Source organism: Roseburia lenta (genome assembly GCF_014287435.1).
Lineage (GTDB): Bacteria > Bacillota > Clostridia > Lachnospirales > Lachnospiraceae > Pararoseburia > Pararoseburia lenta.
Genome location: NZ_JACOPG010000002.1, coordinates 461,372 through 519,042, shown reverse-complemented (window position 1 = coordinate 519,042; position 57,671 = coordinate 461,372). Strand labels below are relative to the sequence as shown.

The 57,671-nt window shown below is 45.2% G+C and carries 58 protein-coding genes (2 of these 58 running past the window's edge); 56 read left to right on the top strand and 2 right to left on the bottom strand.

Annotated features, from left to right (window positions below):
• The 35 genes from H8R94_RS06460 to H8R94_RS06300 form a co-directional block, all read left to right on the top strand.
• Positions 1-995, top strand: partial view of an MBOAT family O-acyltransferase gene (locus H8R94_RS06460; protein ID WP_186854188.1) — the 3' portion only. Its footprint begins 526 nt before the window's first position; 995 of the gene's 1,521 nt are visible here — the last part of the coding sequence; its start codon lies beyond the left edge, outside the window; it ends in the stop codon at positions 993-995.
• A gap of 9 nt (positions 996-1,004) precedes the next feature.
• On the top strand, positions 1,005-2,063 hold the full coding sequence (locus tag H8R94_RS06455) for a hypothetical protein (RefSeq protein ID WP_178010128.1): 1,059 nt from the start codon (positions 1,005-1,007) through the stop codon (positions 2,061-2,063).
• A complete protein-coding gene (locus H8R94_RS06450) occupies positions 2,056-3,132 on the top strand; it encodes an acyltransferase family protein (protein ID WP_186854187.1) in 1,077 nt (358 codons plus the stop codon). The genes H8R94_RS06455 and H8R94_RS06450 overlap by 8 nt, the downstream gene beginning before the upstream one ends.
• Positions 3,129-4,190 carry an acyltransferase family protein gene (locus H8R94_RS06445; protein WP_186854186.1) on the top strand — a complete coding sequence of 354 codons (1,062 nt, stop codon included), beginning with the start codon at positions 3,129-3,131 and terminating at the stop codon, positions 4,188-4,190. The genes H8R94_RS06450 and H8R94_RS06445 overlap by 4 nt, the downstream gene beginning before the upstream one ends.
• Complete coding sequence (locus H8R94_RS06440) at positions 4,187-5,974, top strand: HAD-IIIC family phosphatase (protein WP_186854185.1); 1,788 nt, start codon at positions 4,187-4,189, stop codon at positions 5,972-5,974. Before H8R94_RS06445 ends, H8R94_RS06440 begins: the two co-directional genes overlap by 4 nt.
• 7 nt (positions 5,975-5,981) lie before the next feature.
• On the top strand, positions 5,982-7,025 hold the full coding sequence (locus H8R94_RS06435; protein ID WP_186854184.1) for an acyltransferase: 1,044 nt from the start codon (positions 5,982-5,984) through the stop codon (positions 7,023-7,025).
• A gap of 15 nt (positions 7,026-7,040) precedes the next feature.
• Positions 7,041-7,238: a hypothetical protein gene (locus H8R94_RS06430; protein ID WP_118280497.1), complete on the top strand. Its 198-nt coding sequence runs from the start codon at positions 7,041-7,043 to the stop codon at positions 7,236-7,238.
• Positions 7,239-7,312: 74 nt separating this feature from the next.
• A complete protein-coding gene (locus H8R94_RS06425; protein ID WP_186854183.1) occupies positions 7,313-7,543 on the top strand; it encodes a hypothetical protein in 231 nt (76 codons plus the stop codon).
• Between the two features lie 53 nt (positions 7,544-7,596).
• Positions 7,597-9,234 carry a DUF6020 family protein gene (locus H8R94_RS06420; protein ID WP_186854182.1) on the top strand — a complete coding sequence of 546 codons (1,638 nt, stop codon included), beginning with the start codon at positions 7,597-7,599 and terminating at the stop codon, positions 9,232-9,234.
• A gap of 813 nt (positions 9,235-10,047) precedes the next feature.
• Positions 10,048-11,037, top strand: coding sequence for an acyltransferase family protein (locus H8R94_RS06415; protein WP_186854181.1), 990 nt, complete (start codon positions 10,048-10,050; stop codon positions 11,035-11,037).
• A 12-nt stretch (positions 11,038-11,049) separates the two neighbouring features.
• Positions 11,050-12,036 (top strand): acyltransferase, encoded by a 987-nt coding sequence (locus H8R94_RS06410; protein ID WP_186854180.1) that lies wholly within the window; start codon positions 11,050-11,052, stop codon positions 12,034-12,036.
• A gap of 102 nt (positions 12,037-12,138) precedes the next feature.
• Positions 12,139-12,444, top strand: a complete 306-nt coding sequence (locus H8R94_RS06405; protein WP_118280492.1) for a helix-turn-helix domain-containing protein — start codon at positions 12,139-12,141, stop codon at positions 12,442-12,444.
• The gene (locus H8R94_RS12385; RefSeq protein ID WP_330416263.1) at positions 12,404-12,646 is read left to right on the top strand and encodes a HipA N-terminal domain-containing protein; all 243 of its coding nucleotides are present in this window, start codon (positions 12,404-12,406) and stop codon (positions 12,644-12,646) included. The genes H8R94_RS06405 and H8R94_RS12385 overlap by 41 nt, the downstream gene beginning before the upstream one ends.
• Complete coding sequence (locus H8R94_RS12380) at positions 12,628-13,188, top strand: HipA domain-containing protein (RefSeq protein ID WP_330593017.1); 561 nt, start codon at positions 12,628-12,630, stop codon at positions 13,186-13,188. The genes H8R94_RS12385 and H8R94_RS12380 overlap by 19 nt, the downstream gene beginning before the upstream one ends.
• Positions 13,098-13,388: a HipA domain-containing protein gene (locus H8R94_RS12440; protein WP_334298646.1), complete on the top strand. Its 291-nt coding sequence runs from the start codon at positions 13,098-13,100 to the stop codon at positions 13,386-13,388. The genes H8R94_RS12380 and H8R94_RS12440 overlap by 91 nt, the downstream gene beginning before the upstream one ends.
• A 23-nt stretch (positions 13,389-13,411) precedes the next feature.
• A complete protein-coding gene (locus H8R94_RS12375) occupies positions 13,412-15,709 on the top strand; it encodes a type I phosphomannose isomerase catalytic subunit (protein ID WP_186854179.1) in 2,298 nt (765 codons plus the stop codon).
• 35 nt (positions 15,710-15,744) lie between these two features.
• Positions 15,745-16,812 (top strand): mannose-1-phosphate guanylyltransferase, encoded by a 1,068-nt coding sequence (locus tag H8R94_RS06390; RefSeq protein ID WP_186854178.1) that lies wholly within the window; start codon positions 15,745-15,747, stop codon positions 16,810-16,812.
• Positions 16,813-16,824: 12 nt separating this feature from the next.
• Positions 16,825-18,555, top strand: coding sequence for a phospho-sugar mutase (locus H8R94_RS06385; RefSeq protein WP_186854177.1), 1,731 nt, complete (start codon positions 16,825-16,827; stop codon positions 18,553-18,555).
• 35 nt (positions 18,556-18,590) lie between these two features.
• Positions 18,591-19,538, top strand: coding sequence for a glycosyltransferase family 2 protein (locus H8R94_RS06380; protein WP_186854176.1), 948 nt, complete (start codon positions 18,591-18,593; stop codon positions 19,536-19,538).
• Complete coding sequence (locus H8R94_RS06375) at positions 19,532-21,139, top strand: response regulator (protein ID WP_186854175.1); 1,608 nt, start codon at positions 19,532-19,534, stop codon at positions 21,137-21,139. Before H8R94_RS06380 ends, H8R94_RS06375 begins: the two co-directional genes overlap by 7 nt.
• Positions 21,136-22,584, top strand: coding sequence for a sensor histidine kinase (locus tag H8R94_RS06370; protein ID WP_118535031.1), 1,449 nt, complete (start codon positions 21,136-21,138; stop codon positions 22,582-22,584). The genes H8R94_RS06375 and H8R94_RS06370 overlap by 4 nt, the downstream gene beginning before the upstream one ends.
• A 162-nt stretch (positions 22,585-22,746) precedes the next feature.
• Positions 22,747-23,742 (top strand): ABC transporter substrate-binding protein, encoded by a 996-nt coding sequence (locus tag H8R94_RS06365; RefSeq protein ID WP_118280485.1) that lies wholly within the window; start codon positions 22,747-22,749, stop codon positions 23,740-23,742.
• Between the two features lie 125 nt (positions 23,743-23,867).
• On the top strand, positions 23,868-25,358 hold the full coding sequence (locus tag H8R94_RS06360; protein ID WP_118280484.1) for a sugar ABC transporter ATP-binding protein: 1,491 nt from the start codon (positions 23,868-23,870) through the stop codon (positions 25,356-25,358).
• A 2-nt stretch (positions 25,359-25,360) separates the two neighbouring features.
• Positions 25,361-26,449: an ABC transporter permease gene (locus tag H8R94_RS06355; protein WP_118280483.1), complete on the top strand. Its 1,089-nt coding sequence runs from the start codon at positions 25,361-25,363 to the stop codon at positions 26,447-26,449.
• A 1-nt stretch (position 26,450) separates the two neighbouring features.
• Positions 26,451-27,512 carry an ABC transporter permease subunit gene (locus tag H8R94_RS06350; protein ID WP_118280482.1) on the top strand — a complete coding sequence of 354 codons (1,062 nt, stop codon included), beginning with the start codon at positions 26,451-26,453 and terminating at the stop codon, positions 27,510-27,512.
• A gap of 151 nt (positions 27,513-27,663) precedes the next feature.
• On the top strand, positions 27,664-28,764 hold the full coding sequence (locus H8R94_RS06345; protein ID WP_243069497.1) for an ABC transporter substrate-binding protein: 1,101 nt from the start codon (positions 27,664-27,666) through the stop codon (positions 28,762-28,764).
• 14 nt (positions 28,765-28,778) lie between these two features.
• Entirely contained in the window at positions 28,779-30,086 is a 1,308-nt protein-coding gene (locus H8R94_RS12075) for a hypothetical protein (protein ID WP_243238469.1), read from the top strand.
• 38 nt (positions 30,087-30,124) lie between these two features.
• Positions 30,125-31,195: a 6-phosphofructokinase gene (locus H8R94_RS06335; protein WP_118280481.1), complete on the top strand. Its 1,071-nt coding sequence runs from the start codon at positions 30,125-30,127 to the stop codon at positions 31,193-31,195.
• A gap of 19 nt (positions 31,196-31,214) precedes the next feature.
• Positions 31,215-32,819 (top strand): DNA polymerase III subunit gamma/tau, encoded by a 1,605-nt coding sequence (gene dnaX / locus H8R94_RS06330; protein WP_186854174.1) that lies wholly within the window; start codon positions 31,215-31,217, stop codon positions 32,817-32,819.
• Positions 32,820-33,170 (top strand): YbaB/EbfC family nucleoid-associated protein, encoded by a 351-nt coding sequence (locus H8R94_RS06325; protein ID WP_118280479.1) that lies wholly within the window; start codon positions 32,820-32,822, stop codon positions 33,168-33,170.
• A gap of 9 nt (positions 33,171-33,179) precedes the next feature.
• Entirely contained in the window at positions 33,180-33,776 is a 597-nt protein-coding gene (gene recR, locus H8R94_RS06320) for a recombination mediator RecR (RefSeq protein ID WP_118280478.1), read from the top strand.
• A gap of 92 nt (positions 33,777-33,868) precedes the next feature.
• Complete coding sequence (locus tag H8R94_RS06315) at positions 33,869-35,047, top strand: LysM peptidoglycan-binding domain-containing protein (RefSeq protein ID WP_186854173.1); 1,179 nt, start codon at positions 33,869-33,871, stop codon at positions 35,045-35,047.
• 60 nt (positions 35,048-35,107) lie between these two features.
• Positions 35,108-38,125, top strand: a complete 3,018-nt coding sequence (locus tag H8R94_RS06310) for a DUF6240 domain-containing protein (protein ID WP_186854172.1) — start codon at positions 35,108-35,110, stop codon at positions 38,123-38,125.
• 149 nt (positions 38,126-38,274) lie between these two features.
• Positions 38,275-39,717 carry a flagellin N-terminal helical domain-containing protein gene (locus tag H8R94_RS06305; protein WP_118535037.1) on the top strand — a complete coding sequence of 481 codons (1,443 nt, stop codon included), beginning with the start codon at positions 38,275-38,277 and terminating at the stop codon, positions 39,715-39,717.
• A gap of 11 nt (positions 39,718-39,728) precedes the next feature.
• Entirely contained in the window at positions 39,729-40,214 is a 486-nt protein-coding gene (locus H8R94_RS06300; protein ID WP_186854171.1) for a flagellar protein FliS, read from the top strand.
• A 68-nt stretch (positions 40,215-40,282) separates the two neighbouring features.
• Here the strand turns inward: H8R94_RS06300 and H8R94_RS06295 are convergent, their stop codons facing one another.
• Entirely contained in the window at positions 40,283-40,495 is a 213-nt protein-coding gene (locus tag H8R94_RS06295) for a DUF2508 family protein (RefSeq protein ID WP_118280473.1), read from the bottom strand.
• A 53-nt stretch (positions 40,496-40,548) separates the two neighbouring features.
• Between H8R94_RS06295 and H8R94_RS06290 the strand changes: the two genes are divergently transcribed.
• The 14 genes from H8R94_RS06290 (at position 40,549) to H8R94_RS06225 (ending at position 51,525) form a co-directional block, all read left to right on the top strand.
• Entirely contained in the window at positions 40,549-40,797 is a 249-nt protein-coding gene (locus tag H8R94_RS06290) for a hypothetical protein (RefSeq protein WP_186854170.1), read from the top strand.
• Positions 40,798-40,830: 33 nt separating this feature from the next.
• Positions 40,831-41,337, top strand: coding sequence for an A24 family peptidase (locus tag H8R94_RS06285; protein WP_118280471.1), 507 nt, complete (start codon positions 40,831-40,833; stop codon positions 41,335-41,337).
• Positions 41,334-42,353 (top strand): hypothetical protein, encoded by a 1,020-nt coding sequence (locus H8R94_RS06280; protein WP_118280470.1) that lies wholly within the window; start codon positions 41,334-41,336, stop codon positions 42,351-42,353. The genes H8R94_RS06285 and H8R94_RS06280 overlap by 4 nt, the downstream gene beginning before the upstream one ends.
• Positions 42,340-43,572: a CpaF family protein gene (locus H8R94_RS06275; protein WP_118280469.1), complete on the top strand. Its 1,233-nt coding sequence runs from the start codon at positions 42,340-42,342 to the stop codon at positions 43,570-43,572. The genes H8R94_RS06280 and H8R94_RS06275 overlap by 14 nt, the downstream gene beginning before the upstream one ends.
• Positions 43,563-44,258 carry a type II secretion system F family protein gene (locus H8R94_RS06270; RefSeq protein WP_186854169.1) on the top strand — a complete coding sequence of 232 codons (696 nt, stop codon included), beginning with the start codon at positions 43,563-43,565 and terminating at the stop codon, positions 44,256-44,258. The genes H8R94_RS06275 and H8R94_RS06270 overlap by 10 nt, the downstream gene beginning before the upstream one ends.
• 21 nt (positions 44,259-44,279) lie before the next feature.
• On the top strand, positions 44,280-45,563 hold the full coding sequence (locus H8R94_RS06265; RefSeq protein ID WP_186854168.1) for a hypothetical protein: 1,284 nt from the start codon (positions 44,280-44,282) through the stop codon (positions 45,561-45,563).
• Positions 45,564-45,580: 17 nt separating this feature from the next.
• Positions 45,581-45,745, top strand: a complete 165-nt coding sequence (locus H8R94_RS06260; protein WP_118280466.1) for a Flp1 family type IVb pilin — start codon at positions 45,581-45,583, stop codon at positions 45,743-45,745.
• A complete protein-coding gene (locus H8R94_RS06255) occupies positions 45,746-47,233 on the top strand; it encodes a DUF5702 domain-containing protein (RefSeq protein ID WP_186854167.1) in 1,488 nt (495 codons plus the stop codon).
• Between the two features lie 103 nt (positions 47,234-47,336).
• Positions 47,337-48,155 carry a TadE family protein gene (locus H8R94_RS06250; RefSeq protein ID WP_178009471.1) on the top strand — a complete coding sequence of 273 codons (819 nt, stop codon included), beginning with the start codon at positions 47,337-47,339 and terminating at the stop codon, positions 48,153-48,155.
• Positions 48,156-48,170: 15 nt separating this feature from the next.
• The gene (locus H8R94_RS06245) at positions 48,171-48,605 is read left to right on the top strand and encodes a prepilin peptidase (protein ID WP_186854166.1); all 435 of its coding nucleotides are present in this window, start codon (positions 48,171-48,173) and stop codon (positions 48,603-48,605) included.
• 16 nt (positions 48,606-48,621) lie between these two features.
• On the top strand, positions 48,622-48,849 hold the full coding sequence (locus H8R94_RS06240) for a hypothetical protein (RefSeq protein ID WP_147403360.1): 228 nt from the start codon (positions 48,622-48,624) through the stop codon (positions 48,847-48,849).
• 13 nt (positions 48,850-48,862) lie between these two features.
• Positions 48,863-50,005, top strand: a complete 1,143-nt coding sequence (locus H8R94_RS06235) for a DUF6382 domain-containing protein (RefSeq protein ID WP_178009473.1) — start codon at positions 48,863-48,865, stop codon at positions 50,003-50,005.
• A gap of 80 nt (positions 50,006-50,085) precedes the next feature.
• Positions 50,086-51,087, top strand: coding sequence for an SCP2 sterol-binding domain-containing protein (locus H8R94_RS06230; protein WP_118280460.1), 1,002 nt, complete (start codon positions 50,086-50,088; stop codon positions 51,085-51,087).
• Between the two features lie 24 nt (positions 51,088-51,111).
• Positions 51,112-51,525 (top strand): HIT family protein, encoded by a 414-nt coding sequence (locus tag H8R94_RS06225; protein WP_118280459.1) that lies wholly within the window; start codon positions 51,112-51,114, stop codon positions 51,523-51,525.
• A gap of 106 nt (positions 51,526-51,631) precedes the next feature.
• Here H8R94_RS06225 and H8R94_RS06220 read toward each other — a convergent pair whose 3' ends face one another.
• Positions 51,632-52,696 (bottom strand): undecaprenyldiphospho-muramoylpentapeptide beta-N-acetylglucosaminyltransferase, encoded by a 1,065-nt coding sequence (locus H8R94_RS06220; RefSeq protein ID WP_118280455.1) that lies wholly within the window; start codon positions 52,694-52,696, stop codon positions 51,632-51,634.
• Positions 52,697-52,843: 147 nt separating this feature from the next.
• On the opposite strand from H8R94_RS06220, the gene H8R94_RS06215 reads away from it, so the two are divergent.
• The 7 genes from H8R94_RS06215 to H8R94_RS06185 all read left to right on the top strand — a co-directional run.
• Entirely contained in the window at positions 52,844-53,170 is a 327-nt protein-coding gene (locus H8R94_RS06215; RefSeq protein ID WP_118280454.1) for a hypothetical protein, read from the top strand.
• A 148-nt stretch (positions 53,171-53,318) separates the two neighbouring features.
• On the top strand, positions 53,319-54,455 hold the full coding sequence (locus H8R94_RS06210) for a cell wall hydrolase (protein ID WP_186854165.1): 1,137 nt from the start codon (positions 53,319-53,321) through the stop codon (positions 54,453-54,455).
• A 64-nt stretch (positions 54,456-54,519) separates the two neighbouring features.
• Positions 54,520-54,699 carry a diguanylate cyclase gene (locus tag H8R94_RS06205; protein WP_178009481.1) on the top strand — a complete coding sequence of 60 codons (180 nt, stop codon included), beginning with the start codon at positions 54,520-54,522 and terminating at the stop codon, positions 54,697-54,699.
• 90 nt (positions 54,700-54,789) lie between these two features.
• Entirely contained in the window at positions 54,790-55,707 is a 918-nt protein-coding gene (locus tag H8R94_RS06200) for an SPFH domain-containing protein (protein WP_178009483.1), read from the top strand.
• A 139-nt stretch (positions 55,708-55,846) separates the two neighbouring features.
• The gene (gene argF / locus H8R94_RS06195; protein ID WP_186854164.1) at positions 55,847-56,833 is read left to right on the top strand and encodes an ornithine carbamoyltransferase; all 987 of its coding nucleotides are present in this window, start codon (positions 55,847-55,849) and stop codon (positions 56,831-56,833) included.
• 24 nt (positions 56,834-56,857) lie between these two features.
• Positions 56,858-57,631, top strand: coding sequence for a biotin--[acetyl-CoA-carboxylase] ligase (locus tag H8R94_RS06190; protein WP_186854163.1), 774 nt, complete (start codon positions 56,858-56,860; stop codon positions 57,629-57,631).
• A gap of 17 nt (positions 57,632-57,648) precedes the next feature.
• Positions 57,649-57,671 carry the 5' portion of a DUF6145 family protein gene (locus tag H8R94_RS06185; protein WP_118280448.1) on the top strand. The gene runs 316 nt beyond the window's last position, so 23 of the gene's 339 nt are visible here — the first part of the coding sequence; it begins with the start codon at positions 57,649-57,651; its stop codon lies off the right edge, out of view.

The window sequence follows — 57,671 nt, the reverse complement described above, 5'->3', positions numbered from 1 at the left end:
CACGGTATCAGGAGATCGAACAGGATTTGTATGCGGGAAACAGAGCTGACTATCAGGGCTTTTGTTTTGGATTGCAGCGCATTCTGTGGGGACTTTTCAAGAAACTGGTGATCGCGGATCGTATGGCGCCGATCGTACAGGAGATCTGGTCGGGAGACTTTTATGGATGGTGTGTGTTGATCGGGGTACTCGGTTACGCATGGCAGTTATACATGGATTTCTCCGGATGTATGGATATTGTGTTAGGGGCATCGGAATTGTTTGGCATACGACTTCCGGAGAACTTTAATACACCATTATATGCGACCTCACTATCCGAATATTGGAGAAGATGGCATATTACCTTGGGAGCTTGGGTAAAAGACTATGTCATGTATCCAATCCTGAAAACAAAAGGCTTGCAGACGCGGGCTAAAAAGTGGAAAAAGAAATTCGGCAAGAAAATGGGAAAGAAGATGACGACATGGATCGGTCTGTTTTTTACTTGGCTGGTTGTAGGTCTGTGGCACGGCGGAGCATGGACCTTTGTTTTCGGATCCGGTTTGTTTTTCTTTCTTATGATCATTGGTGGGCAGATTTTAGAGCCGATTGGTAAATGGTGTATAGAGAAGATGCATATCCCGACACAGAGTTTTGGATGGAAACTCTGGCAGCGGATCCGTACCTTTGTATTGTTTTCTGCCAGCATATCGTTTAGTTGGTCTGCCAGCATGAAAGATGGTTTTCGTATGTGGGCAAGATGTTTTAAACCGACAAATCTTTCATCCCTTTTGCCACTGGCATCGCGTGCAGACTGGTTCCTTCTTGTTATCGGAGCTGTCATCGTATGGCTGATCTCCTATGGTAAGCAAAAAGAGGATGTGCGGATGTATGTGGCAAAGAAGGCATTGCCGGTCCGCTGGATCCTTTATCTTGTATTGTTATTTGCAGTCTTGATCTGCGGTGTTTACGGTCCGGGTTACGATGCATCATCCTTTATATATGGACAGTTCTAGGAGTACATATTGAAAACGAAACAAAGACACATAACAAAAATCATTGCATTTCTTCTGGTGGTGGCGCTTCTCTTTGGGGGAGCGGTGCAGGTGCTTAGGATATCTGACGATACACATTCCAGAGCAGAATTTGATACCTTTTACAGGCTGGATAAAAATAGTCTGGATGCCGTATGGATTGGTGCCAGTGCGGTACAGTCGTCCTTTATACCGTCAGAAGCCTGCGCGCATAATGGCGTGCAGATGTATGGGCTTGGAACGGCAAGCCAACCGGTTGCACTGACGAAATATCTCTTGCAGGAGGTGCAAAAGACACAGGATCCCAAGGTCTATCTGATCGATATCCGGATGTTGGCATATGATTATGATGTGATGGGAAATGAGATCTTCTGTGATAACTATATTCGGCGTGTAACGGATTCTATGCGGTTTTCGCATAATCGGACACAAGCCATAAAGGATATGGTGGAGCGTTTGGAGAAAAAAACGGGCAGCCGTGTCAATGCGTTTGATTACTACTTTAGTTTCACGCTCTATCATAATCGCTGGAGTCAGTTGACGGCGGCAGATTTTGGACAGGATGCGGATAGTTTTATGGGCTACTATATCTATGATGATACAGAAAGTTTTGATAAACAGGAAACACTGGCAAGAAGAAGCGCAAAGCCACTGGAAGTTTCAAGTGACAACCAGCAGTATTTAGAGGAACTGCTGGATTATCTGGATACTTTCGATGGAAACATTCTCTTTACAAATACCCCGAATAATCTGGAAGAGGACAAATTTGCCAACTACAATTATATCAAGAAGAAGATTGAGGACCGAGGCTATGAAGTGTTGGATCTGAACGATCATGTAGATGAGATCGGCTTGGACTATGAAACGGATTTCAACGAGAATATGCATGTGAATTATCGTGGTGCATTTAAGATCACAGACTATATGGCAGACTATCTGAAAGAAAAGTACGAACTGCCGGAACATGAAAAAGAAACAGACAGCATTTATGAAAAAACGCAGGAAAGATTATTGTCTCGTACCGAAGAAATGGAAAAACGTAATGAATAATGTAATGACGGATGAAAATGGAAAATTGCAAAGGGATTACTGGAACATCTTAAAGGGAATCGGCGCTTTTTGCGTTGTGCTCGGACATTGTGCCATGCCGGTGCAGAACTTTGTCTATCTGTTTCATGTGCCGCTTTTCTTTTTTATCTCAGGTTATATGTATAATGAGCAAAAATACGGGGATGCCCCATATGATAATCTCAAAGGGCGTATGAAGTCCTGGGTAAAATATGTTGCTTTATATATTGTTTATATTTTACTTCATAATTTCTTGGGGTATTATGATATGCTGCGCATAGATGAGCCGCTTTATACAAAAGCACAGATGGTGGAACAAATGGCGTACGCTGTCATCGGAGACGGAAATGAACTTCTGGCAGGTCCGCTGTGGTTTGTTCCGGTGCTTGTGATCGGCTCTGCCTTCATGGGCTTTGTTATCTATTACAGCCGTATGCTGGAAGATCGGTTTAAAAGTAAAAAGATCAAATTCCTCTTTCAGGGAATTGTCATAGGATGCAGCAGTATCGTGGGCTATCTTATGATCGCCTATGGCTGGGATCTGCCTGCACATATGCAGATCGCCTTTGCGGTACAACCATATTTCTGGGCTGGCTATCTTTTACGCAATTATATGTCCGATCTGGAAAAGTACATAAAATACTGGGTGGGTATCATCCTGTTTCTGCTTCTTGCAATCTATAGTAGAGATCATTTGTATAGCCTGGTGGATGGATACGTCAGTCCGATCATGTATCTGACTGCATTTATGGGATTTTATGTCTGTATGTGTCTGGCAAAGGGAATCTGTGTTTTGCAAAAAAGCAATTATCTGCGCAGTTTATTCGTCAAAATGGGACAGGCATCCTTCCTTTTGATGGGAACACATTTTATGATTATCCGCGGCATTGATCGTATCTATGCAGGATATCATCAGGATATCGCTATGATGTATGAACATTATTTAGGAAATCACAATATGCTGATCCCTTTGTATTTAGTATGGGGTATTGGCTTGCCATTACTGTTACAGGCATTTTGGAATAGACTGTCGAAAGGAGTTGCCAAATGATAGAACAGAATCCGATCATGCCGGATCGACGATATTGGAATGTGTTAAAAGGGATAGGAATCCTTTGTGTTGTTTTGGGACATGCATGTAGTTGGGCACATGATTTTGTCTATGAATTCCACATTCCCTTATTCTTTTTTATCTCCGGGTTTATGTATAGCGAAAAAAAATATGGGGATGATCCGTACTTAAATGTGATCAACCGCTTCAAGTCTTCCTGGATCAAATACGTTATTGTTTATTGGATCATTATGTTATTACATAATTCCCTGATCCGCTGGGGCTTTATGCCGATCGGAACAGAATATTTTAGTTTGCGGACCTTAGCGGAAGCCTGTGCTTTTGTGCTTTTGGGTACAGCCAATGAATTGATGGGAGGAACCTTGTGGTTTGTTCCGGCACTTTGTATGGCATCTGTATTCCTGAGCTTTCTGGTTACGATCAGCAGAAAAATAGAAAAGAAAACAGGAAATTCCTATCTGAAATTTGCATTTCAGTTTGTAGTCATCCTGGTATGTTCCATCGTCGGCTGTATCGTTATATCTATTTTAATGCCTGCCAATATCCAGGTATCGCTTACGGTCATGCCATTTTTGTGGATAGGATATCTGCTCAGAAATTACGGAAAAGGACTGGAGCAATATCTGTCTGTATGTGCAGCAGCCATCCTGGCACTAGCCGTTTATTTTATCAGTTTTCATCATAGTCTGGATCTGATCATCGGTATTTTATATCCGGGAATGTATCTGGTGGCATTTTCCGGCATTTATGTATGTATGGCTCTGGCAAAATATATCAGCCGGTTGAACAGGATCGGTTCTTTGATAGCATCCTGCGGAAAGGCTTCTTTCTGGATTATGGCGGTGCATTTTCCGCTCATAAAGATCATTGATCGTATCTGGGCGGCGCACATAGGAGATCCGGACCGGGTATTGTATCTGACGCTGCCACATTCTTTCGACTATATGTGGCCGGTCTATTTACTGCTGGGCATTGGCGTGCCGTTATTGGGATATCAGTTGGTGCAAAAGATAAAAAATAGAGGGAAATGCTCATGAAAAAAGAATTACTGTATCCGTTTGATGCAAACTATATTTTAGCAAAAAAGAAAAGGATCAAAAGAGAACTGTTGGCAGAGGGCGAACGTTTTGTCGATAAAAAGATTGCTATTTTAGGAGGATCTACGACAAATGATATTAAACTGATTCTGGAATTATTTTTATTAAATCAGGGAATCCGTCCAAGTTTTTATGAGTCCGAATATAACAAGTATTATGAGGATGCAGTATTTGATAATGCAGAGTTAGAGGCATTTGCACCGGATTTAATCTATATCCACACCAGTAATCGCAATATCACGCGTTATCCACAAATGAGCGATTCCAAAAGCCGGATTACAGACTTATTGGAGGCGGAATATCAGAAATATTGCACGATCTGGGAAAGTATTGCTGACCGATATCATTGCCCGATCATACAGAATAATTTTGAAATGCCTATGTATCGGCTTATGGGCAATCGGGATGCCAGTGATAGACATGGAAAGGTCAATTTTTTGACCAGACTCAATATGCTGTTCTACGATTATGCGGACAACCATGAGGATTTTTATATCTGTGATATCAATTATATTTCCGCTGATTATGGGCTGGCAGAATGGTCTGATCCATTTTTCTACCATATGTATAAATATGCCTTAAATGTCAATGCCATTCCGTATCTGGCATTTAACGTGGCAAATATCATTAAATCCGTATTTGGCAAAAACAAGAAGGGTCTTGTGCTTGATCTGGATAATACCTTATGGGGCGGTGTTATCGGTGATGATGGTGTGGAAAACATTGCACTGGGGCAGGAAGTCGCAGAGGGACAGATCTATTCTGAATTTCAAAATTATGTGAAAGAGCAGACGCAATTGGGTGTAATTTTAAATATTGATTCTAAGAATGATTTTGAAAATGCCAAGGCGGGTATAGAACACCCGGATAGTGCCTTTTGTATGCAGGACTTCATTGAGGTAAAAGCGAATTGGGAACCAAAAGATCAGAATTTCAGGGAAATTGCAGAAGATCTAAATTTGTTACCAGAAAGCCTGGTATTTGTAGATGACAATCCGGCAGAGCGCAGCATTGTGGCGCAAAATTTAGATGGGGTATGCGCGCCGGAGATCGGGGATGCAAGAGATTATATCCGTATTTTAGACCGCAATGGATTTTTTGAGACAACGATCTTGTCCGAAGATGATCAGAAACGTAATGAGATGTATCGTGCCAATGCAGATCGAAAGAAAAGCCTACATGCCTTTACAGACTACCATGCATATCTGGAATCTTTGCAGATGAAAGGGACGATCCTGCCATTTGATGAGATGTCTTTGAATCGTGTGGCGCAGTTGTCGAACAAGAGCAACCAGTTTAATCTGACGACGAAGCGCTATACGCGTGATGAGATGGAAATGCGGGCGAAAGATGAGAACTATATTACCTTATACGGGAAATTAGAGGACAAATTTGGCGATAACGGCATCGTATCTGTAGTCATAGGCAAGAGGGTTAAAGAAGAATGTCACATTGAATTGTGGATCATGAGTTGCCGTGTTTTAAAAAGGGATATGGAATACGCTATGCTGGATACCCTGATAGAGACCTGTCAAAATAAGGGAATCAAAAAGATCCGCGGCTTCTATTATCCGACTGCAAAAAATGCGATGGTAAAGGATTTCTACGGCAAGATGGGATTTTCACAGGTGGCATGTGATGCAGCCGGAAACAGCGAATGGGAATTAGAGATCACATTGGTCTGGGAAAAGAAAAACAATGTGATCTGTGTCAATGGGGAGTAGAAAATCAATGAAGAGACTAGAGTATATAGATATATTAAGGGGTATATCCATTATTGGTGTTGTATTGATACACGTTATCAGCATTTTGGGAGGTGTTGAAGCGGGAGTATGGCATATTGTTTATCTTGGACTAACTCGTTATTGTGTCCCTATGTTCTTCGTTTGTATGGGAGCAATTCTGTTGCAGAAAGACAGAGAACTGAATATCCATAAATTATATACGAAAAACATTCCAAGATTTTTAATTGCTATTTTTCTTTATGGGCTCTTACATAAGATCACACGCTTTTTCTTGGGACAGTATGGGCAACTCAGTTTTGGAGAACTGTTGTTCGCATATCCTAAAAAATTTATCACGGGAGAGTTGGAATTTTCCTTTTGGTTTATGTATGCGCTGATCCCTATTTATTTCATGCTACCTATTTTAAAAGCGATTGTGGTGCAGGATCATTCCCTAAAAGTTGTAAAAATATTTTTGGGACTATGGATGATGGCGAGTCTGATCAATGGACTTTCTTATTTAGAACCGTTTTCCTTTTTAAACACATGGACAAATGGAAATCAAAATCTTTGCACAGTATATGGATATCCTGGGTATGTGGTGCTGGGAGCCTATTTGGGAGAAAAGAAATTTACCAAAGGCCAGAGATATGTGCTATATAGCATAGGGGGATTCGCATGTATTGTATCTATTGTCGAGCAGACGATACGAGTGGATAGAGGCTACGGACTGGAATATACATTGTTTGATTATTACTCTCCGACAACTATATGGCTGACTATTGCAGTATTCGTTTTTATAAAATATATATGGAGAGAACGTCAAATCAGAAAATGGTATAGCAGAGTTCTACTCTTTGCAGGATGCTATTCTATGGGAATCTACTTTCTACATACGATTGCGCTTCTGTTATTGCAGCATTGGTTGACAATCCGGTATGTTAGTTGGAGACCGATTAGGAGTTTGGTGGATGTGATCTTAGTTTTTGCTGTTACTCTTTTGGTCGTGTGGAGCATGTCGAAAAATAAATACAGCAGAAAGTGGATATAGTTAGGAAATGGTATTGTGGCGCAAAATTTAGATGGGGTATGCGCGCCGGAGATCGGGGATGCAAGAGATTATATCCGTATTTTAGACCGCAATGGATTTTTTGAGACAACGATTTTGTCCGAAGATGATCAGAAACGTAATGACATGTACCGTGCTAATGCGAATCGAAAGAAAAGTCAGCATGCTTTTACAGATTATCATGCATATCTGTAGTCATCGGCAAGAGGGTTAAAGAAGAATGTCACATTGAATTGTGGATCATGAGTTGCCGTGTTTTAAAAAGGGATATGGAATACGCTATGCTGGATACCCTGATAGAGACTTGTCAAAATAAGGGAATCAAAAAGATCCGCGGCTTCTATTATCCAACTGCGAAAAATGCGATGGTAAAGGATTTTTACGGTAAGATGGGATTTTCACAGGTGGCATGTGATGCATCAGAAAATAGCGAATGGGAATTAGAGATTTCATCATCCTGGAAAAGAATGAATGATGTAATTAGTATAAATAGAAAGTAGAAATAAGGTAGAGAGGAGAACATATAGATGTTAGTGAAGGAGAGAAAAGAATAATGTTAAGAAATATAAAAAACATAGGGCGACGAAATATCGAATGTCAACTAATATACCTATTATTCTCTTTTTCAGTAGGTATTGCAGGTATGTGTACTTATCAATTGAATCCGGTAGCAGTAGATAAAGGAGGATTTTTGAGGTATGACATTGACCTAGTTAATGAAAGAGGACTTTTAGTGTGTGCCATACTTTCCATTATGGCGTATCTGTTGATTACCGTTGTTGATAAAGGAGCGCATCAAACTAATGTCGCCACAATGAAACCATATAATGAAAACAGAGTATTTTGGAGTACATTTATTATATACTCGTTTTTATTAGGAATATTGTTGGCATTATATTTTCCTGGAACAGGGATGAACGATACAATCAACTGTTTGATGGGATTTTGGCAGAATACGCTTCAACCAGCGATGTTTCAGATGATTATATATGGTATTTTTCAGGGCATCTTTTTTATGTGTAAAAATGCAACCATAGCATATGCTATCATTGTCATTTTGCAAATTTTTGCAGCATCCTATATTGTTGCCAACTATTTGCGGTGGATTGCGAGGAAAGGCATAGCCAAGTGGTTGCTTATCTTGAATATGATATATATTATGGCTATGCCATTGATAGGGAATTATACGATTGCTTTATTGAAGGATACATGGTTTACATATGCGTTTTTTCTGTTGTTACCGAACATTTACGATTTGATACACGGAGAAAAAGCATGCTGGTGGCAGATTGTTGTGGCAGTTTTCGTTGTTTGGTTTTCTCGTTCTAATGGTAAATTGGTATTAGTGCCGATTATGATATTGTTGTTTATTTTTTGTAAAAGCCAAAGAAAACATTTGGCGATACTTCTAATCACATTAGTAGTATTGAATAGTGGCTTGGATTATGCAAAGAATGTTCGATTTGGAGGATATGATGAGTCGTTTAGAGAGTCTATGAGTGTACCATTAGTCCAAATGGCTGCAACTGTTGTGTGGAATGGAAACATATCAGAAGATGAGGAAGAAGTGCTGTATGCGGTATTGCCAGAAGAAAAGTGGAGACAAAATTATGCTTTTGCGTTTGTGGATCCAATAAAGTTTGACGAGCATTTTGATAACCTTTATCTAGCCGCGCACAAAAAAGAATTTTTGCAAACATGGGCAAGTATGTTAAAAAAGAATCTTACAATCTATGTGAAGGCATATCTGTATCACACGTATGGAAATTGGAGTTTGGCTGCATACAATACGAACGCGGTTGATAAGACGCAATCAATTTTTCTAAAACTTAATAATAATACAGGGGATACTAGTATATGGGGCGAATACTTAGCAAGCATATCCTTGAAAAATGATTCTTTATTGCCGAATGGTTTGACTAAATTGCTTCAAGGATTTTATGAAGATGCCTGCGAATGGAACCTGTGGCTTACGCCAGGAATTATGTTTTTACTTTTAAATTTGTGTACATGTATTGCCTGGAAAAATAAACGATATAAATTAATGTTAACGTTTCTGCCACTGTATTTATGTTGGGGATGTATGATGGTTGCAAGTCCTGCGTCTATGATCTACCGCTATAGTTTTTACATATTACTTTCGTTGCCATTTGTTTTAACTATGACATGGAGAGATATAGGATACAAATAGAAGAGTTCATAAGAGAGAATTTGCTCCCCTAAATTAGTTTTTAGAGCTAGAAGGAAAAGCTAGCATTTATGCGAATCACTATGCTGATGAGAAAGGGGCTCTTGATAAAGTTGCAGGTGATTTGGGTTACACAGGAGAGGAATATGTTGCGGGAGTTTCGATTGTCGATTGGAAAGCATATAAACTAATAAAATAAGAAAGATGCAATTGAGAAAACTTATAGCAAAATCAATTGTGTAAATTTACATATGATAACGTAGAGGCACTGATGCGGGTGCGATTAAATGGCATATTAGAACCATGAGGTGATGGTAATAAGAAGAATAAACTTATAAATCCGTATAGACCGGGAGCGGGAACGAAGCCTCTGGTTCTCGCTGGACGTGATCAGGATCTGGAAGAAGTAGCACAGATATTTGAAACTTTGCGGCTTAACATACCGACACAATCTATTATTTATAGTGGGCTTCGGGGGGGAGACGGTCTTGTTAAATGCGCTGGAGGAAATTGCAGAGGACAAGGAGATTTTCAGCAGACACATAGAGGTGGAGACAAGAAATGATTTTATCTCTCAAATATCTGCATGTGCACAAGCATACATTCGTAAGTACAGTGCCAAAGACAAGTTGTAGCATCTGGTAGAGGCTGCACTTGATGCAGTCAAATCCTTGAATGTTTCTTTTGATCCTTCAAATAGCACATTTTCCTTGTCTGTAAAAGAAAGGAAATTATATATCCGGTTCGATACCGAGAATTGGACTTTACGGTTCCTGAATTTGATGGTTTTATCAAGAGATTGGAAGAGTACCAGACATGGGACGAAAAGAAGAAAAAAAACGCAACTTAACACTGGATTTTGCCAGAGGATTTGCCATTCTTCTAATGATTTATGATCATATTATAGGGCATGGAAAGGTCATTACCTCTTTTCACATGCCCTTGTTTTTTATCATTAGCGGATATCTTCTGAAAGATCAACCATTTAGACAGACTTTGAAAAAGAAAGCGAAAGGACTGCTTTTGCCATATCTGGAGTTTGCCGGACTGGCAATACTTGTAGGTTTTTTCAAGGCCATATTTATTCTGCACGCTAACTGGCAGGCAACAGGCAACTATCTGTTTCATAAGATGGTTGATACACTTTGTGCAAGGGATATCTGGCTTTTGTGGTTTTTGCTGGCATTGTTTGAGGCTCTTATGATTTATGTTGGCATCAAATGTCTGACGAAAAATCGGTATATGCAGATCATACTGGTTTTGCTTGTTTTTGTACTGGGCTACTGTTTATCACAAAAGTATGGAAGTGCCAATTTTTATTATTTGGATCAGGGGATGATGGCGGTGCTTTTTGTGGCGGTTGGCGACGCAGCGAAAAAACTATCCTGGGAGAAATTATATAGATTCTCATGGATGCGTATGGGAATTCTAGCAATGATGCTTGTCATATGGATGTTGGGGATCTGTTTCGGCCTGCTTGTCATGGCAAATCGTGTTTACGAAGGTTTCCCTCTATGTATTTTTTCTGCTATCGCAGGAACCTATCTCGTTGTATTCTGCAGTCATTTTATGAAAAGAATACCTTTGCTGGGATCAATGATTGTCTGGTGTGGGCAAAATACCTTAGAAATACTGTGTCTAGCCAATATCTTTCGGCAGTTTAGCGATTGGAAGGCTTTGTGTCAGGGCTTGGGAATACATAGTATATTCGTTATGTCCCTACTTCAGACCGGACTGATTGTAGGGATAGTTCTGGTCTGGAAAATTATAATAAAACATACAAGAAAACTTGACGCACGTCAATAAATGGAAGCCGAAATGATACCACTAAATGAAAAATCTAAAAATAGAATACAGATTATTCGGGCGATAGCCATTATATCTGTGCTAGTGATTCATACCGTAGGGCAGAGTCCATATGAACTATACATCCGTCCGTTAGTGAATTTTGGTGTTGGAGTATTTCTTTTTTTATCAGGTTTTCTGACACCCCGTATAGAGGATGTGAAGGTATTTTACACAAAAAGAATACTTAGGGTATTCATACCCTACCTAGTCTGGTCACTTTTGCTTTGCGTGGTTTATGGAGATTATCAGGATCTGGCATGGAACCTGCTGACATTTCAGGAGAGTAGCATTTACTACTATATTTTTGTTTATCTGCAGATCACATTGCTTGTGCCAATTTTATGGAAACTATTAGATGCAAGATATTATTGGCTGGGACTTGCTATTACGCCGGTGGCAATTCTGGTCGAGGTAATCTGGGCATTGACGGGACACTATCTGATTTATCCAAGGAATATCAATAACTGCCTGGTTTGGATATCTTTTGTTTATCTGGGAATGCTTTTTAGAAGAGGAATAATTCGGATACACGGCAGATATCAACAGTGGAGTATAGTTATGGGGCTGGCAATGTTTTTAGAAGTGTTGGAAGGAAAATTCTGGCTATCTTTTGGCAGAGAAGATTTTGCTACAACACAGGTCAAACTTTCGTCTATGTTTGTGACAGGATGTGTGTGTGTGCTGGTGTTTTTTTATATTACAGGTCTTCATAAAGATGAAATATATACGGAGAAAGGTAGTAAAAAAGAAATTTTTAGGCGAATCGTGATTTCTATTGGTGATGCTTCCTTTGGTATTTATCTGGTGCATCCCCTAGTGATATATTTTTTGAGGCATAATACAGGATTTTTATTTCCTCTTAACACGATACTGACCTTGATACTCACTTATCTGTGTGTATGGATTGGGCAGCGTATATGTGGAAAAAAACTTGGGAGATATCTGGGATTTTATTAGGTTGAATCATCGATAAAACCATGCTATTATAGATAATATATTATACAAAAATAAGCAAAAATGCATAAATTGAACAATATATTATCCAAAAGGAGCACTGAAATGGAAGCCTTGGTTTGGGAAACGGCAGAAGAATTAGATAAGAAAGTAGCAGAGCATTTGCGAAATATCCGCAAACGACGTCAGATATCTCAACGGAGTTTAGCAGATCTTAGCGGTGTTAGTTATGGCTCTGTCAAACGATTTGAAACAACAGGACAGATTTCCTTATTATCGTTGACTAAGTTGGCTATGGCATTGGGACTGGCGGATGAACTGAGAGATTTGTTTTCACAAGTGCCATATCAGGATATTCAGGAGGTAATCAATGAAAACAGAGAAAGGACTGGAGGTTTATCTCGGCAGTGACAAGGTAGGAATACTTGCGGAAACATCCAATCATAAGGTGGCATTTTCGTACAGTGACGTGTGGCTGGAAAAGGGTTTTTCCATCAGTCCCTTTTCATTACCCTTGAAAAGAGGTGTCTTTGTTCCTTCAAAGTTATATTTTAATGGATTATTTGGTGTATTTGCCGATAGTCTTCCAGATGCATGGGGCAGTTACTTTTAGAGCGGATTATAAAAGAGCATGGCGAGAATATTAGTTCTTACAATGTCTTGGATCGCCTTGCGATTGTAGGAACTGCTGGTATGGGAGCGCTAACATATCAGCCAGCATATTCCATCAGATTGGCAGAAAGTCAGGCTGATTTAGATGAATTGGCCAGACAATGTCAAAAAATTCTCTTAACAGAATATGCGGAGAAATTAGATGAATTGTATCAATTGGGTGGAACCAGTGGTGGGGCAAGACCAAAGATTATGACGCAGATCAATGACAAATATTGGATTATAAAGTTTCCGGCACATGTTGATAAGCAGAATAGTGGAAAGATGGAGTATGATTATTCCCTTTGTGCTAGAAAATGTGGGATTGAGATGACAGAGACAAGACTTTTTCCGTCACAGACCAGTTCTGGTTATTTTGGAACAAAGCGTTTTGATAGAGTTGTAGAAGAAGGATGTGTTTTAATGTGTATGCGCATAACCGTGACGATCACGCCAAAAATTTTTCATTTATCTATGATGAAGAAAGAAAAAAATGGCATATGAGTCCTGCTTATGATTTGACTTACAGTAACACGTACTATGGTGAACACACAACAACAGTAGACGGCAACGGCAGGAATCCGGGCATGAAAGATCTTGTTGCAGTGGGGAAAAAAGTCGGAATGGATAAGACTCGCTGTGAGAGAATAGCGAGGGAGATTGAGGAATGCGTGTGGTACGATTTGAAGGAGTATCTTAGATAGATTTTAATGATAGGAGTAGATCAGTGAAAGCAATCATATTAGCGGGGGGCGCAGGTGACCGGTTGTGGCCGCTTTCCAGAAAAAATGCACCCAAACAATTCTTGAATCTGAACCAGGATAATTCTTTGTTCCAGGAGACCATTATCCGTAATATTCCTTTTTGTGATGAGTTTGTCATCGTTACCAATCAGGAATACCAGGAGATTGTTGAAGGGCAGATGAACCAGTTCCAGGGGATCTCCTACCAGATCATTGTGGAGACGGAGGCACTTGGTACGGCACCGGCGGTACTCAAGGCGAGTTCTGTTCTTTCCAAAGAAGAAATGGTACTGATCATGCCGGCAGATCTGGTTTTGATCGGTGAGGGATATTCGGATGCCCTTTATCAGGCAAAGACGCTGGCAGAGCAGGGACAGTATGTTCTGTTTGGTGTTCGGGCGGATGCACCGAAAACAGGTTATGGCTATATCCGGCATCAGGGAAATCATGTCAGCCGTTTTATTGAAAAGCCATCCAAGGCGCTTGCCCAACAATTATTCTATCAGGATGATATTTTGTGGAATAGTGGCATGATCCTTTGTAATAATGGCATGTTGCAGGAAGAATTGGAAGATACTTTGCGGATCCGGCAGGAAAAGTATGAAAAAGAGCATGAAAGTCCATCCGGCGTATATAAGACCGGACGTATTCACATAGAGAAAGCACTTCTTGAGACATCAGATCATCTATCTGTGATACCGCTTTTTATGCAGTGGCAGGATGTCAGTAATTTCCACTCTTATGAGAGTGTGTCCGTCGGAAAAGAACACAAAAATACCATTTTGCGTGATTGCAAGAATACGACGGTCATCAATCAGACCGATCGGCAGTTGATCGTGGGCAATGATCTGGATGATCTGTTTGTGGTCAATACAGAGGATGCCATTTATATTACCAGAAAGGAATCTGAGCAGGATATCAAGAGCATTATCGCAGAGGCGCCGGATACTTATGAGGCATATTTTAACTATAGTCCCATGGTATATCGTAACTGGGGTATGCGGGAGATCATCGCACAGGCACCGGGCTATCGTGTGCGGCGTATTCTGATGTATCCGGGAGCGACCTTATCGGCACATTCTCACGAGAAAAGAAATGAGAACTATGCCGTGATACAAGGTCAACTTGCAATAGAATTGGATGGCAGAGTAATACATATCCGGGAGCATGAAAGTATCAATATTCTGCCCAATCAGATGCATCGACTGTTTAATGATGGAGACCAGAATATAGTCGTGATCGAGGTCGACACAGGGCAGGAGATTGATGAACGAGACATGATCCATCTGGACGAGGTGCCGATGGCAGGAAAGAAATTACCGGAACTGTATCTCTTATCTCCGGCATACAAGGACTATCTGTGGGGAGGGGATCGTCTGGTAAGACAGTTCGGCAAACAGAGCCCCTATGATATCACTGCGGAATCATGGGAATTATCGGCGCATAAAGATGGACAGAGCCATATTGTCGGGGGGACTTTTGATGATCAGCCGTTTGGCGATTTTATCCGCCAATATGGATCGAAAGTCTGCGGCTGGAAAAGCCGTACCTTTGACCGTTTCCCGATCCTGATCAAGTTTATCGATGCGGCAAAACCGCTTTCCGTGCAGATCCATCCCGGGGATGACTATGCTTTTGTTCATGAAAAAGAGTTTGGCAAAAATGAAATGTGGTATGTGATGGATGCCGTAGAAGGCGCTTATCTGTATTGCGGCTTTTCGCGCAGGGTATCTGAGGAGGAAGTGCGAAAACGTCTGGCGGACAATTCCATCACGGAAGTGTTGAATAAGGTTTATGTCAAAAAGGGGGACGTGATCTTTATCCCGGCGGGGACGATCCATGCCATTGGTGCAGGTATCCTGATCTGCGAGATCCAGCAGAATTCCAATTCCACCTATCGTGTATATGACTACGATCGTGTGGATAAGGAGGGCAAGAAGCGTCCGCTCCATGTGGATAAGGCACTGGATGTCATGAATTTTGAACCTTATGAGCAGGGAGCATTTGGTTTGCTGGAGCCACAGGAAAAAGATGGAAATGTGGTGCAGCAGTTGAGCCTATGCAAGTATTTTCAGTGTGAAAAGTACCGGATTCGGGAAAAACAGACACTTTATGTGGATGAAGCATCTTTTGTTTCTCTTGTGATTTTGGCTGGAAATGGCATAATATCATGTGGAGAGGAAAGCATTTCCTTTGGAGCAGGAGACAGTATTTTTGTTTCCGCAGGGCGCAAGGTTCTTCATATCGAGGGGACTTGCGAACTGATCACAACGAGAATTTAGGACATATTGCAGAATAAAAAGAGAGGTAGAGTAGAATGAAGACATATGGCGTAATCATGGCTGGTGGCGGCGGTACGAGATTTTGGCCGCTCTCCAGAGCAGAGGAACCAAAGCAGTTATTGAATTTGAGTGGAAAAGACCTGATGGTCAATGAAACGATCGACCGGATCGCTACTTTTACAGACAAGCAGGATATTTTCATTGTGACAAATGAGACCCAGGTGCCGAAAATGCGTACGGCAACAGAAAGCCGTATCGCGGCAGACCATATCTTAGCGGAGCCGGCAGCAAGAAATACTTCCGCCTGCATTGGATATGCAGCATTAGAGATCGTAAAAAAATATGGTGACGGCATCATGTGTATCTTTCCGTCGGATCATTTCATCAAGAACCAGCCGGAATTTACGCGCGTTTTAAAAGAAGCCATTCAGATCGCCGAGCAGGAGGATAAGTTGATCACGCTGGGGATCACACCGACTTTCCCATCGACCGGCTACGGATATATCAAGTTTGATGCTACAGATGCTGCTTATGCAAAAAAAGTCGTAGAATTCAAGGAAAAACCGGATGAAGAGACAGCAAAAGCCTATGTCGCCAGTGGAGAGTACGCTTGGAACAGCGGCATGTTCATCTGGCGGGCATCTACCATCCTGCGAGCTTTTGACCAGTTACTCCCGGATGTGGCAGCCTGCCTGCATGAGATTGGTGACGCCATGGGAACGGATGTAGAAAAGGAGACGATCGCCCGTGTTTATCCAAACATTCCAAGCATTTCCATTGACTATGGTATCATGGAAAAGAGTTCTGATGTGCTTGTGATTTCTGCGGAATTTGGATGGAATGATGTGGGAAGTTGGGATAATCTGGGTGTTCTTTATGATGCGGATGCATCCGGCAATGTGATCGCAGCCAACCATATCGGCATTGATACGACAAATAGCATTGTCTATGGAAAGAAACGCCTGATCACCACGATCGGCATCGACAATCTTATCGTCGTCGAGACCGACGATGCGATCCTTGTGTGCGACAAGAACCGTGCCCAGGATGTTAAAAAGATTGTGGACGAGTTGAAGAAGCGTGGAGAGACAGATTTTTTGTAATAGGAGGCAAGCATGAACTACAAAGATACATACTGGGACTGGCTGCAAAACCCATACTTTGATGCAGCAACAAAGGAAGAACTGCGCGCCATCGCAGATGATGAAAAGGAGATCGAAGACCGCTTCTATCGCCAACTGGAATTTGGTACCGGTGGTCTGCGCGGCGTGATCGGTGCAGGAACCAACCGCATGAACATCTACACCGTCCGTCAGGCAACCCAGGGATTGGCAAACTACATTCTGGCACAAAAAGGACAGGATAAGGGCGTGGCGATTGCTTATGATTCCCGTATCATGTCACCGGAATTTGCCAAGGAGGCAGCCCTTTGCCTCAATGCCAACGGCATCAAGACCTATCGCTTTACCAGCCTGCGTCCGACACCGGAACTTTCTTTTGCGGTTAGAAATTTGGGTTGTATTGCAGGTATTGTCATTACCGCTAGCCACAATCCGAGAGAATACAACGGTTATAAGGTTTACTGGGAAGATGGCGCCCAGATTACACCGCCGCATGATAAAAATATCTTAGCCGAGGTGGCAAAAGTGACTTCCTTTGATCTGGTCAAGACTATGGACGAGGTCAAGGCAAGAGAAGCCGGACTTTATCAGGAGATCGATCAGGAGATCGATGATGCTTACATGGCAGAACTGAAGAAGCAGTCCATCCACCCGGAGGTTATTTCTGAGATGGCGAAAGACTTTACCATCGTTTATACCCCTTTGCATGGAACCGGAAATATCCCGGTCCGCCGTGTATTAAAGGAACTGGGCTTTGAAAAGGTCTATGTTGTGCCGGAACAGGAAAAGTCGGACGGCAATTTCCCGACCGTTGCCTATCCAAACCCGGAATCGCCAAAGGCATTTGAACTTGCCCTTGCACTTGCAAAGAAAGTGGATGCGGATATCGTGCTTGCCACAGACCCGGATGCCGACCGTCTTGGCGTCTATTGTAAGGATACCAAAAGCGGTCAGTATGTTTCCTTTACCGGAAATATGTCAGGTATGCTGATTGCAGAGTATATCTTAAAGGAGCGGACCGCCACAGGAACCATGCCGCAAGATCCGGCTCTGGTCGAGACCATTGTTACTACGGATATGGCAAAAGTCATTGCCGAGGCTTACGGTGTGAAACTGATCGAGGTCCTGACCGGATTTAAATACATTGGTGAGCAGATCCGTCTGTTTGAGGAAAATCACACATATCATTATGTCTTTGGTCTGGAAGAAAGTTACGGCTGTCTTGCCGGGACCTATGCCAGAGATAAGGATGCCTGTGTTGCCGTTATGATGCTTTGCGAAGTTGCATCCTGGTATAAAAAGCAGGGCAAGACCCTGTGGGATGCCATGTTGGATATGTACGAAACATATGGCTATTTCAAAGAGGGATTAGAGACCATCACCTTAAAGGGCATGGATGGCGCAGAACAGATCCAGCAGATGATGGCAGATGCGAGAGAAAATCTGCCGCAGGCGATCGGTGATTATAAGGTGCTGGCAGTCCGTGATTATAAGACAGATCTGCGTATCGATATGGCAGACGGCAGCAAGAGTCCTACCGGACTTCCGACTTCCAATGTGCTTTACTATGAGTTGGAGGATCATGCATGGTGCTGTGTACGTCCTTCCGGTACAGAACCAAAGATCAAATTCTACTTTGGCGTAAAGGGGGCTTCCCTTGCAGATGCAGAGGATAAGTTGGAGGACCTTACCAAGGGCATGATGGCTCTGTTTGACCGTAAGTAGAGCAGATTATATTGATTTTGACAGAGAGAAAGAGTATGAGTGAAAAGAAGTTGACCATGGTGGTTCCGGCATACAATGAGGAGGAGGCACTGCCTATCTTTTATGCGGAGGCATTGCGGGTAGAAAAGAAATTACCTGGAGTGGAGATCGAGTATCTCTTTATTGATGACGGATCTTCGGATGGAACCCTTGAAGTTCTACGGGATTTACATAAAAAGGATGCGCGTGTGCGATATGTTTCCTTTTCCAGAAATTTTGGAAAGGAGGCAGCCATCTATGCCGGCTTGCAGAATGCAACAGGAGATTATGTGGCGATTCTAGATGCAGATCTACAGGACCCGCCGGCATTGTTGCCGGAAATGCTGCAGGCGATCGAGGAGGAAGGCTATGATTGTGTAGGCTCGCGCCGTGTTACCCGAAAGGGAGAGCCGCCGATCCGGTCCTTTTTTGCCAGAATGTTCTACCATATTATGAAGAAGATTTCAAATGCAGATATTGTGGATGGAGCCAGAGACTTTCAGTTGATGAACCGCAAGGTCGTGAAGGCGATCTTAAGCATGGGGGAGTACAATCGCTTTTCCAAGGGTATCTTTGGCTGGGTCGGTTTCCGGAAGAAGTGGCTGGAATATGAAAATATTGAACGGTCTGCCGGAGAAACAAAATGGTCTTTCTGGAAGTTGTTCCTGTATGCTTTGGACGGCATCGTTGCCTTTTCAACGGCACCGCTTGTGATCGCATCGGTGATGGGGATGGTATTTTGCCTGGTGGCATTTGTTGCGATCATTTTTATCATAGTAAGAACGCTGATCTTTGGTGATCCGACTTCCGGCTGGCCTTCCATGGTCTGCATCATTATCTTTATTGCGGGCATACAACTTCTGTGTATGGGTATTTTGGGGCAATACATGGCAAAGACTTATCTGGAGACCAAGAAGCGTCCGCTTTATCTGGTGGAGGAAACAGAGGAAGATGAGATATGTTGAAGGTATTTTTAGTCGAAGATGAATTCGTTATGCGGGAAGGCATCAAGAATAATATTGACTGGGCTTCCCATGGTTATGAATTTTGCGGGGAAGCAGGCGATGGGGAAGTTGCCTATCCTATGATCCAAAAATGTAAACCGGATATCGTCATTACGGATATCCGTATGCCTTTTATGGATGGTCTGGAATTGAGCAAACTGATCAAGAAGGAGATGCCATGGATCGAGATCATCATCCTGACAGGATTTGAGGAGTTCGCCTACGCCAAAGAAGCCATCAAACTTGGTGTGGCACAGTATCTTTCCAAACCGATCAGTGGGGATGAACTCTTGCAGGAGTTGGATCAGTTAGCGGAAAAGATCCGGGAGAAAAAGAGAGAACAGGAAGTCCGCGAGCAGTATCAGCGGGAAATGGAAGAAAATGTCCAGAAGAACCGTAAAGATTTCTTTAAGTATCTGGTGACCGGAAGCAAGACGCCGGTCGAATTGCTGGAAATGGCAGACCATCTGGAACTGGATATTTCTGCCATCTGGTACAATATCGTCCTGGTACAGATCAAATCGACCAGACATGCCAGAGATGAGTTCTCCAGTAGTATTGTAGAGGCAGAAGAAACCTTAAAGGCCTATGAATCCGAGAGCGATGTACTGGCATTCGAGCGCAGTCTGGAAGGAAAGGCGCTTTTGTTTAAGGGAGACAGCAGGGAAGAGATCGAGGAAAAGGAAAAACTTTTCTTAGAGGTCTTGCAGAAAACGATCGGCACCTATCATCATCTGGTCTACTATGTTGGCATGGGAGAGCCGGTCAACCGTCTGCGGGAGTTGCCGGAGTCCTTTGAACAGGCGAGACGTGCTTTTGCACATCGTTATCTGCAAAAGGAGAATATGGTCATTCGCAGTCAGGACAGTGAAAAGGCGGAGGCTGAGGAGGCATTTTCTATCGAGAGTGTCAATACCAAGGAAGTCAACCGCGGTAAGATCACGGAATTCTTAAAGGTGGGCGGTTCGGATGAAGTGGTATATTTTGTGGAAGAATTTTTCCGCGGAGTCGGTACAAATGCCTTAAAATCCGGTATTTTCCGCCAGTATATCGTCATGGATGCCTACTTCTGCGTCAGTGATTTCCTGGAGAGTATTCATGTAGGAAAAGAGCAGGTGGCTGCACCGGACTTAAATTCCGGTATTGTGGGCGATGAAAAAGAAGCCATGGACTATGTGCAGGGCATTTTACAAAAGGCGGTCAACCTACGGGAACAGCGGGCAACTGACCGTTACCGTGATGTGATAGAGCAGGTCATGCATTATATAGGCGAGAACTATGCAGAGGAAGATCTGTCTTTAAATACGGTTGCTTCCTATGTCAATTTCTCACCCAACCATCTGAGTACCATTTTCAGCCAGCAGACCGGTCAGACCTTTATCAAATACCTGACAGATTACCGCATGGGAAAAGCAAAGGAACTTTTGCGCTGCACCGGCGAAAAGAGCAGTGCCATCAGTCTTTTGGTGGGATATAAGGATGCACATTATTTTTCCTATCTCTTTAAAAAGACTCAGGGAATGACACCGACCCAGTATCGAAATGGAGCCAAGACGGTATGAGAAAACGATGGATAGAATTTTACAATCGATCCACATTAGCGACCAAGATCCGATTTTCGTATCTTGTCCTTTTGGTGCCAATTTTTTCCATCCTCTTTTTTAGTATTTACAATCTTTGGTCCGGCAATCAGCGTTATGAGGACATGATCAACTCGACGCTGGTGGCGAGTGAGTTCAGTCTGGATTTTAAGAAAGATTTTGACTATGAGATCTATCTGGTGATTGTTGGTAATAAGACACTCAAGGAGTCGGATGTAGACCCCATGCTGCGTCATGCCAAAAATGTCGTCAAGGGCTTGGAAAATATCACAGAATCGCAGGATAATCGGGATCGTTTGCAGGATATCCGTAAATATTTGGATAGTTTGCAGGTCTATGTGGCGCGTATTGATGAAAACATGGCAGAGGGCAATCTGTATGAGGAGAACATGGAAATCTGGGAAAATGATGTCCAGATCGTTACGACCCTGGTGCGGGACGAGATCTCGCAATACACCTACTATGAGATCCAGGGGATCCAGAAGTCAAAGGATGACTACCAGAAATTCTACACCTGGATGCTCCGTTTTTGCCTGATCGCTCTGGTGGGCGTTGTGGTCGCAGTCGGTATCATGTCTTATCTGATTCCGCTGAGCATCACGCGGCCTTTTAAGGAATTGAGCCAGGTGACGGATGAGATTGCCAAGGGAAATCTGTCTGTCCGTGCCAACGTCAATACTGGTGTGGAAGCGACGGCACTCAGCAATTCCATGAATACCATGATCGATAAGATCAACGAACTTTTGGAACAGGTCACGACAGAGCAGATCCGTCTGCGCAAGGCGGAATTTGAACTTTTGCAGGCACAGATCAATCCGCATTTCCTCTATAATACGCTGGATGCCATCATCTGGCTGGCAGAAGCAGGCGAACAGAAGCGGGTCGTCGGTATGGTGCGAAATCTTTCGGATTTCTTCCGTACTTCCTTAAATCAGGGGAAGGACATCAATTCCATTAAGGAAGAAATGCTCCATGTAAAGAGTTATCTGGAGATCCAGCATGTCCGGTATCAGGATATCTTAAGTTATGATATTGAGGTGCCGGAAGCCCTTTATATTTACAGTATCCCCAAGATCACGATCCAGCCGCTGGTAGAAAATGCCCTCTATCACGGCATCAAGAATAAACGCGGCATGGGGCATATCAGTATTCGTGGGGAGGCGGGGGAAAAGGATTTTACCATCACCGTGACAGACGACGGTATCGGTATTGACGAGACGCGCCTTAGGCAGGTGCAGTCCGGCATACAAAATAAGGTCCTGACCGGCAAGGACTTTTACGGGCTTTACAATGTCTGCGAAAGGATCCGTCTGAATTTCGGTGAAGAATATGGCATTTTTATTGAAAGTGTCTACGGAGAGGGCACAAGTGTACGTGTGATTCTCCCTTACGTTGAAGCAAAATAAAAAAATCAACTTCAAACATAAAAAAATCAAATAAAATATGGAAGACAGAAGAATTTCAACTTTTCTGAGATTTTTCTGCATGGATAAATAAAGGATCATCTCATAGAATGTAATACATCAAGGGATGGTCCTTAAAATTTATAATTTGGGAGGTACAATTATATGAAGAGGAAAGTTCTTGCAGCCATCTTGGCACTCACAATGGTATTTGGTTTAGCCGCTTGTGGATCTAAGGGCGCATCATCAGATGGGGGGTCATCTGATTCAGGATCAGGAGATCTGATCAAAGTAGGTATCATCAACAATGATCCTAATGAGTCTGGTTATCGTACAGCAAACGATAAGGACATGAAAGAAATGTTCACAAAGGAGAATGGATATGACGCTTCCTTTGCTTACAGTTTGAAGAACGATGAGCAGATCACAGCAGCACAGAAGTTCATTCAGGACGGTGTTGATTATCTTCTTCTTTCTGCTGCTGATACAGCAGGATGGGATTCCGTATTAAAGGATGCACAGGATGCAGGCATCAGAGTTATCTTATTCGACCGTACAATCGACGCTGATGACAGTTTATATGAAGCATCTATCGTATCTGATATGGACAAAGAAGGCGAGACAGCAGTTAATTGGTTAGCAGATCAGGGCTTAGATGAATACAATATCATCCACATTCAGGGTGTTATGGGTTCTGCAGCACAGCAGGGACGTACCGGCGCTTTGGATAAGAAGGCTAAGTCAGATGACAACTGGAACATCGTTACACAGCAGACAGCAGAGTGGAACGCAGAGAAAGCACAGCAGATCGTTCAGTCAGAGATCGACAAGGGAACAAAGTTCAATGTTATCTATGCTGAGAACGACGACATGGCTAAGGGTGCTGTAGCAGCTCTTGACAAGGCAAACATCTCTCACGGCGTTGGCAAAGACGTTATCGTTATGGGATTTGACTGCAACTCATGGGCATTGGAAGAACTCTTGAACCAGAACTGGAACTATGATGGACAGTGCAACCCTTATCAGGCATCTACCATTGATGGCATCATCAAGAAGTTAGAGGCTGGCGAGAAATTAGAAGACAAGGTAGTCATCATGGAAGAAAAGGGATTTGATGCTACAACGATCACACAGGAAGACATTGATAAGTACGGAATCTAATCTTTCCTGACAATTTAAAAATTTTGAAAATGCGTGGTGCGGCGTACGAAGATTCTACGCATGGCATCACGCATTTTTTAAAGAAAAGGAGTGAAACGCAGGTGAGTAATAAAACCATTTTGGAAATGAAACATATCAATAAATCATTTCCTGGAGTTCGCGCTTTACAGGATGTAGATTTTACATTATGTGGCGGTGAAATTCATGCTCTGATGGGCGAAAACGGAGCTGGAAAATCGACACTGATCAAGGTTTTGACAGGCGTTTATGAAAAGGACGATGGTCAGATTTTCGTAGAGGGAAATGACAAAGAAGTATCCATCCGATCACCACAGGATGCACAGAGACTGGGAATTAGTACGGTGTACCAGGAGATCACACTTTGTCCTAATTTGTCAGTAGCTGAAAACATGTACATAGGTAGAACAGAAAATATCTATCAGGACTGGAAGAAAATGAATGCGGATGCTGACAAATTATTGCGGTCTCTCGACATTCCGGCAAAGGCAACGCAGCAGCTTGCTTCTTGTTCCATCGCCGTCCAGCAGATGGTTGCCATTGCTCGTGCGGTAGATATGGACTGCAAGGTTCTGATCTTAGATGAGCCGACATCTTCTTTGGATGAGCAGGAAGTAGAAAAACTCTTTACCCTGATGCGGGATCTGAGATCCAGAGGCGTAGGCATTATCTTTGTAACCCACTTCTTGGATCAGGTATATGAGGTCTGTGACAAGATCACGGTACTGCGTGACGGCAAACTGGTAGGTCAGTATGAGATCAAAGATCTGCCGCGTGTGAAATTGGTTGCCAAGATGCTTGGTAAAGAATTGGATGATATGTCCGATATCCGCGGCGAGCAGGAGCCATACAGTGGCAAGGATGCAGACCAGATTGTATTTGAGGCAGAAGGACTTTACAGTAATGCGGGTATCAAGCCATTTGATTTCAACATCAAAAAGGGTGAAGTCAATGGATTTACCGGACTTCTGGGTTCCGGTCGAAGTGAATGTGTCAGAGCTATTTTTGGCGCCGATCATGTGCTTGGCGGAAAGGTAAAGAAGAACGGTAAGGAGATTAAGATTACAAAACCGATCGATGCCATGAAAAACGGTATTGCATACTTACCGGAGGATCGTAAGAATGACGGTATTATCGGAGATCTCTCCGTTCGGGAAAATATTATTTTTGCAATGCAGGTAATGCGTGGCTTCTTCCGTCCGCTCTCAAAGGCAGAGGCAAACAAATATGCGGAAGAATACATCAAACTTCTGGATATCAAGACAGCATCCGCTGACACACCGATCAAATCACTCTCCGGTGGTAATCAGCAGAAATGTATCTTAGCACGCTGGCTTCTGACCCATCCGGATTATCTGATCCTGGATGAGCCGACACGTGGTATCGATATCGGAACCAAGGTCGACATCCAGAAATTGGTATTGAAACTGGCTTCCGAAGGTATGAGCGTGACCTTTATTTCTTCTGAGACAGATGAAATGCTCCGTACCTGCTCCCGCCTGATCGTTATGCGTGATCGCAAGGTGGTTGGCGAACTTTCCGGAGAAGATCTGACACAGAACAAGATTATGAGTACAATCGCTGGAGGTGAAAATTAATCATGGGAAATACAGCAGTGAAAAAAACGAAAGGATCTGGATTTTTCAGTAATCTGGTAAGACAGCAGATGTTTATCCCGGTGGCAGCGCTTGTGATCCTGGCTGTGTTCAATCTGATCGCAGATCCGTCTTTCTTTAAGATCACACTTGGATACAGTAGTTCCGGGGCACCGGTCTTATCCGGTTATCTGATTACCATCTTAGACTATGGTTCAGAACTTGCCATCTTAGCGATCGGCATGACACTGGTAACGGCTGCTTCCGGCGGACAGGATATCAGTGTGGGCGCTACCGTTGCCATTGCGGGCAGTGTGATCCTGCGTGTACTTTGTGGTTCCAATTCCAGACCGGAGACACTTCGTACCTCGGTTTTGGTGGCATTCTTGGTAGCATGTCTTGTATCTATGTTATTTGGAGCATTCAACGGTGTCCTGGTAGCCCACTTTAAGATACAGCCGATGGTCGCAACCCTGATCCTATATACTGCAGGTCGTTCCATTGCAGCCTGGATCAACAACAATGAATTGCCATTGATCAGTGATCCGTCTTTTGGCTACTATGGTGGATTTTTACCGGGAATTCCGATCCCAACGCCGTTCTTTATCGCGGCTGCCTGCGTTATCATTATCGCGCTGGTATTGAAATTTACAAATTTGGGACTTTACACACAGGCTGTTGGTATCAATGAAAAGTCATCCCGCTTAAACGGTATCAACCCGACCTTTATCAAGTTCTTGAGTTTTGTTATCTTAGGACTTTGCGTTGCCGTTGTTGGTCTGATCAAGGTCAGCCGACTTTCAACGATCAACTATTCCGTTATCGCAAAGGATATTGAAATGGATGCCATTCTTGCCGTAGCACTTGGCGGTAACTCCTTAAGTGGTGGTAAGTTTAATATGGCGGCATCTATTCTGGGTGCTTATGTTATCCAGTTCTTGACAACGACCCTTTACAAATTCGATGTGCAATCCGATGCACTTCCGGCATACAAAGCGGTTGTCGTTATCTTACTGGTTGTCCTGAGTGCACCGGTTGTCCGTGAAAAACTGGCAGGTCTTGGCAAAAAATTCCGTGCAAAGGAGGTAGCATAATATGGCTAATAAGACTTCTACAGCACAAAAAGGTATTGGATACAAAATCAAAAATATGACGGATACGAATATGCTTCTGACCATCACGATCGTTATCTTTTTCCTGATGTATATTGGAGCGATCGTATTCCAGGGAGAGGGCTTTTTGAGGCCGCAGACCTTCCTTAGTATGTTAAATGCAAACGGAGCACTGATCATTACCTCCTGCGGCATGAGTTTGGTCATGATCACAGGCGGGATCGATATTTCCGTTGGTGGTGTGGTAGCACTGGTCAGCATGTGCAGTGCCGTATATCTGGATTATCATAACGGTTCCATCTTAGGGGCTGTGCTGATCTCCCTTGGTATCGGTCTTGCCTTTGGTATTGTTCAGGGCTATCTGGTAGCCTACTTAGATATCCAGCCATTTATTGTATCTTTGGCAGGTATGTTCTTTGCCAGAGGTATGACGACGATCGTCAACACCAATCCTTTCAATGTGCAAAACGAAGCATTCGTTGCATTAAAGGATACCAGAGTGATCGTTCCGGGACTGGGTTCTGTCAACAAATTAGGCAGATATGTGGATGCATATGTAGAGATCGGTGTGGTTGTAGCACTTCTGGTCGTCATCCTCATGTTTATCATGCTCCGCTGGACCAAGTTGGGACGTAGTTTCTATGCTGTTGGTGGCAACCAGCAGAGTGCACTCATGCTTGGTATCAATGTCAGAAGAACAAAGTTTTTGTCACATCTGATTTGTAGTTTGTTAGCAGGTATTGGCGGATTTGTATATTTCCTCCATGTTGGATCCGGTTCTGCTTCCCATGCCATGGGTATGGAAATGAACGCCATCGCATCTTCTATCATCGGTGGTACCATGCTGACCGGTGGTGTGGGAAATATCATCGGCACACTCTTTGGTGTACTTTCTTTGAGCACCATTCAGAATATCGTTTCTTCTGCAGGTCTGGATCAGGCTTGGTGGACAGGAATTACGATCGCCGCAATGCTCTGTCTCTTCTTAGTGATCCAGAGTGTAGTTATGGCACGTAAGAAAAAAGCACAAAGTTTAAATAAATAACCTCCTTCTTTTTTAGAAACGACATGAGAAAAGTAGAGATGAACGCATATCCGGCGTCATCTCTATTTTTCGTTTTCTTTTGGTATGGGTGTTGCGAAATTGTCGCAATTCGGAGATAATAAGAAGTGGTATTAGAAGGGGTGTTTTTACAATGAAAGGAATCAAAAAGACCAGACGCAGTATGGCAAGCCGGCTGGTTGCTGTATTTAGCGTCTTATTGTCAGCCTTTACGCTGACAACAGGCTGTGGAGATACGACGACGGCAGCGACATCACAGGATACAGAAAGTCAGGACAGCAAGCAGATCGTGATCGGTTTTTCCCAACTGGGAGCAGAGTCGGATTGGAGATCGGCCAACACCGAATCCATGAAGTCGACCTTTACCGCAGATCAGGGTTACAAGTTACTGATCGAGGATGGGCAGCAGCAACAGGCAAATCAGATCATGGCAATCCGCAAGTTCATCCAGCAGGATGTTGATTATATCGTGCTTGCCCCGGTGACGGAAACAGGTTGGGAGACCGTTTTAGAGGAGGCGCGCAGTGCCAATATCCCGGTTATTGTCATTGACCGCCAGGTGGCAGTGTCGGATCCGACACTCTTTAACTCCTGGGTGGGATCTGATTTTGAATTAGAGGCAAAAAAGGCAACCGCATGGCTGCATCAATATGCGGTCGCCAAGGGCATAGCAGAGGACAGTCTGCATATTGTCAATATTCAGGGAACGATCGGTGCATCCGCGCAGATCGGCAGGACCAAGGGCTTGCAGGATGCGGTAGTCACCTATGGCTGGAATCTTCTGGCGGAGGTGCCGGGAGAATTTACTCAGGCAAAGGGCAAGGAAGCCATGAGCACGCTGCTCAAGCAGTATGATGACATCAATGTTGTCTATTGTGAGAATGACAATGAAGCATTCGGAGCCATTGAGGCGATCGAGGATGCCGGCTATCATGTGGGGTCGGATATCGCGGCAGGTGATATCATGGTCATGTCTTTTGACGGCGTGAATAAAGAAGTTTTATCCTATCTTTTACAAGATAAGATCTCCTATGTGGGAGAATGTAATCCCAATCAGGGACCAAAGGTACAAAATCTGATACAGACCCTAGAAGCAGGCAAGACACCGGATAAGTATTCCTATATGGAAGAGCATGCATTTGCGCATGATGCTACCGTACCGTCTGTAGAGGTAGATGGGCAGATGTATCCGGTCACTGTGATGACCAAGGACAAACTAAAAGAGTATAAGTAAGGAAGTGTGTTTCTATGAAGATTTTTGAAAATCTGGATGAGATCAAACAAAAGGCAAAGGGATTAGAAGAAAAGGTGGGGCAGACCATCGGGGATATCGAGGAAAAGATCGGACAGAGCGTCGAGGTGGTGGAAACCAAGGTCGATCTGCCTGAGATCAATTTTAACCACTCGGATGTCAGTCGAAATAAATTCATGCTGCATGGAAAACTGGCAGAACAGGGCTTTGACTGGTGGTGGCATTCCTTTACAGCCCACCATAGCAAGACCGGAGAGGAGAGAGCCTTTTTTGTAGAGTTCTTTACGATCAACCCGGCACTTGGCGGGGAAGAAGCCATTTTAGGGCAGACCGAGGAAAATCAAAAAAAGCAGGTCAAGCCTTCTTATATGATGGTCAAGGTCGGTAGCTGGGGAGAACATCCAATACAGCTGCACCGCTTCTTCGCATGGGATGAGGTGACGGTCAAGGAGGACGCCCCTTACCTGATCAGTGCAGACAACTGTTTCTGCTCTGAGACAAGAACGCTTGGTATGGTGGACGTGACCGAAGAAGAATGTCAGGCGCATCCGGAATATATGTCAGATGCTGGCAAGATGTATTGGGATCTGACCATGGACAAAAAACTGACGTTTAATGTAGGTTATGGCGCCAGCGAACCACTTCGCGATGCAGAGGCCTTTGAGATGTTCTGGCATTGTGAGGGCATGAAGACTGCCTTCGAGGGAAAAGTCGTATTAAATGGCGAAGAGTATATCGTTTCCAAGGAAGATTCCTATGGATATGCAGATAAAAACTGGGGCAGGGATTTCACAAGCCCTTGGGTATGGTTGGCGAGCAGTGATCTGACCAGCAAGACGACCGGAGAAAAATTAAAGGACTCCGCATTTGTGATCGGTGGTGGCAGACCAAAGGTAGGACCGGTCGCTATGGAGAATAAATTACTTGGAGCCATGTGGTATGAGGGCGAGCCGTTTGAATTTAATTTTTCTAAGGTATGGACGCTGACCAAGACGAAGTTTAAATGTAAAGAGACAAAGCATCATGTTGTATGGCGTGTTGTGCAGGAAACACCGATGTCAAAAATGTGTACGGAGATCGCCTGCAAAAAGGATCAGATGCTTTTTATCAATTATGAAGCACCGGATGGCAGCAAGCGTCATGACCATCTGTGGAATGGCGGAAATGGCAGTGGTACGATCAAGTTATATCGCAAGCATCTGCACCTGAACAAGGATGGGGCAAAGCCAAAGTGGGAGTGGGAACTGGTCGATGAGATTGCAGTTGCCCATGCAGGCTGTGAATATGGTGAGTACAACAAGTAAATAATACAGACAGATCAAAAAGAAAGGATGGGGTACGAATGAAAATTGGAATGTTGACGAGCGGTGGCGACTGCCAGGCACTCAATGCCGCAATGCGAGGTGTGGTCAAGGGACTCAGTGAGAACGACAAAGACTTGGAAGTATATGGCTTCTATGATGGCTACAAGGGCTTGATCTATGGAAATTACCGCCTGCTGTCAAGCAAGGATTTTTCAGGTATCCTTACGGTGGGAGGAACGATCTTAGGATCATCCAGACAGCCTTTCAAACAGATGCGGATTCCGGATGAGAATGGTCTGGATAAGGTCGAGGCAATGAAAGAGACTTACTATAAACTCAATCTGGATTGTCTGGTCATTCTGGGGGGCAATGGTACACAAAAGACAGCCAATCTTTTGCGTGAGGAAGGGCTGAATGTGATCCATCTTCCAAAGACCATTGACAATGACATCTATGGAACGGATGTGACCTTTGGATTTCAGAGTGCCATCAATGTCGCCTGCAATGCGATCGACTGTATTCATACCACCGCGGCTTCCCACAACCGTGTCTTTATCGTGGAGGTTATGGGACATAAGGTCGGCTGGCTGACCCTTTATGCCGGTGTGGCATCCGGGGCAGATATTATTTTGTTACCGGAGATCCCATATGATATTGATAAGGTGATCGAGGCGATCGATAAACGCCATCAGGCAGGCAAGGGCTTTACGATCTTAGCGGTAGCGGAAGGCGCGATCTCCAAGGAGGATGCAGCACTTTCCAAAAAGGAATGGAAGAAAAAGAGAGAAAATTCACCATATCCGTCCGTTTCTTATGAGATCGCCAAACTGATCGGAGACCGTACCGGTTCAGAGGCAAGGGTGACAGTGCCGGGACATACACAGCGGGGCGGCAGTCCTTGTCCGTATGACCGGGTGCTTTGTACGAGACTGGGATCTGCGGCAGCTCAGGCGATCCTGGAAAAAGATTATGGCTATATGATCGCTATGATCGATGGGCAGACAAAGCGTGTTCCGCTGGAAGATGTGGCGGGCAAACTTAAGATGGTAGATCCTGACTGCCAGATGATTCAGGAAGCAAAGCGGATCGGCATCAGTTTTGGTGATTAGGAAGTAAGAGGTGTAGAGGATGTCTTATACGGCATTATATCGTAAATTCAGACCACAGGATTTTGAGGATGTAAAGGGGCAGGATCATATTGTGACAGCCTTAAAAAATCAGGTCAAAGCCAATCGGCTGGGGCATGCCTATCTCTTTACCGGGACGAGAGGAACCGGTAAAACGACGGTGGCAAAGATCCTGGCAAAGGCAGTCAACTGTGAGCATCCGGTGGATGGCAGTCCCTGCAATGAATGTGAGACCTGTAAACGTATCGCGGAAGGCAGCAGCATGAACGTATTTGAGATCGATGCGGCTTCCAACAACAGTGTGTCAAATATCCGAGATATCGTAGAAGAAGTGGCATATTCACCGACAGAGGGCAAGTACAAAGTCTATATCATCGATGAGGTACATATGCTTTCTGCAAGTGCTTTTGCGGCTCTTTTAAAGACTTTGGAGGAGCCACCGGCATATGTGATCTTTATTCTGGCAACAACAGAAGTGCATATGATTCCGATCACGATCTTATCCCGCTGTCAGCGTTATGATTTCCGGCGGATCTCCATTGATACTATTGCAGGACGTTTGCAGGAGTTGATGGTCAAGGAGAATATCTCTGTAGAGGATAAGGCATTGCGCTATGTGGCAAAGGCGGCAGACGGTTCTATGCGTGATGCCCTAAGTCTTTTAGACCAGTGTATCGCTTTTTATCTGGGCGAAAACCTGACCTATGATAAGGTATTGCAGGTGCTGGGGGCTGTGGATAATGAGATCTTTAGCCAACTGCTCCGCCATGTCTTACAGCATGATGTCACAGGTGCGATCGGTGTCTTGGAAGAGATGGTCGTACAGGGCAGGGATCTAAACCAGTTCGTTATCGAATTTACCTGGTATATGCGCAATCTTATGTTGGTAAAAAGCGATACAAATATGGAAGATGTGCTTGAAGTTTCCAGTGAACATATGGCATTATTAAAGGAAGAGGCAGCCATGGTAGGGGATGAGACGCTGATGCGTTATGTCCGTATTTTCTCGGAACTGTCCAACCAGATACGCCAGTCATCACAGAAACGTGTGTTGATCGAGATCGCACTGATCAAATTGTGCCGACCGCAGATGGAACAGGATTACGAGGCGATCGTAGATCGTTTGGATGTGGTAGAGCACAAGATCGAGGAGGGCGTTCCAGTCATGGTGCAGCAGGCAAGCGCAGGAGCCGTCAATCCGGGGCTATCTGGGGCAGGAGCATCTGCCGTGCAGAAAAAAGATCTGCCGGATGCTATGCCGGAAGAAGTGCAGAAATTGTGCCGTGAGTGGAAACAGATCGTTTCTGGTTCCAGCGGACTTTTGCGGCAGGCACTTTTAAGTGCTTATCCGACGGTCAATGAGCAAAATCAACTTATGCTCGTCTATGACGAGCCACCAGGAGCCAAGAGTATCAATAGTTCGATCTTAGCCAGCGAAGATACGATGGCAGATCTAGAGGCTATGGTGGAAGAAGCGATCGGTAAACATGTGCCGATCGTTGTGAAAGTCAATACATCAGGTGCGGCAAGCAGCCAGTTATATACCAATGCGGTAGATTATTTTGCAAAGGTCGCAAATATTGAAATTGAAGAGGAGGACTTTTAAATGGCAAGAAGAGGTGGAGGATTCCCAGGCGGTGGTGGCATGGGTAATATGAACAACCTTATGAAACAGGCGCAGAAGATGCAGCGTCAGATGGAAGAAGCATCTAAAGCATTAGAGGAAGAAGAACTGACAGCAACCGCAGGTGGCGGTGTCGTAGAAGTGACAGTTTCCGGCAAGAAGGAGATCACAAAGATCAAGTTATCCGAGGAAGTCGTAGACCCGGATGATATCGAGACCCTGGAAGATCTGATCATGGCAGCGACCAATGAGGCACTTCGTCAGATGGACGAAAAGGCACAGACACAGATGTCGAAAATAACCGGAGGCATGGGTGGCGGATTACCATTCTAAGCAGAGTACATGGATTATTATAGCAAGCAGATCACAAAACTGATCGCAGAGTTATCTACATTGCCGGGCATTGGTGCAAAGTCGGCGCAGCGTCTGGCCTTTCATATTCTTGATATGCCTACAGAAGAAGTAGAAGATCTGGCAAATGCCATGGTCAGTGCCCGAAAGGGTGTCCACTACTGTAAGCAGTGCTATACGCTGACAGATGATGAGATCTGTCCGATCTGTAGCAATCCTGCCAGAGATCAAAAGGTGATCATGGTCGTAGAGGATACCAAGGATCTGGCGGCATATGAAAAGACCGGTAAATACGAGGGCGTTTATCATGTCCTTCATGGTGCCATATCACCTATGCAGGGGATCGGACCGGCAGACATCAAGTTAAAAGAATTGATGCAGCGTCTGCAGGGAGATGTAGATGAAGTTATCATAGCAACCAATTCCAGTCTGGAGGGCGAGACGACAGCAATGTATATCAGCAAACTGATCAAGCCGACAGGCATCAAGGTATCGCGTATCGCGAGCGGTGTTCCTGTAGGGGGCGATCTGGAGTACATTGATGAAGTGACCCTGCTACGTGCGCTGGAGGGCAGAACAGAGTTATAAGATCATCGGGAGAAATCCCGGTGATTTTTTTGTGTAATTTCTACATTTTTCTTCGCGGGGGTGTGGTAGCGTGAAGAAAAAAGGAGACCGTTATGATAGAAATAGTAAAAGAACCCACACCCGTAGAAAAAGTAGTTGAGGAACCAAGAAATGTAAGACAGATCGGAACTTTGCCAAAAGATGCCCGCGTGTACGTGGAAGATTATGTGTATCGTTTTTTACATGGAAGCAGTCGCCAGAAGAAACGGTATGCTTTTATTTTGCTAGGAGAGATCCGTCAGGGAGGGCCGCAGCCCAATTTATACATAAAAGGCGCTATGGAACTGGAACAGATCAGTTTCGGAGGCGGTATGCCGGTCTTTTCCGAGGATATCTGGGATCGGATATACCGGCAGGTCAGAAATTATTTCCCCCAGTGGAGTATCTTAGGTTGGGCAATGCAGTGCCTGGGCGAGCCGACCCGGATGGAGGACATCCAAAAGATCTGTAGCCGTCATTTTCCGGGGGATCATGGCAATGTCCTATTGTATGATGCCTATGGAGAATGGGAAAAACTTTACATGGATCGCCATGGTATCATGGAGGAGGTAAGCGGATTTTTTGTCTACTATGAAAAGAATACCCTGATGAGTACCTATCTCAGTGAGTATCATGGAAAAAAAGAGCAGATGGCAAAGCGGGCAGATCTGGATGAAATGGATCGTTTCCTTTTGCATGACGAGAAGCGATATGACGAGGAAATCCGGCAGGATCGAGAGGCACTGGCGAGGTATCGGTCTTATATGAATGACCGCAGGGGAAGCGGAAAAAGCCAGATGTCTAAAGTGGCGGTATCGGTTGCCCTGGTCGTTATGATCCTGCTGTCCGGCGTACTCTTTCAAAATTATACCAAGTTAAACGAGATGCAAAAGACGGTCGCGTCACTGGGTGGCAGTAGTGATGATGCCAGCAGCCAGATGATAGAGGAGACCATCAGCAAGGGAGCAGAGGAACTGGCAAAAGCGGATGGATCGCAGGAGGCACAGGACGATAGCGGGGGGAGTCAAACGACCGAAAACGCGACGGCAAGTGCTTCTGCCGAGGCAAATAACAGCACAACGACGAACGTTTATCTGCAGCAGGGCTATTATATTGTAGAACAGGGAGATAAGTTGACGGATATCAGCAGAAAAGTCTACGGAACAGAAGATATGGTCAGCCAGATCTGTCAAAAAAATAATATCGAAAACGGAGATCATATTTGTGCCGGAGATAAATTGCTCCTGCCTTAAAAGGTCAAGTTTTACCCACAGACGACCGAAATATAATACAGCAGATAAAGGAGGCAGTGCATGCAACTGGAGCAGATTGGAAGAAAAGACATCATAGAGCAGGTAGGAAAGGTTGATGGAAAAGCGACTACCACAGATGCCGCGCAAAGTGAGCAAAAGATCGCTAAGGGAAAATTGCGCAGTATCTCGGTCAATAACCCTTTTTACAATAAAAATGATCTGAAAGAAAAGACTATGGCAGAGAAAATGGAAGAACAGTTGGCACAGGGAACGGATGCCAGTCTTTTACATAACCAGATGGCAGTCTATGCCCAGACGACTTCGGGCAAGGACTACGAAAAAATGCAGGAGGAGGGATTTTCTCCTATGCATATGGAAGCACACACCATTGTGACCGTGACAGATCGTATTAAGGTTGCTATGGCAAAAGGCGGTGCGGATATTTCCCGGATGGGCGGTATTTCGGATGCCAAGTTGGAGGCTATGAGTGACAGTGCGGGACAAAAAGTCCAGTTGGAATATGCGCTGGAAAATTCCGATCTTCCGGTGGAGGAGGATACGCTTGCGGCAGGACAGATCGCAATGACCAAGACGCAGGAGATGGATGGTCAACTGTCCTTGGGGGCTGCCTGCTATATGTTAAAAAATGACCTGTCTCCGACTATTGATCATGTCTATCAGGCGTATTTTTCCGGTGGAACGGAAAGTGGGGTGGCAGACGACATGGAGGCTTTGCCAAAAGATCTGCAAGCCCAGTTGGAGACCATGCTTACGGATGCAGGCATGGAGGCTTCCGATGAAAACCTGACTTATTGCAATTATCTGATCAAAAATCAGATTCCGGTCACTACAGAAAATCTGACCTATATGGCAAAGTTGTTAGAACTGCCTTTGGATCAGGAGAGCGGCGCTACAGCAGAACAGATCGCAGATGCCGTAGCAGAAGGCAAGGAGCCGGGGGATGCCATGCTTTTATCGGACTACAGTCTGATGGGGCAGGCAAAAGATCTGTATGCGAAACAGATGAAAGAACTGGATGCGATCACAAGCACGAGACAGATGCAGGAAGCAAGGCTTCTGATGAGTGTGGAGGCGAATTACAGTCTTTTGAAAAAGGGCATTGCGATGGATATCATGTCGATCGAGGAGACGGTAGATGCCCTCAAGTCTTTGGAAGAAGAATATGTAAAGCAGATGCTTTCCGTGGATGATACGGAGCAGACAGCGGAGAATGTTGCCGTTTATCAGGATTACAGAGAGGCACAGGAGACGCTTGGCAGTGCACCGGCAGCATTCTTAGCGCAGATACCGGCAGTGGAGGAAATGACCCTGCGCCAGGTGAGCGCAGAGGCGGGAAAGGTATCTGCCGCATTTGAAAGTGCTGAGAGCCGCTACGAAACGGTCTGGACAGAACCGAGAAAAGATCTGGGAGACTCCATACAAAAGGCATTTGCCAATGTGGATGATATTTTGCAGGATCAGGGCATGGAACTGACCGAGGAAAACCGCCGTGCCGTGCGTATTCTGGCATATAATGAGATGAATCTGACCAAAGAAAATATCCAAAAGGTGCGCCAGTCCGATATGGCAGTGCAGAAAATGTTCCGGGCAATGAAGCCGGCCAGTGTCATGGAAATGATCCGACAGGGGCATAACCCGCTGGATCTGACGGTAAAAGATCTGACCGATCTGGCGGAAGATCTTTCCGGTCAAGGGGAATCCAAGACCGGACAGGACAGCGATGAGTATGCAAAGTTTTTGTGGAAATTAGAGCAGACCGGTGACATCAGTCAGGAGGAGCGCGACAGTTACATTGGCATTTACCGTATGATCTATCAGGTGGAAGCGGGCGATGGTGCCGCGATCGGAGCCTTGATGATGCAGGGAAAAGATGTGACCCTGCGCAATCTCATGACGGCAGTGCGGTCAACCAAACATAGCGGACAGGAATATGCGGTCGATGATTCCTTTGGGCAGGTGGACTCTTTTGACCGGGCATCCCTTTCCATCACTGAGCAGGCAGAGATGGCATTTCAGGCAAATTGCCTGTATGAGGCAAAAGATACCATGACACCGGTCAAGATGAAGCAGTTTGAAAGTCAGGACGCTTACATGGATCTAACACCGGAGCAGTTCAAATCCCAACTGGATATTATTGAGGCAATGCGCTTGGCACCGCAGGAGACATTAAGCGGGCAGGATGCGGCTTATGTTAAGGAAGAAGAAGCGGTCGAGGAGATGGCGCGGGAGCAGACCAGACAAGAGGTGGCAGAGGCATTAAAGAGCGAGGAAGCCGTTTATCAGATGCTTGATAAATATGACCTGCCACAGACACCGGCTTTTCTGAGCAGTATTTCGGAAATGCTTAAGGACCGCAATAGCGTCTATCGCAATTTACAGAGATTTGCTTCCGGTGACAGTCAGGATATATCCGCAAAGCAGATTTCGGATCTGATCGAAGATTTGATCGAGGAATACGGCGAAGCCTGCAAGACACCAAAGGAAATGGCAGATGCCCAGCATAAATTAGAGGAAACCGCAGAGAAGGTCATGAAAAATATGCTGGTGGAAAAAGATGTGACCTCGATCGATGTGCGTGGCATGAAACTTGTCATGACTCAGATCCAGGCATTGGGACAGATGGGAGAGCAGAGCGAGACCTATAATATTCCGATCCTTGTGGAAGACAAACTGGGCAATCTTTCCCTCAAGATCGTGCGTGGAAGCGAGGAGAAAGGTCTGGTCGATGTGGCACTGGATATGGACGAAAGCGGTGCTGTCTCTGCAAGTTTCCGCTATGAAAATGGTCAGATCTCGGGCGATGTGGCTTTTGAAAAGGAGGATATCGCCGGACTGTTTTCAGATCATATGCCATATTTAGCCAATGCTATGCGTGAGGAAACCGGTCTGCCGGTATCTTTTGCTTACGCTGCGGATGCCGGGACCAATGTAGATGATTTCTATGAAAAGGAAGACGCAGATTTTGCTGTGACAAAAGAGCAGGACGCGGTTTCGACCAAGGTCTTATACGGGATCGCGCGGAGTTTTGTAGCAGAGGTGGCAGGACTTTTGTCTTAAGGATGGACCTGCAAAAATCAGCAAGGATCGGTTAAGTTGCAGGGCAGATAACCGATATAAAAAGTGTGACAAAGGATTGTCCGCTTTAAACCCCGCATGGATGCGACAGATGAAAACGAACTGGCAAAGGATAAAGCGAGGTATCAGATATGAAGATCAATAATAATATTTCAGCAGTGATCACAAATAAGCAGTTACTCGGAACGGAGAACAATCTGAGTTCATCTATGGAGAAACTTTCTTCCGGCTTAAAGTTGAATCATGCATCAGATAATCCGTCCGGGATGGCAATCTCCAATAAGATGAAAGCCCAGATCCGCGGATTGGATCAGGCATCACAAAACGCTTCTGACGGTACGTCCGTCATTCAGATCGTGGATGGCGCACTTGGCGAAGTGACCGATATGTTACAGCGTATGCGTGAATTGGCGGTACAGGCTGCCAACGGAACCAACTCACAGAAAGAAAAGGAAGCCTGTCAGTTGGAAATCGCATCTTTGCGTGATGAGGTCGACCGAATCTCCGAGACGACAGAATTTAACACCAAGAGCCTTTTGGATGGCTCTTTGGATGCGCGAGTGTATGCGGACAAAGAAAACCGTGATAATATTTCAAGAATTTATGTCTCTGACAGTGTGGCAGAGGGCACCTATAGTCTGACTGTAGATAAGGCAGCGACCAATGCGACCTATGATACAGGAATCCAGGTAGATGATCTGGTTGGCAAGAACGGACAACTTTCTATCAATGGCTATACCGTCAAGATCACAGATCAGATGACAAAAGAAGAAATCTACACAGCCCTGCGTGATGGGGCAGAGATCGGAGAGTGCACGATCAGCCGGATCGATAAGCCATTGTCCTTTACTTCGACAGCCTATGGATCACATGCATCGGTTTCTTTGATACAGCAGTCAAAAGATGGAGATATCTTTGGCGCAGGCATCCCAAATACGCAGACGAACCCGGATGCAAAAGCCGTTGTGACCACCGGCGATAATGCAGAAGTGACTTTGGATTCAGCAAACAGTGCTTTTGATCCGAGAGCGACCGTTTCCTATGATGGCAATAAGATCACGATCACCAACACAGATGGATTTAATATGAGTTTCCTTTTGGAAGCAGGCTTTGAGGCAGGCGCGACAACAGCAGCCGGAACGACCACTACGGGTGTCATCAATCTGGAAGTGACAGATATCGGCATCATGGATCTGCAGATCGGTGCCAATGAAGGTCAGACCATGCAGGTGCGCATTCCGTCCACTAATGTGGACAGCCTCTATATTGACGATATTGATGTGACGACGGTAAATGGACCGTCAAAAGCCATGGATCGTCTGGATAGTGCCATTTCAACGATCAGCCAGATCCGTTCCCAGATCGGTGCTTATGAGAACCGCCTGGACTATACGGTTGGCAGTTTGGATGAGACGCAGGAAAATATGGAATCTGCCCTGTCCCGTATCGAAGATGTAGATATGGCAGAGGAAATGACAGAGTACACCAAGTACAATGTCTTGCAGCAGGCAGGCACCAGCGTTTTGGCACAGGCAAATGAACTGCCAACACAGGCACTTCAGTTATTGCAGTAAGGATATAAGGTATGACAGCAGAAACAATCGCGACATTTACCAGAAAAATCGTGGCGAGCAATCGTTCAGAATTGATATGTGTATTATATGAGATCTATTTTTCCTATGAACAAGAGGCAATCGAGGCTCTGACAGGGGAAGGAAAAGAGGCAGGAGATACTTATACCAAGGCTTTGCGCCAATGCGGACAGGTGGTCAGACACTTAAAGGATGCCTTAGATTTTTCTTATAAGATTTCCTATTCCCTGTATGCACTTTATGATTTCGCGGAGAGACAGTTGGCGAAAGCCATGTATGAGCAGAAGGTCGAAAGGATCCAAAGTGCAGGGAAGATCATGCGAGATCTGGAAGAATCCTTTGTCCGGGTGGCAAAACAGGATGCCAGCGGACCTATGATGGGAAATGCCCAGCAGGTGACGGCAGGACTTACCTATGGTAAGGGACAGTTGAATGAGTCCATGGGGGCTATGGAAAGCAACCGCGGTTTTTTCGCATAAAAGATAGGAAAAGAGCCTAAGTGATCGTTGGGTCACCTAGGCCCTTTTTGGGTGTGCTATGCAAAGATTTAGAGATTTAACTGTTTTACCTTAGTCAAGAGAAATTTATGCCGCATCTGTACGGCTTTTACCTGATAAATATAGTAATCGATCAGATCGGGATCTGTCATGTACTCTAAATTGGAGTATGCATTGGCAAGGTCGTGCTGTGTCTGAGTCAGATCATCGAGAAGAAGGCGGACCTGCGGGTCTGTCTTTTTTGTATGGGTAAGTAATCGCATAAAATAACCTCACTTTCTATCCCTTTACTCTTTATTACAAAGTATGAGTCAGAATGTTAAATTTATACATACATGAGAAAATTCGTTATTTTTGGGATTTGCCCAAAATGCAAAAAGTAATGGTATCTGCCTATGCAAAATCAGATGCGTGGCTAAACTATACAAAAAATGCCCGCCACACCTGTAGAAAAACAGGGGCTTTTTGGAGCATATGCTTAAAGACAGGTGAAAAAGTTTGTAAGAATTCGACAAATATCAAACAAATCGCAGAGATCATGGACAGAAGGGGATTTATCGTGTAATAATTGTGGGCAAGGAAGGGGAGGTGAGCCAAAATTATTGCATGGGGAGTAGCCATAGTATTTTCATGCGCGGCGGTCTGCACAGATCTTAAGACCACGCGTGTACCCAATGGGTTGATCGTACTTGGTATTTTAGCGGGCGTCATGCTTTCGCTTATGGGGATAAGATCTGGGGGAGTAGTTCTATTTCTGATACGCTTGATCTGGCCGGTGGCACTTTTGTATCCGATCTATCTGATCCGGGGACTGGGTGCCGGGGATATCAAATGCTTTGCAGCATTATCGGTTATACTCGGAAGTCGTCTTGCGCTATCAGTCATCATCTATTCTTTGATCATCGGTGCCGTCATAGGGCTTTGCCGATGGATTCTGAGAGGACAACTGAAAGGCCGTATGTATGGAATGTACGCCGGCTTATGCCAAGTCCTGCTCTACAAGCAAAATTCCGCTTATTTCACAGAAAGAGGAGAAAAACTGCATTTTACCATCTGCATTTTTTTCGCATTGGTAGGATGTCTATTGAGGGAGGGGTTAAAGTGACAAAACAAAGTATCGTTGTATGTGACAGCGATGAAGCATATGTGCGTGCCTTTGCGGCATACCTGATGGAATGTCTTTCGGATGTGACGATCGTCTCGTTTACATCGGAGGAAGCGTTCCTGGCAAGCGAGGCAGTGTATTCGATAGGAATTTTGAGCAAGGATTTCCTAAGTGTCTTAGAGTTTTCCGGCAAAGAAATGGTGCACGAAAAGTTTTATCTGTGTGACGAGATCATTGCAAGCGAATATGAGCATCTGCCTATGGTCTATAAATATCAATCTATGGAGATCGTGGAAGAAATGTTAAAGCGCCTGCAACAGAAAGAGACAAGCAGTTGGTGGCACCGCGCCGGAAAGGAAAAGACACAGTTTATCGGGATCTATTCACCGATCTCACACGAACTGCAATTACCGTTTGCTTTGTCCTTAGCACAGGTCTATCGGGAGAGTGGCAAGGTCTTATTTTTAGACATGGAGGAACTTAGCATTTTACAGATGCTGACAAAGCAACAGGGAAACCGGAGTTTTGTCGATCTGCTTTATCTGATGACCCGACAGGAGGCGGGCGGCGAGGACATTAGAGCCTATACCAACTGTTTTATGGGGGTGGATTATGTCAGTCCGTTTGCAGGACCGGAGGAAATGGCGGATGTGGAAAAGGAAACCTGGGTGGCGTTTTTTCAGCAGTTGATGGCAAGTGATTATGATACGGTGGTGCTGTTGTTTGGCAGGACTATCCGAGGCTTTCAGGAAATCATATCGGGCTGTCAGGAACTGATCGTTCTGGGAAAACCCGGAGACTACTACCGGATGAGTCAGGGAAAATTTGTAGAATACGCCGAGAACCATTACACGGGAGTGCAGGTACATGAGGTCCTGCTTCCTATGTCCGCAGGTAATCTGGTAGATGGTACCTATGCGGTGGAAGAACTCATCCAGGGCAATCTTGGCATGTTTGTACGTCGGATGATTCGCCAGGGTGTCATGGCACAGGGACTGGCTTATGGCATCGGTTGAAAAACGCATACAGGAGGAGATCTTACGGGATCTGGATATGACGCGGGAGATTTCAGATGAGGAACTCTTAGGCATCATTCGGCAGAAAATTTGTGATGTTGGAAAGGGGGAATATCTATCCATAGCCTATCGCATGGAATTGGAACACCGGATCTTTTACGGCCTGCGTCGTCTGGATGTTCTGGAAGACCTGTTGGCAGATGATACGATCACGGAGATCATGGTAAACGGGCCGGATCAGATCTTTATTGAAAGAAATGGCTGCCTGGAGGAGACCAAGTATCATTTTTCTTCCAACGAGAAGTTGGATGATGTGATCCAGCGGATCGCGTCTGCCAACAATAAAATGGCGAATACATCACATCCGATCGTAGATACCAGACTGGCAGACGGATCGCGCGTGAATATGGTCCTGGCACCGATCGCGGTCGATCATAGTGTCCTTTCCATCCGAAAATTCCCAAAAGAGCAGATCACGATGGAAAAGTTGATCGCCTGGCAGGCTTTATCACAGGAAGCAGCAGACTTTATCTGTCAACTGGTGCAGAGCGGATACAACATTTTTGTATCGGGAGGAACAGGCTCGGGCAAGACAACCTTTTTAAATGCCATGTCCGAATTTATCCCAAAGGATCAGCGCGTTATCACCATAGAGGATTCGGCAGAATTGCAAATGTCGTCGGTTCCCAATCTGGTTCGTCTGGAGGCGAGGGATGCCACCATGGAAGGAAAACTACAGGTCTCTATTCGCGACCTGGTCAGGACTTCGCTTCGTATGCGCCCGGATCGCATTGTTGTGGGGGAGTGCCGCGGTGTGGAAGCCATCGAAATGTTGCAGGCATTTAATACCGGGCATGACGGAAGTTTTTCGACCGGGCATGCAAATTCGGCAAAGGATATGTTGAGCCGATTGGAAACTATGGCACTGGGGGCAGGCGAGATACCGCTGGTGGCATTGCGTTCGCAGATCGCTTCGGGGGTGGATCTGATCATTCATTTGGAGCGTATGCGTGATGGCAGCCGCAAGGTGCGGGAGATCGTCGAGGTGCTGGGAGTCGAGCAGGGGGAAATACAGTTACAGCCGATTTTCTCTTTTGAGGAAAAGGGGAGTGGAGAGAAGGTGAAGGGCGCATGGATACTCAAAAACAAAATGCAAAGAGATCAAAAGTACAGACGATCTGTAGGACAGGTGAAAGAAAAAAGCCCTTGGTGGAAGTGAGTATCGCTGTTCTTCTGACCCTGCTTGTGGCGTGGATCTTCTACAATGCATGGTACGGCTTACTCTGGTTTCCGGTGGTATATCTTTTGTCCAGCCGTATTTATCGGGAGGAAAAACAGGCGAAAGAAGGGCAAAGGAAGAACCGGGCTTTTAAGGAGTTATTGGAATTGCTTTCCGGTTTTTTACAGTCAGGCATGTCACTGGAAAACAGTTTTTTGCAGGCAGAAGGGCAACTTGCCATGTTAGGGGAAGATGGCAAGGACATGATCTATGCCCTACACCAGATGAATCAGAAAGTAAAGGTCAATATTGCAGTAGAGCAGGCATACATGGAGCTGGCAGAACAGATGGACCTGGAGGAGGCTTGTGATTTTGGCGAGATCCTCTTATTTGCCAAGAGATTGGGAGGAAACTATGGGAAAAATATTCAGAGGACCGCCACAAAGTTAGGGGAGAAGATGAGTTTACAGGAGGAGATAACGACGATGATGGCGCAGAAGAAGTTGGAGATGAAGGTTATGCTTGTGATCCCACTTGCTATCATTGCCTATGTACGCCTGACATCTGCAGACCTGCTTGCCGTTTTGTATGGCAATCTGGCAGGAGGCCTGATCATGAGTGTCTGTCTGGTGGTCTATGTCCTGATGGCATTGTGGAGTCGGCGTATTATGGATATTGTGATCTGAAATGATGGGGAGTATGTGGTTATGGTGCAGACAGTGATCGTAAGTCTGATCTGTCTTTTGACGTTTCTCTTATGGAAAAGAAAAAAGAGAAAGGAGAGGTATGAAAAATATAAGCGTGCAGTGCTTCTTTTAGGGATCATGGAACTGATGGGGCTCATGCTCAGTCTGCAGCAGTGGTATGAGGCAGGATGGGGATTTAGCGGAAGGCTGGCGCGGGAGGATATGGGACAAGGATCTTATAGAGAAGAACTGGAACTTTCATCTTCTGTTTACAGCGGTAGTCTTGAGGTTGAGGTAGAAGATAAATGGCCGGATCAAAAAGAAGCAGAAAAGAAGATCAAGGATGCCATAGCAGAGATCGATGCGACTTTTTTGGCAGAAAACGAATCGCTGGATCAGATCTATAGGGATGTGCAGATATCGGAGGTTTATCAGGATGGTCAGGTCGAGGCGGATTGGAGTTTTGATGACTACACCTATGTGTCGGCGGATGGCAAATTAAAGACCGAGGAGTTGGAGGAAGATACTTTGGTGGGGGCAAGTGTTCTTTTGTCCTGTGGTCCTTATCAGGAGATCTATGATTTTTCCTTTTGCCTGTGTCCGAGTCCTGCGGACAGCAAAGAGGGGCTTTTGCGCCAGATCCAAAAGAGCATCCGAGACCAGTCCCGAGAGAGCGGGGACATAGTCCTGCCGGAGGAGGTGGCAGGTATTGCCCTGCACTGGAAAAAGGCAGGAAATGGGGATGGAGCCCTATTGTCCGTATTAGGATTGCTTGTATGTTTTCTTTTGCCCTATGGAGACAGGAAAGAAAGGGAAAGGCAGAGGGCAAAGATACGGCGGGAGCGAAAGAAAGATTATCCCTTGGTTGTAGATGAACTGGCATTATTTTTATCTGCCGGTATCACCTTGCCGGAAGCCGCCCGTAAGATGACGGAGGCTTATGAAAAAAGAAAGAAGCGGACAGGGAAAGTCCAGGCAGGATTTGAGTTATGGAAACTTTTTTCTTATGAAATGCGTGAGGGCGTGCAGGAAGGAGAGGCGATCGCGCATATGGGGATGCGGAGTGAGTTGAAAGAGTACAAGAAACTGGCACTTTTGCTGGAACAGAACAGGCGGCAGGGCAGTGAAAAACTTGTGCAGCAGTTGGAAGAAGAAAATCTGCTGGCATATGAGATGCGCAAGAATCAGGCAAGAAAGGCGGGAGAAGAAGCATCCGTCAAGTTGCTTTTTCCTATGCTGGGGATGCTGGGGATCGTCATTACGATCCTTCTATTGCCAGCCATGATGACAATGGGAAGTTTGTAGAAAGAGGAGAAAAGTATATGAGGATAAAAGATTTTTTGATGGAAGAAGATGGCGTGGGTGTGGTAGAAGTGATCCTGATCCTGGTGGTTCTGATCGGGCTGGTGCTGATCTTTAAGAAACAGATCACGGAACTGGTAAACAGTATCTTTAAGACCATCAACAAGGAAGCAGGAAAAGTATAAATGAGACAGGGGAGTCTTACCATATTTTTCAGTATGATCCTTTTGAGTTTATTTAGCCTGTTTTTTTCTATGGTCGAGACCTTGCGTATCTATGAAATGCGTCTGGAAAGCAGGAGTGTGACAAAAATCGCCATGGCAAATGCTTTTTCGGAATATCAGCCCTATCTATGGAAAACATACGGGATCCTGGCATTGGACGTCGGCTATGGAACAGAGGATTTTGATCTGGCACATATCGAAAAGCGTTTGTCGGATTTTGCATGGGAAAATTGCTTGGGATCAGAAAAGGAACATGGACTGGAACTGTTTTCGATCGAGCCGGAGCAGGCAGAGGTCACAGCCTATGGACTGCTGACAGATGATGAGGGAGCAGCCCTGATCTGTCAGGGGGCAGAAGTAGCGCGACAACAGATCCTACAGGGCATTTGGGAGACATGGGATTCCAAGTATGGGCAAGTGGCGGATGACAGAGAAGTCCCGGATGTTGGGCAGATTGTTGCGCAGGCGAAAAAGGGGATAGAGGTAGCCAAAGAGCAAAAGACAGAAGAAGGCTCTGCTGGGAATGAACAGGTGGCAGAAGATCAAATGAGTTCCACCCCGGTAGAAAAAGTCCGGGAAAATCCGCTGGAATTGTTTTCACAGATCAAAGAGCAGGGATTGTTGAGCTTGGTGCTTAAGGAGCAGGCGGTTTCGGAGAAGACGCTAGCGACAGCGATAGGGCTGGAAGAACGCTTGCTGTGTCAGGGAAGCGGGGAAAAGAGGAGAGAAGTCTCCGGGTACGACCGGATATGCTTTGACTGGTATGTCTTGCAGGAGTTTTCACACTTTGACCGGGAGGTGTCTGCGGATCGTGCGCTTTCTTATGAAGTGGAGTATTTGATCGCAGGAAAGGCAAGTGATCGAGAAAATTTAGAAGCAGTCGTATTACGCTTGCTTGCCATGCGGGAAGTACAAAATGCTGAGGTCATACTGACGGATCCTACTATGATGGGACAGGCATATGAGATTGCACTTGCATTGGCAGGGGCTAGCGTCAATCCTGCGCTGGTGCAGGTAGTGCAGGTTGCTGTTGTGGCAGTGTGGGCATTGGTTGAGAGTATATTGGACTTGCGTGCCCTGCTGGATGGAAAGAAGATCCCGATGCATAAGACCAGAGCACAGTGGAAAAGCCAGTTGGGGGTTTTGCAGACGGCATTGGATGGAGGGGAAGATACGTCGGTGCAAAAGGGGATTGGTTATCAGGAGTATTTATTTGCCCTGCTTGCCCTTTTGCCGCAGAAGAAATTGGCGTATGGCTGTATGGATCTGATGGAAGCCTCCATGCAGCAGCAGGAGGATTATGCCTATGTCAAAATGGATCATATGGTCTATACCATGGATATTTCCTGCTCTTTTACAGGTCAGGGTCTCTTTGATGCCTTCCTGCCCATGCAGCCCCTCTGGGTAGATCTATACAGATCCGAATGTCAGGAAACTTTATATTACTAAACAGGAAAGGAGGTGTAAAAGGGTGTCTCTTTCTCAAATGTGTTTCCGTGTTGCGGCGGAAGCAATCCAGAGTAACGAACCTTTTATTCAAAATCAATCTAGTATGAAATCTCTTCAAAATAGCAGAAAAAAGTTATTCTTTTCTTCAGACCTTAATCCAAATAAAGAGACACCCTTTTGCATCTCCTATCAAGGAAGTTACACGATCGAGGCGGCGCTGATCCTGCCACTTATGATCAGTGCATGTATTTTCATTCTGTTTTTTCTTCGCATTGCCATGGTACAGATCGGTGTGAACCGCAGTATGGAAGAAGTCGCCGGGAAGACAGCAATCTGCGGAGAGCAGGATGCGGTCGGGCTGTCGGGACTGGTGCTGGCGTGCAATGCCAGAATGAAAATGATCGGTACACCGACATCTTATATCCGAGGGGGAATTTTAGGGATCTCTTATGATAAGTCGTCCGTAGAAGATAACTATATCACACTGGTGGCAGAGTATGGGATCACCTTTCCTATACGGATCTTTGGGACTTACCACTGGAACATGGAGTCTAAGACAAGTTGGCGAAAGTGGATCGGTTGGGACCCGGAGGAAGATGGGGATGGTCATGGCTATGTCTATGTAACAAAAGAAGGCAGTGTTTATCACGAGCGGTATGACTGCACCTACCTGCATCCATCGATTCATGCGGTGGCTGTCAAAGAACTGGATGCATACAGAAATACAAGTGGTAATCGTTATAAGATATGTCGCAGTTGCAAGAGTGGAAAAAAGAAAGAGGGAACTGTGTATATTACCGACTATGGGGACAGTTATCACAGCAAATTGTCTTGTGGTGGATTGAAACGGACAATTTATCGTAAGCGTAAGGAAGATGTTCTCATGCTGGCAGGATGTAGTAAATGCAGTATGGGAAAGTAGCAAAGGGGGAGAAGTATGAAAGTTATGGGATTGGTAGGGATGCTTAGTATCTGTAGTGTGGAGGATCTGTGGAAACGGCAGATCCATCTGGTTGTGATCAGTGCATTTGGGATCTTAGGTGTTTTGCTGCATTTTTATGATGGCAAGCAGACCGCGCTGGATATGTGCGGCGGTATGCTGGTTGGCATTGTGCTGTATCTGCTCAGTATTTTTTCACACGGAAAAGTAGGGAAAGGGGATGCCTTTCTGGTGACATCCATGGGCGTCTATCTGGGATTTTGGGACAATATGACGGTGCTTTGGATGGCATCTATCATGGCGGCGATCTTTGGCATCGTGGTCTGTATCTTTTTTGGAAAGAAGAAGGATGAGAGCCTGCCTTTTGTGCCATTTTTACTGGTCGCATATCTCTTGTTTTTGATTCTGGGCGCGACAGCGGCAAATATTTGAAAGCGGGGAGCAAGGAATGGTAAGTGAAAGGGTGAAACGCCCCAGAATGTGGCTGGCGGCATCTTATACGGTGGAAGCCTCCTGGGTAATGGCAATCTGTCTGGGCATCGTCTGTATGCTGATCCTTTTGGGATACGAGGTTTATCATGAGGCACTGGTATTTGCCAGAGATACAGTGTGTGAAATGGATGTGGTCACATCTTTTCGGAAAGCAAAATTGCTGATGCAGAGCGTTGGCAGGTAGGGGAGGATGAGAAATGGAGATTAGTTATAAAAGAACACATAAAGAAAGTTATATGATCATTTCAACAGAGGAGTATGTATCGGATTATGAAGAACAGATGTTGAAGGAAAATGAGATCCGGTCGCTCTTGTCTTTTTATACCATGGAAATGAACGGCAGAATACAATTCTGGTACGACATTTCCGGCAAACAATCGCTAAAAGACTATCTGCAACAAAAAGAAGTGACTTATGAGAGTATGGAGGAGGTCTTTTTATATCTGGCAATGGCGTATGAGGAGATCCATAAATATCTTTTGCACGAGGACAAGGTGTATCTGTGCCCGGAGACTGTCTATGTGGCAAGACAGGGACAGTTTCGGGTTTTTCTCTGTTATTGTCCTTTTGAAAACTTTGATGAAAATCCGTTTGCTGCCCTGATGGAATATGTCCTGACGATCGTGGATCATGGGACAGATGATCTGATGCGCACCTGTTATGAAATGTATGATATGACTTTACAGGATGGAACGACCTTATATGACCTTTTGCATTATCTGCAAGAACAAATGGAGGGCATGCGCTATATAGAGGAAAAATCAACGATTGCTTACGAGGAGTCGGAAATTCCCTCGTATAATGAAGATGTGCCCCCTATGGTAGAAGAAAAGGAGAGGATGGTGCCGGAGGAATCTGTCTATTACGAAAGCAGTTACGAGAAAATTCTGCAGACTATCCGGGCAAAGGGGCAACACATCAAGGAATTGATCCTGTCCTGGTTTGCACAGAATCGGGAAGTACACGGTGGAAAGAAGGATGTTCTCATAGAACCGGAGCCGATCCCGGTGGAACGAACGGTTCTTCTGCATGAAAAAGCGGCATCCTGTCAGGGACAATTATTGTATCAGGGAAATGGCGGAGAAGAAGATTTTTTCATCAGGGAAAAGACCTTTCGCATTGGTACGGATGCATCCGGCAATGAGGCGCAGTTGCACTCATCGGCGGTCAGCCATCAGCATGCCCGGATCATACGCCAGGAGAGAGAGTTTTACATTGAGGATCTGAATTCGACCAATGGCACATTTGTCAATGGTGTCATGCTGGCTTATACCCAAAAGAAAAAACTGGAGCCTATGGATCGTGTTACCTTCGCGGATGTGGAGTATTTGTTTGTTTAAAGATTGCGTTTGACTAAGAAAAAGAGGTTATTTATAATAAAAAAGTAATTGATGAGCGATAAGTAAGAGCAGAGGTTTTTATGAAGGTCAATATTTATTATGGTGGACGAGGCGTATTGGACGATCCGACGCTTTACGTTATTCAAAAAATGGAAAGCGTACTGATAGAACTTCGGGTAGAGGTACATCGGTATAACATATATGAGCAGAAAAACGCCATTTCCATGTTGCCACAGACCTTAAAGGATGTGGATGGCATTATTCTGGCGACGACCGTGGAGTGGCTGGGGATCGGCGGATATATGAACCAATTTCTGGATGCCTGCTGGCTCTATGGCGATAAGGAGAGTATTTCTTCTATTTACATGCAGCCGGTTGTGATGTCTACGACCTATGGAGAGCGTGAAGGTGCTTTGACCTTGGAAAATGCATGGGAGATCCTGGGTGGTCTGCCTTGTGCCGGATTGTGTGGTTATGTCGAGGATATCGTGAGTTTTCAGGTCAATCAGGAATATGCCCACATCATTGAGAAGAAGGCAGAAAACCTTTACCGCACGATCTCGCAGAAGTCCAAAGGGCTTCCGACCAGTAATCAGGCAGTCACAAGAAGTATTCTTCGTACCCAGCAATTAGAACTGACCCCGCAGGAGAGCGAGCAGTTATCACAATATGTGTCAGATGACAATTATGTCAAGAAGCAGAAGCAGGATATTGAGGAGTTATCCAGCATGTTCCGTGGTATGATGGGCAAGGAGGCGCAGGAGTCAGCAACCGAGTATATCATGGAATTTCAGTCACATTTTGCACCGCAGCCGGATTTCTCGGCACGCTACCTCTTTATGATCGGCGGTAAGAAAAAGCCTTTGTTTGTTGGTGTGGATGGCGATGAGATCGTCTGCCATTATGGACAGGAAGAGGAGATTGATGTGTACTTAAAAGTGCCGCAGGAGATCATGGATCAACTGGTGCGTGGGCAGATGACATTCCAGAGAGCCTTTAGTGTGGGAGATCTGACGACCAAGGGTAACTTCAAGACACTTCGTATGTTAGATGATATTTTTACTTTTACACAGGACAAGTAAGTAGTAGATAAAGGAGATGCGAAAATGAGAGACGACAACTGTATTTTTTGTAAGATTTTAAATGGAGACATTCCATCCAGAGTAGTTTTTGAGGATGCGGATTTTCAGGTTATCATGGATGCGGAGCCTGCAACCAAGGGACATTGCCTGATCCTGCCAAAAGATCATTATGCCAATGTATTTGAAATGCCGGATGAGGTGGCGGCTAAGGTGCTTCCGACCGCAAAAAAAGTGGCAGCGCATTTAAAAAAGACTCTGCACTGCGATGGCATTAATCTTGTGCAGAACAATGGGGAAGCCGCAGGACAGACAGTGCATCACTTTCATATGCATGTGATTCCGCGCTACGAAGGCGGCAATGCAAAGGATGTCACATGGAGCCACAGTGAGTTTAGTGCTGAGGAGTTGGATAAGATTCGCGACCAGATCCGGATGTAGTAGTAGATAAGGCAAAAAGAAAAGATGTTTCTACGGCATGGGAAAGAGACTTCCCATCTTGTAGAGACATCTTTTTATATAATAGATAATTTTCTGATTTTGGGATTTAGCGGCTGACTTCCTCGATCAAGCCCATAATGGTCTCAATCGCGTTCATTTGCCCGCTGTTTTTCATAGCATCGATATATTTGCTGCGATGTGCCATGACATCATCAATGGTTGCCATAAGTTTTTCGGATGTGACTTCTTCTTCCTCAAGTACCGCAGAAAAGCCCTGCTTTGCAAAGGAATTGGCATTTAAGATCTGATCGCCACGGCTGGCATTTCTGGATAGTGGGATCAGGATGTTTGGTTTATGTAGTGCCAGAAGTTCACAGATGGAATTGGCACCGGCTCTTGCAACAACGAGGTCCGCGGCTGCAAAAAGATCCGGGAGGTTCTCACTGATATATTCAAACTGTGCATATCCTTTTTTATCCTTGAGGGACTCATCGATATTTCCCTTGCCGCACAGATGGATGATCTGGTATTTGGTCAGCAGGGTATCAATGCATCCACGGATGGCATTGTTGATATAGACGGATCCGATGCTGCCGCCCATGACCATGAGGATAGGCAGGTCGCCGGTAAATCCGCAGAAATCTTTGGCTGCCTGCTTATTGCCGTGTAAAAGTTCCTGACGGATCGGAGATCCGGTAAGGACGGCTTTTTCTTTTGGCAGATAAGGCAGTGTTTCCGGGAAATTGCAGCATACCTTGGTAGCTGATGGCATCGCAAGTTTGTTTGCCAGACCCGGGGTCAGGTCGGATTCATGGATGATGACCGGGATATGTCTTGTCTTGGCTGCCATAACGACCGGCACAGAGACAAAACCACCTTTGGAAAAGACAACATTGGGACGGATCCTTCCCAGCAGGCGTCTTGCCTGAAAGAAGCCGTGAAGCACACGGAAAGGATCGGTCAGGTTTTTCCAGGAACGATAACGGCGGAACTTGCCGGAACTGATACCATAGTAAGGGATCTTCTTATCCTCGATCAATCCTTTTTCAATACCTTCGTAGGAACCGATATAATGGATCTCATATCCATCTTTTTGTAAAGAATCAAACAGAGCAATATTGGGCGTTACATGTCCTGCGGTACCGCCACCTGTCATAACTATTTTTTTCATAAAAAACTCCTTTATTCTAATCTATATCAATCTTACCTTGCTTTTGCTAATTGTCAAGATGGTGACTGTCTACTTTTTACGTCATTTTTTGCAGACAAAGGCTTGTACCATTTTATATAGGAAGAAAAGCAAGAGGAGGAAGAATAGGTGGATATGACATGGCTGGAAAAATTAGCGGGAGCAGAGGGCTGGATCGGGTTGGGACTTTTGGCTTTACTGGTCCTGCTTTTGCTGATCTTTATCATTCGCTTTTCACGTTTTGCAAAAAAGTGTGAGCAGGCGGCAGGACAGATCCAAGTATATGTGCAGGATGTGCTGGGAGACTATGAGGAGACAGGCGAGGCGGCAGAAAAAAAGCCTTGGGCGACAGGGGAAGATCCCATCATAAGAGAGAAGAAAGAGGAAACGGATGCCATGACACCTGCGGAGCAGGAAGCCCTTTTACAGGAGATGCTGGGAAACCTTTTGGGATGAAAAATGAACAAAACTTGACAAAGTGAGGCGACTTTGTTATAATTTGTAATAAATTTGTAACAAATGTAACAAATTTTGTATAAAGTATCATAGAAATGCAATACTTGATATATAGATAGTATTACATGAATATGGAGGAATTATTTATATGAATTATAATTGGAAGAAGCGCGTTGCGCAGGGAACAGTGGTTGCTTTGGCAGTGACGGCGATGAGTACGACTACCGTACTTAGTCAGCCCAAAGAAGCGACAGACACTGTGAGCGGCTATCGTACCGCCGGTATTGTCCAGGCAGTAAGTACGATGGAAGCAGGTGCGTATGCGACTGCCAATGTCGTAGGTTCTCAGGTAACCGTAGTTGCTTCCGCAAATGAGCAGGCACAGGTCGCATATCCTGAGTGGCAGGATCGCCTGATGGCAAATGTGGATGAGTTCTTGTATGTGAGAGCAACCGCAAGTACAGATTCTGACATTGTCGGTAAGATGTATAAGGGCGATGTGGCAGAGGTTACAGCGACGGAGGGCGACTGGTATCAGATCACATCCGGCAATGTGAATGGCTATGTGCTCGGTGAGTATTGTCTTACCGGTGATGATGCACATGCACTGGCAGAAAGCGTCTGCAAGACCTATGCAAAGGCAAAGGAAGGCGGTATCCGCGTCCGTAGCGAGGCAAGTGCTGAGAGTGCGATCTATACCGTGATGGCGGTAGGCGATTCGCTGGAAGTAGATACGCAGGCTACGCCGGTAGATGGCTGGGTGTCCGTAAGCACCAAGGCTGGTACCGGATATGTCAGCAGTGATTATGTGGATGTCAGCATTGATTATGGAACAGCCATTACGATCGAAGAAGAACAGGCAGCCATTGCAGCAGCCAAAGCTGCAGAAGAAGCAGCGGCAGCAAAGGCACGCGCTGTGACCGTACAGAATCAGGCAGTGGCAGCATCTTATGATGATACGACACTTTTAGCAGCCCTGATCCAGTGTGAGGCAGGCAATGAATGCTATGAAGGTCAGGTAGCCGTTGGTGCGGTGGTATGTAACCGTGTCCGCAGCGGTGGTTATCCAAGTTCTGTTTACGGTGTTGTATATCAGAGCGGACAGTTTACACCGGCAGCGAGCGGATCTGTAGCATCCGTAGCGGCAAGTGGTCCAAAGGCATCCTGTATGCAGGCAGCGCAGGCAGCCCTTGCAGGAACGGACAACACAGGCGGAGCATTGAGTTTTAGACCGGTCAGCAGTGGACGCGGCGGCGTTGTGATCGGCAATCACGTATTTTTCTAAATTAAAATATGCAAAGCAAAAATCCCTTTTTAACATGGAATCATGTTGGAAAGGGATTTTGTCATTGTTTTGTCCTATATCCGGACTTTGGAGGAGAGATTACAAATTAAGTCTTGGCGCATCCTTCTATCGTCAGAAAGAGCAGATGAGTTTCGATCGCCTGTATCAGGAGGCGGATCAGGCAATGTACGCCAGCAAGAAGCAGGCAGGATTTGCTATGACAATTTATCATACAGTAGAATAGTAGACATAATCGCAAATTTGTTGCGCTATTAGCACAGATAGGGTACTATAAGATGGTAGCAAAGAATAAAATGCATATGGGAGGTAGTTTATGGTAGTAGTTATCATTTTAGTCGTGGTGATCTTGTTGCTGGTTATTTCTTGCGTCAAGGTTGTACCGCAGGCACATGCTATGGTTATTGAGCGTTTGGGCGCTTATCTTACGACCTGGCCGGTAGGACTCCACTTCAAGGTGCCGTTTATTGATCGTGTGGCACGCAATGTCAACTTGAAGGAGCAAGTAGTTGATTTCCCGCCACAGCCTGTTATCACCAAGGATAATGTTACAATGCAGATCGACACGGTCGTATATTATCAGATCACAGATCCAAAGTTGTATTGCTATGGTGTTGAAAATCCGATCATGGCGATCGAAAATCTGACAGCGACGACACTGCGTAATATCATTGGTGATCTGGAACTCGACGAGACATTGACATCCAGAGAGACCATCAACACAAAGATGCGTTCTGCCCTGGACGTTGCAACAGACCCATGGGGTATCAAGGTCAACCGTGTTGAGTTAAAGAACATCATTCCACCGGCGGCCATCCGTGATGCCATGGAAAAACAGATGAAGGCAGAGCGTGAGCGAAGAGAAGCTATCCTGATCGCGGAAGGTGAGAAGAAGTCAACCATCCTGATCGCCGAAGGTAAAAAAGAGTCTGCCATTCTCGACGCTGAGGCAGAGAAGCAGGCACAGATCTTAAAGGCAGAGGCTGTCAAGGAAGCAACCATTCGCGAGGCAGAAGGTCAGGCAGAAGCCATTCTCAAAGTCCAGCAGGCGAATGCAGACGGTCTGCGTTTCTTAAAGGAAGCCGCTGCGGATGATGCTGTTTTACAGTTAAAGAGTTTAGAGGCATTTGCCAAGGCAGCAGATGGCAAGGCAACCAAGATCATCATTCCGTCTGAGATCCAGGGAATGGCAGGTCTGGTCAAGTCCATCACAGAAGTGGCAAAGGAAGAGTAGAACATTTTCTATCGGAAATGAAAAGAGGCGGTCGCAGGCGCGGCTGCCTTTTCTTTTTTCCTTGCACAAGAGGGAAAAAGGAAATATAATACAATGAGAAAAAAGTGGGTAAAAATTAGGATAAAGGAGATCGATACATATGAATCTGTCAGGCAGAAATTTTTTGAAACTTTTAGATTATAGCCCGGAGGAGATCCGTTATCTCATTAATCTTTCAAAAGAATTGAAGGACAAGAAGAAAAAGGGGATCGCGCATGATGAATTAAAGGGCAAGAATATTGCCTTGATCTTTGAAAAGACCAGCACCAGAACCCGTTGCTCTTTTGAGGTGGCAGCGCATGATCTGGGTATGCATGTGACTTATCTGGATCCGTCCGGCTCCCAGATCGGTAAGAAGGAGAGCATCAAAGATACGGCAAGAGTACTCGGCAGGATGTTTGACGGTATTGAGTATCGCGGATATGGGCAGGAGATCGTAGAGCAGCTGGCAGAGTATGCAGGTGTTCCGGTATGGAATGGACTGACCAATGAATTTCATCCGACACAGATGATCGCAGATATGCTGACCATTGAGGAAAAGTTTGGCAAGTTGGATGGGATCAAGTTTGTTTATATGGGCGATGCCCGCTACAACATGGGCAATTCCCTTATGGTGACCTGTGCAAAACTGGGCATGGATTTTGTTGCATGCACCAATAAAAAGTATTTCCCGAATGAGGCATTGGTCTCAGAGTGCCGTGCCATTGCAGAAAAGACAGGGGCATCCATCACTTTGACAGAGGATGTGGCAGAAGGCTGTAAGGATGCTGACGTGATCTATACGGATGTGTGGGTTTCTATGGGCGAGCCGACCGAGGTCTGGGAAGAACGTATCCATGACCTGCTTCCATATCAGGTCAATGCCAAGGCACTTTCCTATGCCAAGGACACAGCCATCTTTATGCATTGCCTGCCGGCTTTCCATGATCTGGATACGACAGTCGGTAAAGAGATCCATGAAAAATTCGGTTTGACCGAGATGGAAGTGACCGATGAGGTCTTTGAAAGCAAGCAGTCTGTTGTTTTTGACGAGGCAGAAAACCGTATGCATTCCATCAAGGCGATCATGTATGCGACTTTAAAATAAAAGGATAAGAGAGCAAGACAGCATATGATACAGATGAGACATGAGTATTTAGAGAGTATTGATTCTACCAACAATGAGATCAAGCGCCGTGCGGTAGCCGGCGAGACGGAAGGGCTTGTCATTTCTGCCGGAAAGCAGACGGCAGGCAGGGGCAGGAGCGGACACCAGTGGGAGACACCGGCGGACATTTCGATCGCCACATCGCTTTTGCTGCGACCGACGGTAGCCATAGACCACCTCAGCAGTCTTACTCTGGTGGCTGCAGTGGCGGTGCGACGCGCCATTGAAGAACTTTATGGTATCGAGACCTGGATCAAGTGGCCCAATGATGTCATCATCCATGGCAAAAAGGTCTGCGGTATTCTGACAGAGATGAGTGCCAGCGAGGGCAAGGCAGAATATGTTGTAGTCGGCATCGGGGTCAATGTGCATCAGACTTCTTTTTCCGAGGAATTGGCGGACAAGGCAATCTCTGTGGATATGGCGCTTAAAGAGCAGGATCCTTTTGGGGCAAAGCGGGGCGACTGTAAAGAACTGACCTACCGCATCTGGCAGGAGTTTGCCCTTTTGTATGAGGCTTTTTGCATGACAGAAGATCTGTCTATCATCATGGAAGAATACAATCGTTTTCTGATCAACCGCAATGCCAAGGTGCGTGTACTGGATCCAAACGGCGAATGGGAAGGTATTGCGCGTGGTATCGACGAATCGGGCAAACTTCTGGTAGAGACCAAGGAGGACCTGCGGCAGGTGGATTCCGGCGAGGTCTCAGTCCGGGGTGTCTATGGCTATGTATAGAAAGGAACATTCGATAGATGAATGACGAAATCGTACTTTG

What these genes read in the sequence shown, in the direction of transcription:
- dnaX (WP_186854174.1), top strand. Translation starts at nt 31,215, where the DNA reads ATGTCTTATACGGCATTATATCGTAAATTCAGACCACAGGATTTTGAG.
- H8R94_RS06350 (WP_118280482.1), top strand. Translation starts at nt 26,451, where the DNA reads ATGGCTAATAAGACTTCTACAGCACAAAAAGGTATTGGATACAAAATC.
- H8R94_RS06420 (WP_186854182.1), top strand. Translation starts at nt 7,597, where the DNA reads ATGTTAAGAAATATAAAAAACATAGGGCGACGAAATATCGAATGTCAA.
- H8R94_RS06365 (WP_118280485.1), top strand. Translation starts at nt 22,747, where the DNA reads ATGAAGAGGAAAGTTCTTGCAGCCATCTTGGCACTCACAATGGTATTT.
- H8R94_RS06435 (WP_186854184.1), top strand. Translation starts at nt 5,982, where the DNA reads ATGAAGAGACTAGAGTATATAGATATATTAAGGGGTATATCCATTATT.
- argF (WP_186854164.1), top strand. Translation starts at nt 55,847, where the DNA reads ATGAATCTGTCAGGCAGAAATTTTTTGAAACTTTTAGATTATAGCCCG.
- H8R94_RS12385 (WP_330416263.1), top strand. Translation starts at nt 12,404, where the DNA reads ATGAAAACAGAGAAAGGACTGGAGGTTTATCTCGGCAGTGACAAGGTA.
- H8R94_RS06355 (WP_118280483.1), top strand. Translation starts at nt 25,361, where the DNA reads ATGGGAAATACAGCAGTGAAAAAAACGAAAGGATCTGGATTTTTCAGT.
- H8R94_RS06250 (WP_178009471.1), top strand. Translation starts at nt 47,337, where the DNA reads ATGAAATCTCTTCAAAATAGCAGAAAAAAGTTATTCTTTTCTTCAGAC.
- H8R94_RS06190 (WP_186854163.1), top strand. Translation starts at nt 56,858, where the DNA reads ATGATACAGATGAGACATGAGTATTTAGAGAGTATTGATTCTACCAAC.
- H8R94_RS06370 (WP_118535031.1), top strand. Translation starts at nt 21,136, where the DNA reads ATGAGAAAACGATGGATAGAATTTTACAATCGATCCACATTAGCGACC.
- H8R94_RS06445 (WP_186854186.1), top strand. Translation starts at nt 3,129, where the DNA reads ATGATAGAACAGAATCCGATCATGCCGGATCGACGATATTGGAATGTG.
- H8R94_RS06450 (WP_186854187.1), top strand. Translation starts at nt 2,056, where the DNA reads ATGAATAATGTAATGACGGATGAAAATGGAAAATTGCAAAGGGATTAC.
- H8R94_RS06300 (WP_186854171.1), top strand. Translation starts at nt 39,729, where the DNA reads ATGACAGCAGAAACAATCGCGACATTTACCAGAAAAATCGTGGCGAGC.
- H8R94_RS06240 (WP_147403360.1), top strand. Translation starts at nt 48,622, where the DNA reads ATGGTAAGTGAAAGGGTGAAACGCCCCAGAATGTGGCTGGCGGCATCT.
- H8R94_RS06210 (WP_186854165.1), top strand. Translation starts at nt 53,319, where the DNA reads ATGAATTATAATTGGAAGAAGCGCGTTGCGCAGGGAACAGTGGTTGCT.
- H8R94_RS12380 (WP_330593017.1), top strand. Translation starts at nt 12,628, where the DNA reads ATGGGGCAGTTACTTTTAGAGCGGATTATAAAAGAGCATGGCGAGAAT.
- H8R94_RS06220 (WP_118280455.1), bottom strand. Translation starts at nt 52,696, where the DNA reads ATGAAAAAAATAGTTATGACAGGTGGCGGTACCGCAGGACATGTAACG.
- H8R94_RS06265 (WP_186854168.1), top strand. Translation starts at nt 44,280, where the DNA reads ATGGTGCAGACAGTGATCGTAAGTCTGATCTGTCTTTTGACGTTTCTC.
- H8R94_RS06230 (WP_118280460.1), top strand. Translation starts at nt 50,086, where the DNA reads ATGAAGGTCAATATTTATTATGGTGGACGAGGCGTATTGGACGATCCG.
- H8R94_RS06200 (WP_178009483.1), top strand. Translation starts at nt 54,790, where the DNA reads ATGGTAGTAGTTATCATTTTAGTCGTGGTGATCTTGTTGCTGGTTATT.
- H8R94_RS06390 (WP_186854178.1), top strand. Translation starts at nt 15,745, where the DNA reads ATGAAGACATATGGCGTAATCATGGCTGGTGGCGGCGGTACGAGATTT.
- H8R94_RS06310 (WP_186854172.1), top strand. Translation starts at nt 35,108, where the DNA reads ATGCAACTGGAGCAGATTGGAAGAAAAGACATCATAGAGCAGGTAGGA.
- H8R94_RS06290 (WP_186854170.1), top strand. Translation starts at nt 40,549, where the DNA reads ATGTTAAATTTATACATACATGAGAAAATTCGTTATTTTTGGGATTTG.
- H8R94_RS06415 (WP_186854181.1), top strand. Translation starts at nt 10,048, where the DNA reads ATGGGACGAAAAGAAGAAAAAAAACGCAACTTAACACTGGATTTTGCC.
- H8R94_RS06315 (WP_186854173.1), top strand. Translation starts at nt 33,869, where the DNA reads ATGATAGAAATAGTAAAAGAACCCACACCCGTAGAAAAAGTAGTTGAG.
- H8R94_RS06345 (WP_243069497.1), top strand. Translation starts at nt 27,664, where the DNA reads ATGAAAGGAATCAAAAAGACCAGACGCAGTATGGCAAGCCGGCTGGTT.
- H8R94_RS06255 (WP_186854167.1), top strand. Translation starts at nt 45,746, where the DNA reads ATGAGACAGGGGAGTCTTACCATATTTTTCAGTATGATCCTTTTGAGT.
- H8R94_RS06440 (WP_186854185.1), top strand. Translation starts at nt 4,187, where the DNA reads ATGAAAAAAGAATTACTGTATCCGTTTGATGCAAACTATATTTTAGCA.
- H8R94_RS06245 (WP_186854166.1), top strand. Translation starts at nt 48,171, where the DNA reads ATGAAAGTTATGGGATTGGTAGGGATGCTTAGTATCTGTAGTGTGGAG.
- H8R94_RS12440 (WP_334298646.1), top strand. Translation starts at nt 13,098, where the DNA reads ATGTGTTTTAATGTGTATGCGCATAACCGTGACGATCACGCCAAAAAT.
- H8R94_RS06335 (WP_118280481.1), top strand. Translation starts at nt 30,125, where the DNA reads ATGAAAATTGGAATGTTGACGAGCGGTGGCGACTGCCAGGCACTCAAT.
- H8R94_RS06360 (WP_118280484.1), top strand. Translation starts at nt 23,868, where the DNA reads ATGAAACATATCAATAAATCATTTCCTGGAGTTCGCGCTTTACAGGAT.
- H8R94_RS06425 (WP_186854183.1), top strand. Translation starts at nt 7,313, where the DNA reads ATGGAATACGCTATGCTGGATACCCTGATAGAGACTTGTCAAAATAAG.
- H8R94_RS06410 (WP_186854180.1), top strand. Translation starts at nt 11,050, where the DNA reads ATGATACCACTAAATGAAAAATCTAAAAATAGAATACAGATTATTCGG.
- H8R94_RS06385 (WP_186854177.1), top strand. Translation starts at nt 16,825, where the DNA reads ATGAACTACAAAGATACATACTGGGACTGGCTGCAAAACCCATACTTT.
- H8R94_RS06325 (WP_118280479.1), top strand. Translation starts at nt 32,820, where the DNA reads ATGGCAAGAAGAGGTGGAGGATTCCCAGGCGGTGGTGGCATGGGTAAT.
- H8R94_RS06235 (WP_178009473.1), top strand. Translation starts at nt 48,863, where the DNA reads ATGGAGATTAGTTATAAAAGAACACATAAAGAAAGTTATATGATCATT.
- H8R94_RS06380 (WP_186854176.1), top strand. Translation starts at nt 18,591, where the DNA reads ATGAGTGAAAAGAAGTTGACCATGGTGGTTCCGGCATACAATGAGGAG.
- recR (WP_118280478.1), top strand. Translation starts at nt 33,180, where the DNA reads ATGGATTATTATAGCAAGCAGATCACAAAACTGATCGCAGAGTTATCT.
- H8R94_RS06260 (WP_118280466.1), top strand. Translation starts at nt 45,581, where the DNA reads ATGAGGATAAAAGATTTTTTGATGGAAGAAGATGGCGTGGGTGTGGTA.
- H8R94_RS06275 (WP_118280469.1), top strand. Translation starts at nt 42,340, where the DNA reads ATGGCATCGGTTGAAAAACGCATACAGGAGGAGATCTTACGGGATCTG.
- H8R94_RS06375 (WP_186854175.1), top strand. Translation starts at nt 19,532, where the DNA reads ATGTTGAAGGTATTTTTAGTCGAAGATGAATTCGTTATGCGGGAAGGC.
- H8R94_RS06305 (WP_118535037.1), top strand. Translation starts at nt 38,275, where the DNA reads ATGAAGATCAATAATAATATTTCAGCAGTGATCACAAATAAGCAGTTA.
- H8R94_RS12075 (WP_243238469.1), top strand. Translation starts at nt 28,779, where the DNA reads ATGAAGATTTTTGAAAATCTGGATGAGATCAAACAAAAGGCAAAGGGA.
- H8R94_RS06405 (WP_118280492.1), top strand. Translation starts at nt 12,139, where the DNA reads ATGGAAGCCTTGGTTTGGGAAACGGCAGAAGAATTAGATAAGAAAGTA.
- H8R94_RS06225 (WP_118280459.1), top strand. Translation starts at nt 51,112, where the DNA reads ATGAGAGACGACAACTGTATTTTTTGTAAGATTTTAAATGGAGACATT.
- H8R94_RS06295 (WP_118280473.1), bottom strand. Translation starts at nt 40,495, where the DNA reads ATGCGATTACTTACCCATACAAAAAAGACAGACCCGCAGGTCCGCCTT.